This is a genomic window from Kumtagia sp. (genome assembly GCF_059502445.1).
The window spans coordinates 1-54381 of record NZ_JCACER010000083.1 but is presented as its reverse complement, the minus strand read 5'-3'; the positions used below and the strand labels follow the sequence as shown (position 1 = coordinate 54381).

At 66.3% G+C, this 54381-nt stretch carries 56 protein-coding genes and 1 tRNA gene (1 of these 57 only partly in view); 38 read left to right on the top strand and 19 right to left on the bottom strand.

What is annotated here, in order from left to right; translation table 11 throughout:
- The 6 genes from tatB to AC5JDC_RS22160 form a co-directional block, all read left to right on the top strand.
- Window positions 1-188 carry the final stretch of a Sec-independent protein translocase protein TatB gene (tatB, locus tag AC5JDC_RS22185; protein ID WP_495844646.1) on the top strand. Its footprint begins 547 nt before the window's first position, so 188 of the gene's 735 nt are visible here — the last part of the coding sequence; its start codon lies beyond the left edge, outside the window; its stop codon occupies window positions 186-188.
- Between the two features lie 47 nt (window positions 189-235).
- Complete coding sequence (gene tatC / locus AC5JDC_RS22180; RefSeq protein ID WP_106770424.1) at window positions 236-1027, top strand: twin-arginine translocase subunit TatC; 792 nt, start codon at window positions 236-238, stop codon at window positions 1025-1027.
- A 1044-nt stretch (window positions 1028-2071) separates the two neighbouring features.
- A complete protein-coding gene (gene serS / locus AC5JDC_RS22175; RefSeq protein ID WP_495844644.1) occupies window positions 2072-3541 on the top strand; it encodes a serine--tRNA ligase in 1470 nt (489 codons plus the stop codon).
- A 2-nt stretch (window positions 3542-3543) separates the two neighbouring features.
- Complete coding sequence (surE, locus tag AC5JDC_RS22170; protein WP_495844643.1) at window positions 3544-4305, top strand: 5'/3'-nucleotidase SurE; 762 nt, start codon at window positions 3544-3546, stop codon at window positions 4303-4305.
- On the top strand, window positions 4302-4943 hold the full coding sequence (locus tag AC5JDC_RS22165; protein ID WP_495844640.1) for a protein-L-isoaspartate(D-aspartate) O-methyltransferase: 642 nt from the start codon (window positions 4302-4304) through the stop codon (window positions 4941-4943). The genes surE and AC5JDC_RS22165 overlap by 4 nt, the downstream gene beginning before the upstream one ends.
- 111 nt (window positions 4944-5054) lie before the next feature.
- Window positions 5055-6581, top strand: coding sequence for a peptidoglycan DD-metalloendopeptidase family protein (locus tag AC5JDC_RS22160; protein ID WP_495844637.1), 1527 nt, complete (start codon window positions 5055-5057; stop codon window positions 6579-6581).
- A 31-nt stretch (window positions 6582-6612) separates the two neighbouring features.
- Here the strand turns inward: AC5JDC_RS22160 and AC5JDC_RS22155 are convergent, their stop codons facing one another.
- The 3 genes from AC5JDC_RS22155 to AC5JDC_RS22145 all read right to left on the bottom strand — a co-directional run bounded on the left by AC5JDC_RS22155 (window position 6613) and on the right by AC5JDC_RS22145 (window position 9856).
- Window positions 6613-7662 carry a class I SAM-dependent methyltransferase gene (locus tag AC5JDC_RS22155; protein ID WP_495844635.1) on the bottom strand — a complete coding sequence of 350 codons (1050 nt, stop codon included), beginning with the start codon at window positions 7660-7662 and terminating at the stop codon, window positions 6613-6615.
- Window positions 7663-7819: 157 nt separating this feature from the next.
- The gene (locus tag AC5JDC_RS22150) at window positions 7820-8878 is read right to left on the bottom strand and encodes an alpha/beta fold hydrolase (protein WP_495844633.1); all 1059 of its coding nucleotides are present in this window, start codon (window positions 8876-8878) and stop codon (window positions 7820-7822) included.
- A gap of 108 nt (window positions 8879-8986) precedes the next feature.
- Window positions 8987-9856, bottom strand: a complete 870-nt coding sequence (locus AC5JDC_RS22145; RefSeq protein WP_495844631.1) for an ATP-binding protein — start codon at window positions 9854-9856, stop codon at window positions 8987-8989.
- 275 nt (window positions 9857-10131) lie between these two features.
- Between AC5JDC_RS22145 and yajC the strand changes: the two genes are divergently transcribed.
- The 6 genes from yajC to AC5JDC_RS22115 are packed head-to-tail and all read left to right on the top strand — an operon-like array spanning window position 10132 to window position 15784.
- Window positions 10132-10467 carry a preprotein translocase subunit YajC gene (yajC, locus tag AC5JDC_RS22140; RefSeq protein ID WP_495844629.1) on the top strand — a complete coding sequence of 112 codons (336 nt, stop codon included), beginning with the start codon at window positions 10132-10134 and terminating at the stop codon, window positions 10465-10467.
- Window positions 10468-10518: 51 nt separating this feature from the next.
- Window positions 10519-13083 (top strand): protein translocase subunit SecDF, encoded by a 2565-nt coding sequence (gene secDF / locus AC5JDC_RS22135; RefSeq protein WP_495844626.1) that lies wholly within the window; start codon window positions 10519-10521, stop codon window positions 13081-13083.
- Window positions 13084-13094: 11 nt separating this feature from the next.
- Window positions 13095-13484 carry an Mth938-like domain-containing protein gene (locus tag AC5JDC_RS22130; protein ID WP_495844624.1) on the top strand — a complete coding sequence of 130 codons (390 nt, stop codon included), beginning with the start codon at window positions 13095-13097 and terminating at the stop codon, window positions 13482-13484.
- A 1-nt stretch (window position 13485) separates the two neighbouring features.
- Window positions 13486-14346, top strand: coding sequence for a phytoene/squalene synthase family protein (locus tag AC5JDC_RS22125; protein WP_495845054.1), 861 nt, complete (start codon window positions 13486-13488; stop codon window positions 14344-14346).
- A 58-nt stretch (window positions 14347-14404) separates the two neighbouring features.
- A complete protein-coding gene (locus AC5JDC_RS22120) occupies window positions 14405-14827 on the top strand; it encodes a hypothetical protein (RefSeq protein WP_495844622.1) in 423 nt (140 codons plus the stop codon).
- Between the two features lie 3 nt (window positions 14828-14830).
- Entirely contained in the window at window positions 14831-15784 is a 954-nt protein-coding gene (locus AC5JDC_RS22115) for a sterol desaturase family protein (RefSeq protein ID WP_495844620.1), read from the top strand.
- Here AC5JDC_RS22115 and AC5JDC_RS22110 read toward each other — a convergent pair whose 3' ends face one another.
- The 3 genes from AC5JDC_RS22110 to trmFO form a co-directional block, all read right to left on the bottom strand.
- Window positions 15785-16051 (bottom strand): type II toxin-antitoxin system RelE/ParE family toxin, encoded by a 267-nt coding sequence (locus AC5JDC_RS22110; protein ID WP_495845052.1) that lies wholly within the window; start codon window positions 16049-16051, stop codon window positions 15785-15787.
- A complete protein-coding gene (locus AC5JDC_RS22105; RefSeq protein ID WP_495844618.1) occupies window positions 16048-16347 on the bottom strand; it encodes a ribbon-helix-helix domain-containing protein in 300 nt (99 codons plus the stop codon). Before AC5JDC_RS22105 ends, AC5JDC_RS22110 begins: the two co-directional genes overlap by 4 nt.
- 117 nt (window positions 16348-16464) lie before the next feature.
- Window positions 16465-17889: a methylenetetrahydrofolate--tRNA-(uracil(54)-C(5))-methyltransferase (FADH(2)-oxidizing) TrmFO gene (gene trmFO / locus AC5JDC_RS22100; protein WP_495844616.1), complete on the bottom strand. Its 1425-nt coding sequence runs from the start codon at window positions 17887-17889 to the stop codon at window positions 16465-16467.
- 77 nt (window positions 17890-17966) lie between these two features.
- On the opposite strand from trmFO, the gene AC5JDC_RS22095 reads away from it, so the two are divergent.
- Window positions 17967-18551, top strand: coding sequence for a hypothetical protein (locus AC5JDC_RS22095; protein ID WP_495844615.1), 585 nt, complete (start codon window positions 17967-17969; stop codon window positions 18549-18551).
- A 16-nt stretch (window positions 18552-18567) separates the two neighbouring features.
- On the opposite strand, the gene AC5JDC_RS22090 is transcribed toward AC5JDC_RS22095, so the two are convergent.
- Both AC5JDC_RS22090 and AC5JDC_RS22085 read right to left on the bottom strand, forming a co-directional pair.
- Window positions 18568-19521, bottom strand: a complete 954-nt coding sequence (locus AC5JDC_RS22090) for an aldo/keto reductase (protein ID WP_495844613.1) — start codon at window positions 19519-19521, stop codon at window positions 18568-18570.
- Window positions 19522-20052: 531 nt separating this feature from the next.
- Window positions 20053-20193: a DUF1127 domain-containing protein gene (locus AC5JDC_RS22085; RefSeq protein WP_106770191.1), complete on the bottom strand. Its 141-nt coding sequence runs from the start codon at window positions 20191-20193 to the stop codon at window positions 20053-20055.
- Between the two features lie 235 nt (window positions 20194-20428).
- Here AC5JDC_RS22085 and AC5JDC_RS22080 point away from each other — a divergent pair, with 235 nt between their 5' ends.
- Together AC5JDC_RS22080 and AC5JDC_RS22075 are read left to right on the top strand one after the other, a co-directional pair.
- Window positions 20429-21532, top strand: a complete 1104-nt coding sequence (locus tag AC5JDC_RS22080; protein WP_495844611.1) for a DUF2157 domain-containing protein — start codon at window positions 20429-20431, stop codon at window positions 21530-21532.
- Window positions 21529-22110, top strand: coding sequence for a GDYXXLXY domain-containing protein (locus AC5JDC_RS22075; RefSeq protein WP_495844609.1), 582 nt, complete (start codon window positions 21529-21531; stop codon window positions 22108-22110). The genes AC5JDC_RS22080 and AC5JDC_RS22075 overlap by 4 nt, the downstream gene beginning before the upstream one ends.
- Window positions 22111-22227: 117 nt before the next feature.
- On the opposite strand, the gene AC5JDC_RS22070 is transcribed toward AC5JDC_RS22075, so the two are convergent.
- Window positions 22228-22312 (bottom strand) — tRNA-Leu (locus tag AC5JDC_RS22070).
- A gap of 352 nt (window positions 22313-22664) precedes the next feature.
- Here AC5JDC_RS22070 and tig point away from each other — a divergent pair.
- The 9 genes from tig (at window position 22665) to AC5JDC_RS22025 (ending at window position 34227) form a co-directional block, all read left to right on the top strand.
- Complete coding sequence (gene tig, locus AC5JDC_RS22065) at window positions 22665-24146, top strand: trigger factor (protein WP_495845050.1); 1482 nt, start codon at window positions 22665-22667, stop codon at window positions 24144-24146.
- 223 nt (window positions 24147-24369) lie between these two features.
- Window positions 24370-24888 (top strand): hypothetical protein, encoded by a 519-nt coding sequence (locus AC5JDC_RS22060; RefSeq protein ID WP_495844607.1) that lies wholly within the window; start codon window positions 24370-24372, stop codon window positions 24886-24888.
- Between the two features lie 164 nt (window positions 24889-25052).
- Window positions 25053-26135: a recombinase RecA gene (recA, locus tag AC5JDC_RS22055; protein WP_106770187.1), complete on the top strand. Its 1083-nt coding sequence runs from the start codon at window positions 25053-25055 to the stop codon at window positions 26133-26135.
- A gap of 241 nt (window positions 26136-26376) precedes the next feature.
- Complete coding sequence (gene alaS, locus AC5JDC_RS22050; RefSeq protein WP_495844605.1) at window positions 26377-29052, top strand: alanine--tRNA ligase; 2676 nt, start codon at window positions 26377-26379, stop codon at window positions 29050-29052.
- A gap of 89 nt (window positions 29053-29141) precedes the next feature.
- Window positions 29142-30104, top strand: coding sequence for a class I SAM-dependent methyltransferase (locus AC5JDC_RS22045; RefSeq protein WP_495844603.1), 963 nt, complete (start codon window positions 29142-29144; stop codon window positions 30102-30104).
- A gap of 421 nt (window positions 30105-30525) precedes the next feature.
- Complete coding sequence (locus AC5JDC_RS22040; RefSeq protein WP_495844601.1) at window positions 30526-31608, top strand: LLM class flavin-dependent oxidoreductase; 1083 nt, start codon at window positions 30526-30528, stop codon at window positions 31606-31608.
- Between the two features lie 45 nt (window positions 31609-31653).
- A complete protein-coding gene (locus tag AC5JDC_RS22035) occupies window positions 31654-32493 on the top strand; it encodes an ABC transporter permease subunit (RefSeq protein ID WP_495844599.1) in 840 nt (279 codons plus the stop codon).
- Window positions 32490-33203, top strand: a complete 714-nt coding sequence (locus tag AC5JDC_RS22030; RefSeq protein ID WP_495844596.1) for an ABC transporter ATP-binding protein — start codon at window positions 32490-32492, stop codon at window positions 33201-33203. The genes AC5JDC_RS22035 and AC5JDC_RS22030 overlap by 4 nt, the downstream gene beginning before the upstream one ends.
- A 28-nt stretch (window positions 33204-33231) precedes the next feature.
- On the top strand, window positions 33232-34227 hold the full coding sequence (locus tag AC5JDC_RS22025; protein WP_495844595.1) for an NrtA/SsuA/CpmA family ABC transporter substrate-binding protein: 996 nt from the start codon (window positions 33232-33234) through the stop codon (window positions 34225-34227).
- Window positions 34228-34393: 166 nt separating this feature from the next.
- On the opposite strand, the gene AC5JDC_RS22020 is transcribed toward AC5JDC_RS22025, so the two are convergent.
- On the bottom strand, window positions 34394-35032 hold the full coding sequence (locus AC5JDC_RS22020) for a glutathione S-transferase family protein (RefSeq protein WP_495844593.1): 639 nt from the start codon (window positions 35030-35032) through the stop codon (window positions 34394-34396).
- A gap of 100 nt (window positions 35033-35132) precedes the next feature.
- A complete protein-coding gene (locus AC5JDC_RS22015) occupies window positions 35133-36344 on the bottom strand; it encodes an NADP-dependent isocitrate dehydrogenase (protein ID WP_495844591.1) in 1212 nt (403 codons plus the stop codon).
- Between the two features lie 230 nt (window positions 36345-36574).
- Here AC5JDC_RS22015 and AC5JDC_RS22010 point away from each other — a divergent pair, with 230 nt between their 5' ends.
- Both AC5JDC_RS22010 and murI read left to right on the top strand, forming a co-directional pair.
- Complete coding sequence (locus AC5JDC_RS22010) at window positions 36575-37432, top strand: RNA methyltransferase (RefSeq protein ID WP_495844589.1); 858 nt, start codon at window positions 36575-36577, stop codon at window positions 37430-37432.
- Window positions 37425-38231 carry a glutamate racemase gene (gene murI, locus AC5JDC_RS22005; protein WP_106770177.1) on the top strand — a complete coding sequence of 269 codons (807 nt, stop codon included), beginning with the start codon at window positions 37425-37427 and terminating at the stop codon, window positions 38229-38231. Before AC5JDC_RS22010 ends, murI begins: the two co-directional genes overlap by 8 nt.
- On the opposite strand, the gene AC5JDC_RS22000 is transcribed toward murI, so the two are convergent.
- Both AC5JDC_RS22000 and AC5JDC_RS21995 read right to left on the bottom strand, forming a co-directional pair.
- On the bottom strand, window positions 38218-39042 hold the full coding sequence (locus AC5JDC_RS22000) for an FTR1 family iron permease (protein ID WP_495844587.1): 825 nt from the start codon (window positions 39040-39042) through the stop codon (window positions 38218-38220). The two genes, murI and AC5JDC_RS22000, sit on opposite strands and share 14 nt — an antisense overlap.
- A gap of 4 nt (window positions 39043-39046) precedes the next feature.
- Window positions 39047-39391, bottom strand: coding sequence for a cupredoxin domain-containing protein (locus AC5JDC_RS21995; protein WP_495844585.1), 345 nt, complete (start codon window positions 39389-39391; stop codon window positions 39047-39049).
- A 209-nt stretch (window positions 39392-39600) separates the two neighbouring features.
- Here AC5JDC_RS21995 and AC5JDC_RS21990 point away from each other — a divergent pair, with 209 nt between their 5' ends.
- A complete protein-coding gene (locus AC5JDC_RS21990) occupies window positions 39601-39792 on the top strand; it encodes a DUF3008 family protein (RefSeq protein WP_106770174.1) in 192 nt (63 codons plus the stop codon).
- A gap of 183 nt (window positions 39793-39975) precedes the next feature.
- On the opposite strand, the gene AC5JDC_RS21985 is transcribed toward AC5JDC_RS21990, so the two are convergent.
- Window positions 39976-40614: an NAD(P)-dependent oxidoreductase gene (locus AC5JDC_RS21985; protein WP_495844583.1), complete on the bottom strand. Its 639-nt coding sequence runs from the start codon at window positions 40612-40614 to the stop codon at window positions 39976-39978.
- Window positions 40615-40759: 145 nt separating this feature from the next.
- Here AC5JDC_RS21985 and AC5JDC_RS21980 point away from each other — a divergent pair, with 145 nt between their 5' ends.
- The 5 genes from AC5JDC_RS21980 (at window position 40760) to AC5JDC_RS21960 (ending at window position 44459) form a co-directional block, all read left to right on the top strand.
- Window positions 40760-41170, top strand: a complete 411-nt coding sequence (locus AC5JDC_RS21980) for a winged helix-turn-helix transcriptional regulator (RefSeq protein WP_495844581.1) — start codon at window positions 40760-40762, stop codon at window positions 41168-41170.
- A gap of 158 nt (window positions 41171-41328) precedes the next feature.
- Entirely contained in the window at window positions 41329-41718 is a 390-nt protein-coding gene (locus AC5JDC_RS21975; RefSeq protein ID WP_106770171.1) for a hypothetical protein, read from the top strand.
- 214 nt (window positions 41719-41932) lie between these two features.
- Window positions 41933-42550, top strand: a complete 618-nt coding sequence (rpsD, locus tag AC5JDC_RS21970; RefSeq protein ID WP_106770170.1) for a 30S ribosomal protein S4 — start codon at window positions 41933-41935, stop codon at window positions 42548-42550.
- Window positions 42551-42767: 217 nt separating this feature from the next.
- Window positions 42768-43616 carry a tRNA 2-thiocytidine(32) synthetase TtcA gene (ttcA, locus tag AC5JDC_RS21965; protein ID WP_495845048.1) on the top strand — a complete coding sequence of 283 codons (849 nt, stop codon included), beginning with the start codon at window positions 42768-42770 and terminating at the stop codon, window positions 43614-43616.
- Window positions 43617-43631: 15 nt separating this feature from the next.
- The gene (locus AC5JDC_RS21960) at window positions 43632-44459 is read left to right on the top strand and encodes an inositol monophosphatase family protein (RefSeq protein ID WP_495844578.1); all 828 of its coding nucleotides are present in this window, start codon (window positions 43632-43634) and stop codon (window positions 44457-44459) included.
- 35 nt (window positions 44460-44494) lie between these two features.
- Here the strand turns inward: AC5JDC_RS21960 and AC5JDC_RS21955 are convergent, their stop codons facing one another.
- Together AC5JDC_RS21955 and grxD are read right to left on the bottom strand one after the other, a co-directional pair.
- Complete coding sequence (locus tag AC5JDC_RS21955) at window positions 44495-45745, bottom strand: multidrug effflux MFS transporter (protein WP_495844576.1); 1251 nt, start codon at window positions 45743-45745, stop codon at window positions 44495-44497.
- A gap of 302 nt (window positions 45746-46047) precedes the next feature.
- The gene (gene grxD / locus AC5JDC_RS21950) at window positions 46048-46383 is read right to left on the bottom strand and encodes a Grx4 family monothiol glutaredoxin (RefSeq protein ID WP_106770166.1); all 336 of its coding nucleotides are present in this window, start codon (window positions 46381-46383) and stop codon (window positions 46048-46050) included.
- Window positions 46384-46552: 169 nt separating this feature from the next.
- Between grxD and AC5JDC_RS21945 the strand changes: the two genes are divergently transcribed.
- From AC5JDC_RS21945 to AC5JDC_RS21935, 3 genes are all read left to right on the top strand, one after another.
- Entirely contained in the window at window positions 46553-47350 is a 798-nt protein-coding gene (locus tag AC5JDC_RS21945; protein WP_495844572.1) for a phosphodiester glycosidase family protein, read from the top strand.
- Between the two features lie 222 nt (window positions 47351-47572).
- On the top strand, window positions 47573-47914 hold the full coding sequence (locus AC5JDC_RS21940) for an ArsR/SmtB family transcription factor (protein ID WP_495844571.1): 342 nt from the start codon (window positions 47573-47575) through the stop codon (window positions 47912-47914).
- Window positions 47911-48837 carry an SRPBCC family protein gene (locus tag AC5JDC_RS21935; protein WP_495844569.1) on the top strand — a complete coding sequence of 309 codons (927 nt, stop codon included), beginning with the start codon at window positions 47911-47913 and terminating at the stop codon, window positions 48835-48837. The genes AC5JDC_RS21940 and AC5JDC_RS21935 overlap by 4 nt, the downstream gene beginning before the upstream one ends.
- 227 nt (window positions 48838-49064) lie before the next feature.
- Here the strand turns inward: AC5JDC_RS21935 and AC5JDC_RS21930 are convergent, their stop codons facing one another.
- The 3 genes from AC5JDC_RS21930 to AC5JDC_RS21920 form a co-directional block, all read right to left on the bottom strand.
- Window positions 49065-49298 carry a BolA/IbaG family iron-sulfur metabolism protein gene (locus tag AC5JDC_RS21930; protein WP_106770163.1) on the bottom strand — a complete coding sequence of 78 codons (234 nt, stop codon included), beginning with the start codon at window positions 49296-49298 and terminating at the stop codon, window positions 49065-49067.
- Window positions 49299-49414: 116 nt separating this feature from the next.
- On the bottom strand, window positions 49415-51649 hold the full coding sequence (gene purL, locus AC5JDC_RS21925; protein WP_495844566.1) for a phosphoribosylformylglycinamidine synthase subunit PurL: 2235 nt from the start codon (window positions 51647-51649) through the stop codon (window positions 49415-49417).
- 109 nt (window positions 51650-51758) lie between these two features.
- Window positions 51759-53174: an aminotransferase-like domain-containing protein gene (locus AC5JDC_RS21920; RefSeq protein WP_495844564.1), complete on the bottom strand. Its 1416-nt coding sequence runs from the start codon at window positions 53172-53174 to the stop codon at window positions 51759-51761.
- A gap of 90 nt (window positions 53175-53264) precedes the next feature.
- Between AC5JDC_RS21920 and AC5JDC_RS21915 the strand changes: the two genes are divergently transcribed.
- From AC5JDC_RS21915 to AC5JDC_RS21905, 3 genes are all read left to right on the top strand, one after another.
- The gene (locus tag AC5JDC_RS21915; protein WP_495844562.1) at window positions 53265-53510 is read left to right on the top strand and encodes a DUF1127 domain-containing protein; all 246 of its coding nucleotides are present in this window, start codon (window positions 53265-53267) and stop codon (window positions 53508-53510) included.
- Between the two features lie 65 nt (window positions 53511-53575).
- Window positions 53576-53761: a hypothetical protein gene (locus AC5JDC_RS21910; RefSeq protein WP_495844560.1), complete on the top strand. Its 186-nt coding sequence runs from the start codon at window positions 53576-53578 to the stop codon at window positions 53759-53761.
- 408 nt (window positions 53762-54169) lie between these two features.
- Window positions 54170-54376 (top strand): hypothetical protein, encoded by a 207-nt coding sequence (locus tag AC5JDC_RS21905; RefSeq protein WP_495844558.1) that lies wholly within the window; start codon window positions 54170-54172, stop codon window positions 54374-54376.
- Window positions 54377-54381 lie beyond the last annotated feature (5 nt).

Sequence of the window (54381 nt, the reverse complement as noted above, 5' to 3'; positions counted from 1 at the left end):
CGAAGCCGAAGAAGACCGCGCCAGCCGGGAAGGCGAAGCCTGCGCCGGCCGGCAAGGCCGCTCCGGCCGAGGCGTCCGCCGCCAAGGCGTCGGCCAAGCCGAAACCGCCTGCCGCCGGCAAGGCGACTACCGGCAAGGGCAAGGCGACGGCCGCGAAGGCCAGGGAACGAGCAGGAAGCGATACGTGAGCGCCAAACGGGACGAAGACGACATCGAGGCCTCGTCGGCGCCGCTGATGGAGCACCTGATCGAGTTGCGGTCGCGCCTGATGTGGGCGATCGGCGGCTTCTTCGTCGCTTTCCTCGTCTGCTTCTTCTTCGCCAAGCAGCTGTTCAACCTGCTGGTGATCCCGTTCAAATGGGCGGTGCACTGGGCCGGTCTCGCCAACGAGCAGGTGGAGCTCATCTACACGGCGCCGCAGGAATTCTTCTTCACCCAGATCAAGCTCGCCATGTTCGGCGGGCTGGTCATCGCCTTCCCGCTGATCGCCGCGCAGATCTACAAGTTCGTGGCGCCAGGCCTCTACAAGACCGAGCGCGCCGCCTTCCTGCCGTTCCTCGTTGCTTCGCCCATCCTGTTCCTGATGGGCGGTGCACTCGTCTATTTCTTCTTCACGCCGATGGTGATGTGGTTCTTCCTGTCGATGCAGCAGGTCGGGCCCGGGCAGGAGGTGCAGATCTCGCTGCTGCCGAGGGTTTCGGAATATCTCAGCCTGATCATGACGCTGATCTTCTCCTTCGGCCTGGTGTTCCAGCTTCCGGTCGTCACCACGCTGATGGCGCGCGTCGGCCTGCTGACGTCGCAGGGGCTGAAGGACAAGCGCAAATGGGCGATCGTGATCGCCTTCGTCGTCGCCGCCGTGCTGACGCCGCCCGACCCGGTGAGCCAGATCGGCCTGGCCGTGCCCACCATCCTGCTCTACGAGGTCTCGATCTGGTGCGCCCGCATGGTCGAGCGGAAGCGCGAGGAGGAGAAGCTGGCGGCCGAGAAGGACGAGAGCGATTCCGCCTCGAGCGCGGCGACCTGAGGGACCGCTCCCGGAACTCCACGCTTCGCTTCTACGCCTTGGAGGGGATGAAGCTTAAACGTCACCGCCCGGTCGCGGCATCGGCAACGGACGGCATCTGCCATAGTAACTCCATGCGGTTGGGACCATCTGTTCTACGCAGCCGGAGCACTTCGCCGTCGCTACGGCATGGATCCTAGGGTCTGCGCCTCCGCTTCGCTCCGGCTTCGCCCTAGAATGACGAACTCATCGGGAGTCTCCGCCAATCGCCGACGTTGGCCACTAGCGGTAAACCCCTTTGCCTTCGTCATCCTAGGGCGGAGCCGGAGCGAAGCGGAGGCGCAGACCCTAGGATCCATGCCGTACCGGTTGTGAAGTGCTCCGGCGATGCGGAATCACCCCATCCCACGGCATTCGGCTCGGTCGATCCGGAGATCGAGCAGGGGATAGTTTTCTTTCCTTCCGTCGAAAAGCGGTGCAGCTTCAAAGCCGACGCGAACGAGAAAAGCGCAATTTCCCCGGCACTTAGCCGCTTGCGCCACTTCGAGCGAACAGGCCCGCCGCAATTATTTTATCCCCTCCCTTTCCATCTCCCCCATACTTGCACTCGAAAGCCGCTCCCTGCGGGAATCTGGTGCGCACCGGGTATCAGGAGGGAGCGTCGGCGCCGGGTCGGCCGCGCAAACGGTAGCGCGGCTGGCGTGAGCTGGAGACCCGGGCCCCAGCCGCGAAGGTCGCGCGAATGCGGGTTAGCGGACGGGCAAGAACGCCGGCGGGGCGCGGGTCACCGCGCCACGTATTTACTTAGAGAGGCTCGGCCCCGCGCCCCGCTTCCCGCACTTTCCTTTCAATGGCCAGACTGCAAAGCAGGGCGTGGCGAGGATGAAGCGCGCAGCATTTCCCTCCCCCTTGAGGGGAGGGTGGCCGCGCAGCGGCCGGGTGGGGTCGCCGCGGCAGCGCTCGACCCCCTGCCGCCTCGCCGGGCCAGCCGTGATTTGACACCGCCGCGGCCGTCCGGCATGAGCGGCAGCGGAATTTCCCCAGGAAGGACGTTCGATACCGACCATGTTTGACATTCGATGGATTCGCGAAAAGCCGCAGGCCCTGATCGACGCGCTGGTGAAGCGCCAGTGGTCGGAGCAGGACGCGCGTTCGACCGTCGAAGGCGTGCTGCTGCTGGACGAGACGCGCCGCGCCCATCTCGGCGAGTTGCAGGTCAAGCAGGAGCGCCGCAACGCCGCCTCGCGCGAGATCGGCAACGCCATGCGCAACAAGGACATGGCACTGGCCGAGCAGCTCAAGCTCGAGGTCAATGCCATCAAGGCCTTTCTCGGCGCCGCCGAGCAGACCGAGCGCGACAACGACAAGGCGCTGGAGGATGCGCTGGCCGTCATTCCCAACGTGCCGCTGGACGACGTGCCGGTCGGCGCCGACGAGAGGGGCAATGTCGAAGTCCGCAAGGTCGGCGAGGTAAGACCGCGCCCGAACTGGGCCAGGGAGCATTTCGAGATCGGCGAGGCGCTCGGCCTGATGGATTTCGAGCGCGCGGCAAAACTGTCGGGCGCGCGCTTCACCGTGCTGAAGGGTCAGCTTGCCCGGCTCGAGCGCGCCCTCGGCCAGTTCATGCTCGACCTGCACACGACCGAGCACGGCTATACTGAGGTGATCCCGCCGCTGCTGGTGCGAGACGAGGCAATGTTCGGAACGGGTCAGTTGCCTAAATTTGAAGACGACCTGTTTCAAACTTCTCGTTCGAAGAGGTTCGTGGATCAACCCGAGGAAATTAAGCAGGACTTTGAACGTTTGACGCGTCTACAGGACGATTGGGAGACATACCGGCAAACGGCAGCCCCTGTAGCGCATCTTTCGTACCCAGATTTTATTATGCGTGAAACACAGGCCTTTTTGGACAAGCACGGCAATTCTGCACGTCTTTGGATGATTCCGACCTCAGAAGTTCCGCTGACCAACCTCGTGCGCGAGGAAATCCTCCGACACGACGATCTGCCGCTGCGCTACACCGCGCTCACCCCCTGCTTCCGCTCCGAAGCCGGCTCGGCCGGCCGCGACACGCGCGGCATGCTGCGCCAGCACCAGTTCTACAAGGTCGAGATGGTGTCGATCACCGACCAGGAGAATTCGCTGGCCGAGCACGAGCGCATGACCGAATGCGCCGAAACGGTGCTGAAAAGACTCGGCCTGCCGTTCCGCACCGTGGTGCTGTGCACCGGCGACATGGGTTTTGGCGCGCGCAAGACCTACGACATCGAGGTGTGGCTGCCCGGCCAGAACGCCTATCGCGAGATCTCGTCCTGCTCGGTCTGCGGCGATTTCCAGGCGCGCCGCATGGACGCCCGCTACAGGGACAGGGGCGGCAAGGGCAACCTCTTCGTCCACACCCTCAACGGCTCGGGCGTCGCCGTCGGCCGCGCGCTGATCGCGGTTTTGGAGAATTACCAGAACCAGGACGGCTCCGTTAGCATTCCTGAAGCATTGCGCCCCTATATGGGCGGGCTGGAAAAGATCGGGGCCTGATTGTGCGTATCCTCCTGACCAATGACGACGGCATCCATGCCGAGGGCCTGCAATGCCTGGAGCGGATCGCCCGGACGCTCAGCGACGACGTCTGGGTGGTGGCGCCCGAAACCGACCAGTCCGGCTTCGCCCATTCGCTGTCGCTGTCGGAGCCGCTGCGCCTGCGCAAGCTCGACGACCGCCATTTCGCCGTGCGCGGCACCCCGACCGACTGCGTCATCATGGGCGTGAAGAAGATCCTGCCGGAGCCGCCGGACCTGGTTCTCTCCGGCGTCAATGCCGGCTCGAACGTCGCCGACGACGTGACCTATTCCGGTACGGTGGCCGGCGCCATGGAGGGCACGCTTCTCGGCATCCGCGCCGTCGCGCTCAGCCAGGCCTACCGCGTGCAGGAGGGGATCGGCCGGGAGGTCGCGTGGGAGACGACCGAGGCGCATGCGCCGACCCTGCTGGGGAAGCTGCTGCGTGTCGACCTGCCGGCCGGCGTCTTCCTCAACGTCAACTTCCCCAATTGCGCGCCCGACGAGGTCGAGGGTGTCGCCGTCGCCGCCCAGGGCAAGCTCGCCTACGGCATGTGGATCGACGAGCGCACCGACGGCCGCGGTTTCCCCTATTACTGGCTGCGCTTCGGCCGCGAGGCGGCGGAAACGCGCAGCGGCACCGACCTGCATGCGCTCGGCAACCGCATGGTCTCGGTGACGCCGCTGAAGATGGATCTGACCGCGCATGAGCTGCGCGACCAGCTGGCCAAGGCGCTTGCATGACAGGCGGCCGGGAGGGGTTCGCCGCCTTCATGCTGCGGCTGCGCGGGCGCGGCGTTCCGCGCGAGGTGATCGCCGCCTTCGAGGCGACGCCGCGCGCCGACTTCCTGTCGGGGCAGTTCCATGACCTCGCCTGGTCCGACCGCATGCTGCCGATCGACTGCGGCGAGGCGATCGAAGGCGTCGACCTGCAGGCGCAGGTCATCGCCGCGCTGCGCATCGAGCCGGGCAACCGCATCCTCGAGATCGGCACCGGCACCGGCTATACCGCCGCCGTCATGTCCCGCTTCGCCGGCCGGGTGACGACGCTCGACCGCTACAAGACGCTCGTCGACCAGGCGCGCCAGCGCTTCGAGCTGTTCGGCATCCAGAACGTGCATGCACGGCAGGCCGACGGCATCAACGGCCTGATGGGGGAGGGGCCGTTCGACCGGATCGTCGTCTGGGCCGCGTTCGACAGCCATCCGCGCATCTTCGTCGACCAGCTTTCCACCGGCGGCACCATGGTGGCGGCGATCGGGCCGGAGGAGGGACGGCAGGCGCTGGTCCGCCTGGGCAAGGTCGGCAGCCGCTTCGAGCGCGAGGACCTCGGCGAGGTCCGTTTGCAACCGATCGCCAAGGGCCTGGCGGCCGTCCTGTGATCGCGCCGGCGGCTTAAAAATGAGGCATGGCCGCCGTCCGCTTTAACCGCCCAGTAACATTAACGCGCTTTAATCATAGCCGGTTGTACCGGGTAAAAGCGGGTTAGTACGATGCTGGTGAGTGTATTGCGGTCGAACAAGCGCAAGCTGTGGCGCGGTGCGGCTCTTCTGCTGGTCACGGGGATGGCCGCGGGGTGCAGCTCGCAGTCGGCGCGCTTCGGCGGTGTCGACGACATCTTCACCGGCTCGACGGCGAATCAGCGCCAGATCATCAATGACGGAGGCCAGGCCTATCCGGGTGACGCCGCGCCGGTCGCGGCAGCGCCGGTGGATGCCGTCTCCACCGGTTCGGTGAGCCGGGGCTCCCTGGCGCCGGTCTCCGCCCAGCCGACTATGGCGGCCGCAACTCCCGCGCCTGTCGCCCCGGCACCTGCCGTTTCCGCGCCCAGGCCGCAGGCGGCCCCGACGCTCGCTTCCGCTGCTTCGACGCCTGCACGCCCGGCCGAGCCGCAGATGGCGTCCGGGGCGGCCGATCCGGCCGGCTGGTCGCGCGCCGGCGGCACCCAGGTGACAGTTCGGGAAGGCGAGACCGTCTACAACCTGTCGCGCCGCTTCGGCGTGCCGGCCAACGTGATCGCCAGGGTCAACGGCCTGCCGGAAGGCGGCGGCCTGCAGACCGGCCAGAAGATCGTCATCCCAACCTACGTCTATTCCAACAAGGCCCCCGTTTCGGCGCCCGACAATCACCCGGCCGTCGCCGATGCGAAGTCCTCCACCGGGACCCGCTACGACGTTCCCGCCGACAAGGTGCCGGTGCCGAGCAGGGCGCCGCAGCAGACCCTTGCCGTGCTGCCGCAGCCGCCCAAGGTGAAGGAGGCCGCGGTGCCGGCGGCGACCGATCCGAACGCCGCCAGCAGTTCCGGCCAGCCCAAGCCGAAGTCCGTCGCCGGTGCCTATACGGTGCAGGACGGCGACACGCTGACCCGCGTCGCCAAAAAGACCGGTGTGAGCGTCGCGGCGCTGAAGGCCGCCAACGGCATGCAGGACGGCGTGCTGCGCATCGGCCAGACGCTCAAGGTGCCGGCCGCCGGTCAGGCGCCGGCCGTCGCGCAGGCCGCGCCCGGCATCGACAAGACGGCCACGGGCGCCGTGCCGCCGGTTGCCAAGCCGACGCAGCAGGAGGCGGTCGCCGCCTACACCCCGCCCAGGAAGACCGACAAGGTGATCGAGCAGGCCGAGAGCGCCGCCGTTGCCGCGCCCAGCTCGACCGGCATCGACCGCATGCGCTGGCCGGTGCGCGGAAAGGTCATCTCCTCCTACGGCAAGGGCGCCGGACGCGACGGCATCGACATCGCCGTGCCCGAAGGGACGCCGGTGAAGGCGGCGGAGAACGGCGTGGTCATCTATGCCGGCGACGGGCTGAAGGAGTTCGGCAACACCGTGCTGGTGCGCCACGACAACGGGCTGGTGACCGTCTACGGCCACGCCAGCGAGCTCAAGGTGCAGCGCGGCCAGAAGGTCAAGCGCGGCGACGACATCGCGGTGTCCGGCATGAGCGGCAGCGCCAACGCGCCGAAACTGCATTTCGAGGTGCGCAAGAACTCGGCCCCGGTCGATCCCACCACCTATCTGGAGTAGGCGCGCCGGCATTTTTTCGCCGGCGCGTCTCTCAGGTCGCCTCGAGCACCATGTTGAGCGGCGTCGCCGCGGCGCGTCGGACCTTGCTGAAGCCGCCGGAGCGGATCACTTCGGTCAGCCGCTTCTCGCCCGCCTGGGCACCGAGCGCCAGCCCGGTTTCCTGCGCCAGCGAGGTGGGCACGCAGATCATCGTCGAGGCCGAGTAATAGAGCCGCCCGACCGGGTTGACATTGTCCTCCAGCGTGTCGCCGGCCATCGGCTCGACCACCATCCACGTGCCGCCGTGCCCGAGCGCCTGGCGGATATGCGCCGCCGCGGCTTCGGGATCGCCCATGTCGTGCAGGCAGTCGAAGCAGGTGACGAGATCGAAGCCGCCGCCCGGGAAGTCTTGGGCCCGCCCCACTTCGAAGCCGACATTGGTCATCCCGTGCGCCCGCACATGCGCGGTTGCGGCCGCGATCGAGGCCGGATGGAAGTCGTATCCGGTGAAGTGCGACTTCGGGAAGGCCTGTGCCATCAGGATCGTCGACAGGCCGTGGCCGCAGCCGACGTCTGCGACCTTCGCTCCCTTGTTCAGCTTGTCGACCACGCCGTCCAGCGCGGGCAGCCAATCCTGCACCAGTGCGTTGACGTAGCCCGGCCGGAACAGCCGCGCCACGGCGCAGAACATGCAGCCGGCCTGGTCGCTCCACGCGACGCCCTTGCCGGTCTTGAAGGCCGCCTGCACCTTGGGCTGGTTTTCGACCATCGCGGCGGCGGTGTCGAAGGCGCCGATCAGATTGACCGGACTGTCGGGTTCGGCAAACACGAAGGCCTGCTCGGGCGTCAACGAGAAGCGTCCGCCCTCGTAGGTGACATAGCCGGACGCCGTCTGCGCGCAGAGCCACTCGCGCACATATCGCGGCGCGCAGCCTGCGGCCGCGGCAAGATCGTCGGCTGTCGCCGGTCCGCTGTTTCTGAGCGCGGCGTAGAGGCCGAGCGTGTCGCCTATTCGCACCAGAGGCACGCTCACGGCGCCGCCGAGGTCGCCGAGCACGCGGCCGACCAGCTCGTTCAACCTGGTTTCGTCGATCTGGGTCATATCGCATTCCTCCTGGTCTCTGGAGGGCTTGCTGCCGCTCCGAGGCTTCCAGGATGCGCGCGTGCATGGCGGCCGGCATGGGGCGGCTGTCCCGCGTGGCCAGCAAAATCCGGCTCGGGCCGGGGACAGATGTCCCGCGCGGGCCCCGGAAAGGACCTCAGCCGGACAGCGACTTGACGATAGCCTGCGAACGGCTGTGAACGTCGAGCTTGTCGAAGATCGCCGACAACTGGTTGCGCACCGTCTTCTCGCTCTTGCCCAGGCGCTGGGCGATCGTGCGGTTGTCGAGCCCCTTCGCGACGAGGTCGAGGATCGCCTTTTCTGCGGGAGTCAGTCCGGCATCGCGGACAGCGTGGGGCTGCGTCGCCTGGTCCTGCCCTAAAAACCCCGCGAGTTCGGCCTGGAACACCGCCCACGCAGGCTCGTCAGGCAGCAGCACGTGGTTCCTGCTCTCCAGCGGCACGAAGCGCGCGCCGGGGATGGCGGCCGCCAGCTTGCAGCCTTCGTTGAAGGGCACGCGCATGTCGCCGCGGCTGTGCATGACCAGCGTCGGCACGCTGAGCCTTGCCGCAAGGTCGAGGACGTCGATGCCCTGCATCTGCCAGAGCAGTTGCGCCGCGACGTCGGCAGTCGCCGTCTCCCGTTCGAGATCGCCCCACCAGCGATGTTGCTCCGGCTTGCCGCCCGGAATGAAGAGATTGGTGAAGAACCGGCAGAACGCGGGGTTGTCGCGACCCCAGCCGATGCGGACGAAATTGACCAGCGTCTCCGCCTCCAGCCGCTCGGCATCGTTCTGGGCACGCACACGCCCGCCCTGGCCGTAGGCGTTGACGAGTACGAGACGGGAGACGCGCTCCGGGTGCCTGAGCGCGAACGCGATCCCGAGCGCGCCGCCCTGCGACAGGCCGAGCAGGACGAAACGTGGCTCCTTGATCGTCGCTGCCACGGCGTCGAGGTCGGCATGCCAGGCGTCGATCGTCAGGTCCGCGACATGGCGGTCCGACAAGCCGCATCCGCGCGGGTCGTAGCGGACGAAACGGTTACGGGCCGAAAGCGCCTCCACCCATGGCCGCCACACCGGGCTTTCGAGATCGTAGTCGACATGACTCAGCCAGTGCGCGGCTCGCAGGATCACCGGACCCTCGCCGCATGACGCCACGGCGATGCGTGTGCCGTCGGCGGAGGCACAGAAGCCTATCGTCTGCCGCAGTTTCATGGCCCCACGTTACCGCAGCAGCCCGCGCCGTGACAGCCGGAACCGCGGAGGGCGGGTAGCTCGGCCGGCTCGAAGGTCTGGAGATCACCGTCGACGGCGGCCCCGCGCTCAATCCTTCAGCGGCTTGCCAAGCCGACCGGCGAGATCCTGGATGAACTGCCAGGCGACGCGACCGGAGCGGCTGCCGCGCGTCGTCGCCCATTCCAGTGCCTCGGCGCGCAGCGTTTCCGGATCCATGTCGAGGCCGTGATAGCCGACATAGCCGTCGATCATCTCGAGATATTCGTCCTGCGAGCATTTGTGGAAGCCGAGCCACAGGCCGAAGCGGTCCGACAGCGATACCTTTTCCTCGACCGCTTCCGATGGATTGATCGCCGTCGAGCGTTCGTTGTCGATCATGTCGCGCGGCAGAAGATGCCGGCGGTTCGAGGTCGCGTAGAAGATGACGTTGGCAGGCCGGCCCTCGACTCCGCCTTCGAGCGCCGCCTTGAGCGATTTGTAGGACGTGTCGTCGTGGTCGAAGGAGAGGTCGTCGCAGAACAGGACGAAGCGGTGCGGCGACGTCTTCAGGATCGCCATCAGCCGGGGCAGGGTGTCGATGTCCTCGCGATGGATCTCCACTAGCTTGAGCGGCGTCTTGCCTTCGCCATTGACTGTGGCGTGCGCGGCCTTCACCAGCGACGATTTTCCCATGCCGCGCGCGCCCCACAGCAGCACGTTGTTGGCCGGCAGGCCGGCGGCGAAGCGCTGCGTGTTGTCGACGAGGATGTCGCGCACCCGGTCGACGCCGCGGATCAAGCCGATCTCGACGCGGTTGACGCGATGTACCGGTTCGAGCACGCCTTGCTCGGCCGACCAGACGAAGCAATCGGCACCGTCGAGATCGGTCGGCGGTGGCGCCGGCGGCGCGATCCGGCCGACGGCCTCGATCAGGCGGTCGAGCTTCTCCGACAGGGCTTGCAGCGAGGGGCTTGGCATGAGAGGCGTCCGGACGTTTCGTTGGCGCACACGGATACGCGAATCCGCCCGTCAGCCCAAGAGGCGGCCGCTGGTCCAGGACGGCAAAAAGCTGCGGGTAAGCCGCCGGGGCGGCCGCGGATCGTCGCGAGGCTCTCGAAAACCGCTGAATCAGCGGCGAAAAGCGGCGATCCGCCGCGCCGGGCCGGTTGCAATGGCGCCTCGACCGACTATATTCCGGCCAACTTTTGGCGGGGCCATGGCGGCTCCTTTTTCCACCTCAGGAGCACTCTCGCATGATCGTGACGCCGGCATATGCACAGGGCGTGGGCGCGGGCCCGGATATGTTCATCAGTATCCTGCCGTTCGTCCTCATCTTCGTGATCATGTACTTCCTGATCATCCGGCCGCAGCGCACCCAGTTGAAGAAGCGCAACGAGATGCTGGTCGCGATCCGCAGGGGCGACACCGTCGTCACCGGCGGCGGCTTCGTCGGCAAGGTCACCAAGGTGATCGACGACAACGAGCTCGAGATCGACCTCGGCGGCATGAAGGTGACCGCCCTGCGCTCGACCATCGCCGACGTGCGCGTCAAGGGCGAGCCGATCGCCAACCAGAACGTCAAGAAATAAACGCCATCGGGGCCTAGAGTCCCGATCGGCCGCGGCACGGACTGAAGGCAGATGCTTTATTTTTCACGCTGGAAGACGATCGGCATCTGGGGCGTCGTGCTCCTGGGTGTGCTCTTTGCGCTTCCCAACCTGATGTCCGAATCGTTCCGCGACAGCCTGCCGGGCTGGGTGCCGAGCCGGCCGATGACGCTCGGGCTCGACCTGCAGGGCGGCTCGCACATCCTGCTGGCGGTGGACCGCAACGATCTCGTCAACGAGCGCCTGCAGGCCGTGCGCGACGACATCCGCACCCTGCTGCGCGACGCCCGGATCGGCTACACCGGCCTGTCCGGCACCGGCCGCTCCGTGCAGGTGCGCATCCGCGAGGCGAACGAGGTCGACAAGGCCAGGACGGCGCTGCAGACGCTGATCCAGCCGGTGACCAGCGGCGTGTTCGGTACCGGCTCCATCACCGAGGTGACGCTGGAAGAGCCGGAGCCGGGATTGCTGCGCTATACGCTTACCGACGAGGGCATCGACTACCGTATGTCGTCGGCCGTCACCCAGTCGATCGAGGTGATCGGGCGGCGCGTCAACGAGCTCGGCACCACCGAGCCGGTCATCCAGCGTCAGGGCGTCGACCGCGTGCTCGTCCAGGTGCCAGGCCTCCAGGATCCGCAGCGGCTCAAGGATATTCTCGGGCAGACGGCCAAGCTCACCTTCCAGATGGTCGATCAGTCGGTGCCGGTCCAGGAAGCGATGCAGGGGCGGCCGCCGGCGGGCACCTCGGTGCTCTATTCGACCGACGATCCGCCCGTTCCCTATCTGATCGAGGATCGGGTGATCGTATCGGGCGAGAACCTCGTCGACGCCCAGGCGACCTTCGACCAGCGCACCAATGAGCCGGTCGTCTCCTTCCGCTTCGACAGCAAGGGCGCCGCCCGCTTCGGCCAGGCGACCCAGCAGGGTGTCGGGCGGCTGTTCGCCATCATCCTCGACAACCAGGTGATCTCGGCGCCGCAGATCCGCGAGCCGATCGTCGGCGGTACGGGACAGATTTCCGGCAATTTCACGGCCGAATCCGCGAACGATCTGGCGGTGCTGCTGCGCGCCGGCGCGCTGCCGGCCGACTTGACCATCGTCGAGGAGCGCACCGTCGGCCCGAGCCTCGGCGCCGACTCCATAGCCGCTGGCGAGTTCGCCGCTCTCGTCGCCGGCGTGCTCGTGGTCGTTTTCATGCTGGCCGCCTACAGTACGCTCGGCATCATCGCCAACATCGCGCTGGCGGCCAACGTCATCCTGATCATCGCGATCCTGTCGGTGCTGGGCGCCACGCTGACCATGCCGGGCATCGCCGGCATCGTGCTCACCGTCGGCATGGCGGTCGATTCCAACGTCATCATCTACGAGCGCGTGCGCGAGGAGCGACGATGGGGCCGCTCGCTGGTGCAGTCGCTCGACCAGGGCTTCGCGCGCGCATTGGCGACCATCGTCGACGCGAATTTCACCACCTTCATCGCCGCCGTCATCCTGTTCTACATGGGAACGGGGCCCATCCGCGGCTTCGCCGTGACGCTGGCGATCGGCATCGTGACCACGGTGTTCACGGCCTTTACGCTGACGCGCTGGCTGATCGCTATCTGGCTGCGCAAGGCCAAGCCGAAGGATCTGCCCGGCGGTCTGATCCGGCTGCTGCCGGAAGAGCCGAAATTGCCGTTCATGGCATGGCGCAAATATGCCTTCACGCTTTCGGCAGCGCTGTCGATCGCCTGTGTCGCGCTGTTCTTCGCCGTCAACATGAACTACGGCATCGACTTCATGGGCGGCACCAGCATCGAGGTGCAGGCCAAGGGCGACAAGGCCGATTCTGCCGAGGTGCGTGCCGTCCTCGGCGAGTTGAACATCGGCGACGTCCAGGTCCAGGAGTTCGGCTCCGACCGCGACCTGCTGATCCGGGTGGAAGGCCAGGGAGCAGGCGACAATGCCGAGCAGAGCGTCGTCGAGAAAGTGCGGCTGTCGCTCGAGGACAGCTACGATTTCCGCCGCGTGGAATCCGTGGGGCCGACGGTATCGTCCGAGCTCGCCTGGGCCGGCGCCATGGGCGTGCTCGCCTCGCTGGCCGCGATGCTGATCTACATCTGGTTCCGCTTCGAATGGCAGTTCGGCCTCGGCGCTGTGATCTCCACAGTGCACGACGTGATCATGATGGTCGGGCTCTATGTCATCACCGGGCTGGAGTTCAATCTGGGCAGTATCGCGGCGATACTCACCATTGTCGGCTATTCGATCAACGATACGGTCGTGGTCTACGACCGCGTTCGCGAGAATCTGCGAAAATACAAGAAGATGCCGATCGAGCAGTTGCTCGACCTGTCGATGAACCAGACCCTGTCGCGCACCATTCTCACCGGCGTGACGACGCTGCTGGCCCTGACGGCGCTCTATCTGTTCGGCGGGGAGGTCATCCGCTCCTTCACCTTCGCGATGATCTTCGGCGTTCTCATCGGCACCTATTCCTCGATCTTCGTGGCCGGCCCTCTGCTGATCCTGTTCAAGCTCAGGCCGGAGAGCTTTGAGGCGAAGGAGGACGGCAAGTCGACGCTGCCGCCGGCGGGCGCGCAGCCATCGCAGACCTGACCGGCCGTCTCGTGGCGGCCGGCATCGTCATCCGCAAGGCGCATTTCCCGGGGCGCGCGCCGATCGAGGCCTATGGCAATGGCGGCTTCCGCTTTGCCGACATGTCGCATCGCGGATCGCTGCTCTGCCTGCCCTCGGGCATATACGGCTGGGAGCCTACCGACCCGGCGGCACTGGCACCAGCCGATTTCGGCCGGTTGCTGGACGAGGCGGACTCGGTCGAGATCCTGCTGGTCGGTATGGGCAGGGATTTGCGGCCGCTCTCGCCCGAGCTGAGAGCCGCCTTCAAGCAGGCCCGCATCTCCGCCGATCCGATGTCGACGGGCGCGGCGGTCAGAACCTACAACGTCCTGCTGGCCGAGGAACGCAGGGTGGCGGCCGCCCTGATTGCCGTCGACTGAGGTGACCTCCACGGCTGACCCGGTGACTGATGCCGTCCGCACGGCGGATCACGACCGCTATCTCTCGACGCTCTATGCGCCGCAGGACAGGCGTTCTGCGCTGCTGGCGCTCTATGCCTTCAATGCCGAGATCGCCGGCGTGCGCCACCGCATCCGCGAGCCGCTGCCGGGCGAGGTCAGGCTGCAATGGTGGCGGGATGCGATCGCCAACCGCACCGTCGGCGGGCCGACGGGTCACCCGGTGGCCGACGCGCTGACAGACACCATCGATCGTTACGGCTTGCCGGAAGCGGCCTTCCAAAACTATCTCGAGGCGCGCATCTTCGATCTCTACGACGATCCGATGCCGGCGCGCACCGACCTGGAAGGCTATTGCGGCGAGACGGCCGGCGCCGTCATCCAGCTTGCGGCGATGGTGCTCGACGCCAGGGCCGCCCCGGATTTCGCTGCGCTTGCCGGCCACGCCGGCTGCGCCCATGCGATCACCGGGCTTTTGCGTCTTCTGCCGCTGCACCGGGCACGAGGCCAGTGCTTTGTCCCGCGCGACATCCTTGCCGCCGCCGGAACGACGCCGGAGGAGTTCGTTAGAGGCATGAACGCCGCGGCCGCGGAACGCGCCTTCGCCGCTATGGCCGCGCTGGCCGGCGAGCACCTGTCGGCCTTCCTGAAGGACGCCCAGGCGATTCCGCAGACGCTGCGCCCGGCCTTTCTGCCCCTGGCGCTGGTGCCGGCCTACCTCGACCGGATCGCATCGCAACCGGCAAAGGCCCTCACGAAACCGGCCGACATCGCCGGCTGGAAGCGCCACTGGCTGCTCCTCACGACGGCCTCGCGCGGCTGGCGCAGGCCGTCTTTGACGTAAACGTCAATTGTGATACCACATAGCCCGCGGGTGAAATGCTTGCCGGGAGGAAATCGCCTTGAGCCTGCCGATCCTCGTCGCCATCGTGGCGATCGGCATAAGTCTGACCGTGGCCGCCGTGCACTTCACCGGCGGAAGCCGGCCCGCGCTCGTCGCGGATGCCGACCATGCCCGGCAAATCTTTCTTGGCGATTTCCCCGACGAGCGGCCGTCGGCCGCTACTCTGACCACCGACGGGCGGTCGGCCTTTCTGGCCCTGACCGGCGGCAGAATGGGCATTGTGCAGAGTTTCGGCGACGGCTTTTTCACGCGCATCGCGTCACCTGGGGACGTGGCCTCGGTCCAACTGCGCGAGCCGGCGACCGTCTCGATCCGCTTTCGCGACTTTACCTGGACCGGCGGCCGTTTCGCCTTCGCCGAGGTGCGCGCCGCCGAGGCGATCGTGTCGGCGCTCGCCCCTTTAGGCGCCAGGACGGCTTGAGCGATGGAAAGCCACGAATTCCCCAATGTGACGGACTACGCGATCCCGTTTTTCGTCGCAGCCATGCTGATCGAGATATGGCTGGTTCGCACCGGCCGCGCCAAAGGCTCCTTCGAGACGCGCGACACGCTGACCAGCCTGGTGATGGGGACGGGCAACGTCGTTGCCGGACTGCTGCTCGGCGTCGTTTCCTATTCCGCCCTGCTCTGGGTCTGGCAGTTCCGCCTCTTCGACCTCGGCCTGTCGCTCTGGGTGTTCGCAGTCGCCTTCCTGATCGATGATCTGCGCTACTACTGGTATCACCGCATCGCCCATCGGGTGCGCTGGGTGTGGGCGGAGCATGTCAACCATCATTCCAGTCAGCATTACAACCTGTCGACGGCGCTGCGGCAAAGCTGGACGGGGCTGTTCACCGGCATGTTCGTGCTGCAGGCGCCGCTGGTCCTGCTCGGCTTCCATCCGGCGGTGATCGCTTTCGTCTATGGCTTCAATCTGGTCTGGCAGTTCTGGATCCACACCGAGACCATCGGCAAGCTGCCGCGCTGGTTCGAGTTCGTCATGAACACGCCGTCGCACCACCGCGTGCACCACGCGACCAACCCGCGTTATCTCGACGCCAACTATGCCGGCACGCTGATCGTCTGGGACAGGCTGTTCGGCACCTTCGTCGAGGAACTTGAGGAGGACCGCCCGCGCTACGGCATCGTGAAGAATCTCGGCACGTTCAACCCGCTGCGGGTCGCCTTCCACGAATATGTCGGCATTTTCAGGGACGTGTTTTTGCCGGGCCTGACGCTGCGCCAGCGCCTCGGCTATCTGTTCATGCCGCCCGGCTGGAGCCATGACGGCTCGCGCCAGACCTCGGAGAGCCTGAAACGGGCCTATGTGGAACGCAATCCGGCGGAGGCCGGAAGGCCGGGACTGCCGGGTAGGGCAGGCATCGAGCCGGCGGAATGATCAGTCGTCACCGGGATCCGGGTGCTCGCCGCGCAGGATGGCCTCGAAATCGCGGCCGCCATAGAACACATTGACGATGCTGACTCTGTCGCCGTCGATGACATAGGTGATCACTGCGGATCGCTCGAAAGGCCCTGTCCGCAGGCCCGGCGAAATATCGTCCCGCGCCCTGCCGCCACGCGGAACATCACCTATTCGATGACGCCGATCCCTGATCCGTTTTGCGAAGCGCCGAGCTGCCGCGGCGCTGCCCGACCCTCTCGTTATGTACTCGGCGATGCGGCGCAGATCATCCAGCGCGCTTCAACTCCACGCGCAGCCTTTGTATCATCCGCCGTCTCCCCCAGCCGGTCGATATGGTCCTCCAGCATCGCAAACGCTTCCTCGATCGGGATAGCGGGGCGAGGATCCTCAAGAGATGCCTTGGTTCGCTCCCTGATGGAAGCCATGCGCTCGGCATGCTCCTCGTCGTCGCGCTGCAAGGCGCGCAATGCCGCGCGGATCACCTCGCTAGCAGAGCCATAGGAGCCGTCCTCGACCTTTTCGCGGATCATCCGCGCCATGGCGGCGTAACGGTGACCGAGAGTTTTTCCGCATTTTCCATGGGGTGCGTTCCGACATGACTTTCACGAGTAGGATGATATCCTACTCGTGAAAGTCCGTCCAACAAGCCCGATCGGCTATTCGGCCGCCTGCGCCGCCGGAGCCAGTCCCAGCCAGGCCCGGCAATCGCGCAATGCGCGCGCCGACGTCGCCTTCTTCTTGGCGATCGACTTGTCCTTGCCGCGGAAACGACCCTCGAAGCTGTCCGGTTTGAGCTTCGTGCCGGGCTCCAGCGGCGGGAACAGGCCGAAATTGACGTTCATGGGCTGGAACGAGCGTTTGCCGGGCTCGTCGTCGGAGACGATGTGGCCGCCGGTGATGTGATTGAGCAGCGCGCCGAAGGCGGTGGTTGCCGGCGGCGGTGAAACAGGCCTGCCGAGACGCTGGGCGGCGGCGAAGCGGCCGGCCAGAAGGCCGATCGCGGCGCTCTCGACATAACCCTCGCAGCCGGTGATCTGGCCGGCGAAGCGCAGGCCTGGCCGGCCTTTCAATTGCAGCGTCGGGTCGAGCAGGGTCGGCGAGTTGATGTAGGTGTTGCGGTGCAGACCGCCCAGCCGCGCGAACTCGGCATTCTCCAGGCCGGGGATCGTGCGGAAGATGCGCACCTGCTCGCCATGCTTCAGCTTGGTCTGGAAACCGACCATGTTGTAGAGCGAACCCAGCGCGTTGTCCTGGCGCAACTGCACGACCGCATAGGCCTTCACCGTCGGGTTGTGCGCGTTGGTCAGCCCCATCGGCTTCATCGGCCCGTGCCGCAGCGTCTCCGGGCCGCGCTCGGCCATCACCTCGATCGGCAGGCAGCCGTCGAAATAGGGCGTGCCCTCCCACTGCTTGAACTCGGTTTTCTGGCCGTCGAGCAGCGCCTGGACAAAAGCCTCGTACTGGCCGCGGTCCATCGGGCAGTTGATGTAGTCCTTGCCGGTGCCGCCCGGCCCGACCTTGTCGTAGCGCGACTGGAACCAGCAGGTGTCCATGTCGATCGTGTCGAAATGCACGATCGGCGCGATGGCGTCGAAGAAGGCCAGCGCGTCGGCGCCGGTCTTTTGCGCGATCGCCTCGGCCAGCGACGGCGCGGTCAGCGGGCCGGTGGCGACGATCGCCTGGTCCCAGTCCTCCGGCGGCAGGCCGGTCACTTCCTCGCGCACGATGCTGATCAGCGGATGCGCCTCCAGCTTGGCCGTCACCGCGGCGGAGAACCCGTCGCGGTCGACCGCCAGCGCGCCGCCGGCCGGCACCTGGTTGGCGTCGCCGCTCGCCATGATCAGCGAGTTCGCCAGCCGCATCTCGGCATGCAGCAGGCCGACGGCATTGGTCTCGGCGTCGTCGGAGCGGAAGGAGTTGGAGCAGACCAGTTCGGCCAGCCCGTCGGTCTTGTGGGCGTCGGTGCCGCGCACCGGCCGCATCTCGTGCAGGATGACTGTCACGCCGGCCTGCGCCGCCTGCCAGGCGGCTTCCGAGCCGGCCAGCCCGCCGCCGATGATGTGGATGGGTTTCGTCGTCATGCCGGGGACATATGCCCGCGGGGCCGGGAAAGCAACGTTCCACGCACGGCTTGTAAGCGGGGGAAGCCGCCTCCATTATGTGGTCGATGGCGCTGGGCAAACGCATTTCCGTCGCAGGGGTGGTCGTGCTGTCGGCCATCGGCACGGTAGCCGTGAGTCATGCCGTCCCGCTGACCGTCTGCCATGGCTATTCATGCAGCTTCAGGACGCGGCTGGAATTGGGCCCGGGCGACCTCAAGGACATCGCATCCATCATGCGCGGCGGTGCGTCGTCGGTCGCGGCCGAGCGCCGCGCGATCTCGAAGGCCGTGCAATATTACGAGCGCAGGGCCACGGCGGCTGTGGGAATCCGGGATCGTGCGAAGGGCGATTTCTCTGGTGGCCGTGAACGCGGTCAGATGGATTGCATCGACGAATCCACCAACACGACCAGCCTGCTTGAACTGCTGGAGAGCCGGGGCATGCTGAGACACCATACCGTCCAGCGCAAAGTATCCCGCGGCTTCCTTGCCGACCGCCGCTATCCGCACTTCACCGCCGTGATTGCCGACAAGGCGGGTGAAAGATGGGTGGTGGACAGCTGGTACGAGCCGGCCGGCGGTGCGCCGGACATCATACCGCTGGCCCGCTGGCGAACTCGCGGCGTGTGGGGCGAACGTTAGATCAGGAGATGTCGCCCTAGGATGGTGCGCTTGCCCTGTCGAACTGCACGATGTCGTCGGGGTCGAGATCGAGGCTCACCGCCCTGATCAGGCTGTCCATCTGGTCCAGGGACGTCGCGCTGGCGATCGGCGCGGTCACGCCGGGACGCGCGATGACCCAGGCCAGCGCCACTTCGGCGGGCTGCGCGCCATGCTTCGCCGATACCGCGTCCAGCGCAGCGAGGATGGCGTAGCCGCGCGGGTTGAGATAGCCCGACACGCCGCCGCCGCGCGGGCTTTTGCCGAGGTCGGCCTCGCTCCGGTACTTTCCGGCGAGGAAGCCGCGCGCCAGGCTGAAATAGGTGATGACGCCGAGCCCCTCAGCGCTGGCAAGTTCGCTCAGCGCCCCGTCGAAGCTGCCGCGATCGTAGAGATTATATTCCGGCTGCAGCACTTCGTAGCGGGGCAGGCCTTGCGACTTCGCCACGTCGAGCGCCTCGCGCAACTGGCTGGCATCATGGTTGGAGGCGCCGATGGAGCGCACCTTGCCGGCCTTCAGCAGCTTGTCGTAGGCGCCGAGCGTCTCGGCATAGGGCGTCTCGGGATCGTGCCAGTGCGAGAGATAGACGTCGATGTGGTCGGTCCGCAGCCGCCGCAGCGAGGCCTCGACCTCCTCCAAAATCCATTTCGCCGACAGGTCCTTCCTGCCCTGGCCCATGTCGGACCCGACTTTCGTGATGACCACGACCTTGTCGCGGTTGCCGCGGCTCTTCATCCATTCGCCGATGATCGTCTCGGATTCGCCGCCGGAATTGCCGGGCACCCACCTGGAATAGGCATCGGCCGTGTCGATGGCATCGAGGCCGGCCTCGGCGAAGCGGTCGAGCAGGTCGAAGGAGGTCTTCTTGTCGGCGGTCCATCCGAAGACGTTGCCGCCGAGGACCAGGGGCGCAATCGAAATCCCGGTGCGGCCGAGTGCTCGCTTGTTCATGCCGATCTCCTAGGGATGAATAGGCGTTGATCCACGGGACATAGGTCACGCGCATGGATGATGCCAGGTGGTGCGGGAGAACTGTCGGTTGGGCCACGAAACACAACACCCGCCGGGGGAGGAGGTCCGGCGGGTGTCGCATAGGCCGGGCAGCGTTCGGGAGGAGGAGAAGGCTGCCCGTAGTCGCCGAACCCTGGGAGGAGGTAGGGCCGGCGATGTTCTTTTCGCATTTTAGCGGGTGCGAGGCCCGAGGTTTACAGCACCCGCCGGGGGAGGAGGTCCGGCGGGTGCCGCATAGGCCGGGCAGCGTTCGGGAGGAGGAGAAGGCTGCCCGTAGTCGCCGAACCCTGGGAGGAGGTAGGGCCGGCGATGTTCTTTTCGCATTTTAGCGGGTGCGAGGCCCGAGGTTTACAGCACCCGCCGGGGGAGGAGGTCCGGCGGGTGCCGTTTTGGTGGCCAGTCATCGGGAGGAGGATGAAGACTGGCCGTATCCGTCGGGACCGGGGAGGAGGTCGGTCCCGGCGAAATTGGTCAGATCGCCTTGCGCGCCACGTGGGGAATGTCGCTGCGGGTGAAGCCGAGATCGGAAAGGTCGCGGTTGGACAGGCGGCTCAGCTCGGAAACGGTCTCCCGGTAGCGGCGCCAGTTGCGATAGTTGCGGATCAGGTTCATGGTCGTTCTCGGTGCTTCTGTCGTTCGTCTCTTTTCTTCACGGTCCGAAAATAAGGGCGGGCCACCCGGATTAAAAGTGCCGATACCGCATGGCAGCAATGCGGTTTGTGCAATGCAACATTAATCGGTTTTAGCGGGTGCGGCGGCTCTGCGGCCGATTCGAGAATATGACGCGACGTCAAAAGCTTGCCGACTAAAACTAAAGTCGTAGGCGGTGCGACTGGGAGGGACGGGAATGGCGGGCTACGGGAAGCGTCTCCGGCGCGATGTGGAGCGCTGGATCGGCCTCGGACTGATCGACGCCTCGACCGGTGAGGCCCTGCTGGCGGATGCTGCGGCCAATGACCGGCGGTCGCTGAGCTTCGGCTCGGTGCTGCTGATGATGGCGGCACTGCTGTTCTGCGCTGCTCTGCTGCTGCTCGTCGCCGCCAACTGGGAGGCGCTGCCGCGGCTGGGGCGCGTCGGCCTGCTGTTCGCGCTCATTCTCGCCGGCTATCTCGGCGGCGCGCTGCTGAAGAACCGCGGCCATGGCGCATTCGCCGAGGGCGCATGGCTGATCGCGGCCACCGCTTTCGGCGGGGCGATCGCGCTGATCGGCCAGATGTATCACCTGTCCGGCGACGAGGAGGCGGCGATCCTCACCTGGTGCGCCGGCACGGCGCTGGCGGCGGTTGCCCTGCGCTCCGGCCCGCTGACGGTCGCGGCGGTCGGCATCGCCGCATGCTGGATGGTCACCGAAGGCTTCGACCTGTGGGGCCGTGGCGACCTGCCGCTTGCCTATCCGGCGCTGGCACTCGGGCTCTGGCTGGTCTCGCTGTGGAGCGGCAGCGTGGTGGCGCGCCATCTCCTTCTTCTGTCGCTGGTCGCCTACGCGGTGCTGCTCACCGGCGTGGCCGACGTGGCGGTGGTCGGGCTTTGCCTTGCCGCGGTGTCGGCGGTCGTCTTCGCCGTCTCCGTCCTGGCTGCCGAACCGATCGAGCGGCTGACCCGGCTCGACGGGCGGCTGCCGCTGCATGGGCTGATCGGCTTTCTGGTCGGCGCGGCCATGGTGCAGCTCGAACACTCCGACGACACTGCGCTGCTCGTCGTCTGCGCGCTCGTCGTGTTCGCGGCCATCGCCGCGGCGATCCTGCTCGCCGGACGCGACAGCCGCGGCCTGCGCTGGCTCGCCTATCTCGGTTTCTTTTGCGAACTCGCTTTCCTCTATGTCGCGACCGTGGGCACCATGCTCGATACGGCCAGCCTGTTCCTCGCCTCGGGTCTCGCGCTCGGCCTCGTCGCCTTTCTCATCATCCGCATCGAGCGTCGCCTGGGTGGCGGCGGGGAGGTGGCAGCATGATGCGCCCGAAACACCTTGTCCTCGCCGCGCTCGCTTTGGCGATCGTCCAGATCGGCTTCCTGTCCTGGATCATCCTTGCGCGCGCCGCGGTGCTGCGCGACGGCCGCGAGATACTGCTCAAGGTGGAGCCGGTCGACCCGCGCGACCTCCTGCGCGGCGATTATGTGCGGCTCGGCTACGAGATCTCCCGCATCCCCGTCGGCATGGTGGCGGACATGCCTGCCGACGGCACAGTCGCGGCCGGCGACATCCATGTACGTCTGCGCCGGCAAGCCGATGGATACTGGCAGGCAGCGTCGGCAAGGCTGGGCGGCGCGGCCGAACAGCCGGCCGGTGCGGAGGAGGTGGAACTGCGCGGCCGCGTCGCCCCGGCCTGGAACCTCGGGCCGGACGCGACGCTGTCTGTCGACTACGGCATGGAACGCTTCTACCTGCCGGAGGGCGAGGGGCGGCCGATCGAGCGCGACATGAACGTGCGAAGCTTCGGCATCGTGGCTGCCGTCGGCAACGACGGCACGCCGCAGATCAAGGCTTTGATGGACGGCGAGACGAAACTTTTCGAGGAGCCGCTATATTGAAGAATGCCGCGCCTCTCCGCGGAGAGGTCCAACCCAGGGGGTTGCAAGGGAGACGCCCGTCTGCTGGTCAGGCCGCCCTCATCGGAGCGGTGAGCGAACGCGCGCGAGATACGGATTTGGTGCGGATGAAGGGACTCGAACCCCCACGCCTTTCGGCACTGGAACCTAAATCCAGGGCGTCTACCAATTCCGCCACATCCGCGTCCGTCCGGCATTCCCACGCCGCTTCGTTTCTGTCAACGCGGCAGGCCGGCGTCGATTTCCCGTCAATGCCGACGTTTCGCCGGCCGCGGCCATGCGAAGAGAGTTGAAAAACCGCCCCTCCTATGACAAAAGGCGTCACAAAATTGACGGGATGTGACGGTCCGCTTCGGACGGGTTCGGTAAGAAGCAGGAAGAACAACGGCTTACCGACAGTCCTGGCGCGCAGAGAGAACATCTCCCCCCTGGTTCGACAGGGTCACGGTTTCTCCACACGCGACAGATTGCCGCCCGGCATGCAGAAATTCATGGACGCGAGCGGTCGCAGCCAGCGAGATGACAAAGGTTTGATGATGCAGGTTACCGAAACTCTGAATTCCGGCCTGAAGCGCGAGATCACCGTGACGGTGCCCGCCGGCGACATGGAATCGAAGCTGCTGGCGCGGCTCGAGACCGCCCGCGGCAAAGCCCGGATCAACGGCTTCCGCCCGGGCAAGGTGCCGCTTCAGCACCTGCGCAAGATGTACGGCAAATCCTTCATGGCCGAGGTGGTCAACGAGATTCTCTCGGACACGCCGCGCAACATCGTCGCCGAACGTGGCGAGAAGGCTGCCATGCAGCCCGAGATCACCATGACCGAGGACGAGAAGGAGGCGGAGAAGATTCTCGCGGGCGGCAGCGACTTCGAGTTCAAGCTCGCCTACGAAGTCATCCCGGCCTTCGAGATCAAGGATTTCTCCGGCATCTCCGTCACCCGCCCGGTCTACGACGTTCCGGAGGAGGAGATCGACGAGCAGGTCAAGCGCGTCGCCGAATCCGCCCGCAGCTACGAGCCGAAGGACGGCAAGGCCAAGGAAGGCGACCGCGTCACCATCGACTATGTCGGCAAGATCGGCGACGAAGCCTTCGCCGGCGGCAGTGGCACCGACCAGCCGCTGGTGCTCGGCTCCAAGGAGTTCATCCCGGGCTTCGAGGACCAGCTCGTCGGCGCCAAGGCCGGCGACGAGAAGAAGGTCACCGTGACCTTCCCGGAAAACTATTCCGCCGCCAATCTGGCCGGCAAGGAAGCGACCTTCGACGTCACCGTCAAGGAGATTGCCGCCCCCGGCGAGCTCGAGATCAACGACGAGACGGCCAAGAATCTCGGCCTGGAATCGCTCGAGCGCCTGCGCGAGATCGTGCGCGGCCAGATCGAGAGCCAGTTCGGCTCCATGACCCGCCAGAAGGTCAAGCGCCAGCTCCTCGACCAGCTCGACAAGGACTACTCCTTCGAGGCGCCGTCCAAGCTCGTCGAGGCCGAGTTCAACAACATCTGGGCCCAGGTCAACCGCGATCTCGAAGCCGCCGGCCGCACCTTCGCCGACGAGGAGACGACTGAGGAGGAGGCCCGCGCCGACTACATGAAGCTTGCGCAGCGCCGGGTGCGTCTCGGCCTGGTGCTCGCCGAGATCGGCGAGAAGGCCGGCGTCCAGGTCTCCGACGAGGAGCTGCAGCGGGCGCTGTTCGAGTTCATCCGCCGCTTCCCGGCCGATCAGCAGCAGGGCATCTACGAATATTATCGCGGCAATCCTTCGGCGCTGACCACGCTGCGCGCGCCGATCTTCGAGGAGAAGGTCGTCGATCACCTGCTCGGCCTGGTTTCCGTCACCGACAACAAGGTGAGCAAGGAAGAGCTGATGGCCGAGGACGACGAGGCCGACGCCAAGCCGGCCAAGGCCAAAAAGGCCAAGAAGGCGGAAAAGGCCGAGGCCGGCGCCGACGAGGCCGCCGAGGAGCCGAAGAAGAAGGCGCCGGCGAAGAAGAAGGCCGCCGCCAAGGACGCCGACGCGGAATAACGCCACGCCGTCCGAAATCATCCGCGAGGGCCGCTCTTCGGGGCGGCCTTTGTTTTTCGGAGCCTGTGGCGATCCGGCGCACGTCCGGGTACGGATAATCCGGTTTCCGGTCGGCGACCGCCGGCCCGTGGCGCGCAGCCGGCTTTCCGATAAGGCCTTGCTCTCGCGTCCGATCCCGTCAAAGTTGCGATCCAAAGGCGCGTATCGGCGGAAGAGGGCGGGGATGGCGTGGAGGCATGCGGCTGGATGGATATTTGCGGCGCTGGCAGTCGTCGCCCTGTCGGTGCCGCCGGCGGATGCGCAGCAGTTCGGCCGCTGGAAGATTTCGCGCGGGCAGGGAGCGGCCAGCGCCACGCTTTACAGCCTCAACACGCTGACGGCCGGAAACCGCACCATCGAATACCATCCCGCGCTGGTCGTTTCCTGCGAGACGCGCCGCTATCCGGTATGGCGCCAGGAGGTTCAGGTGCGCCGCGCCATCTCGGGGGAGGGTCGGACGGCCGTGACCATCCGACTCGACAATGGCGGCGCCTTTTCCGAGGAGTGGGCGCTGGTGAGCATGAGCCGGTCGCTGCGGCTCGACGGCGACCATGCGGTGGGCCGGTTGGCGCGCGCCAGGCGGCTCAACATGTCGTGGCGTTTCGGCGTCTTCTCCGGCAGGGGCGAGGCGGTGTTCGACGTCGCCGGAATCAGCGACACGCTCGTCGAACTGGCCGAGGCCTGCGGCACGCCGGTGCCCTAACGGCAGGGCGATGGGCCGCCATCCTGGAACGGGCGCGGAACGTTTTCTGCAAAGCTAAATTAAATCAAGATGTTGTCCATCTTGCAAAAATAGAACAAAAGAAGTACAAAGAGTCTGGGATATCGGCCCGCATGGCCTTCATAGACGATCAAGGGGTATGTATCATGGCGCAAAACACATTGCGGCTTGTTGAGGACAGATCGGTGGACAAATCAAAGGCTCTGGACGCGGCGCTGTCGCAGATCGAGCGCGCGTTCGGCAAGGGCTCGATCATGCGGCTCGGTGCCAACGAGCAGGTCGTTGAGATCGCGACGATCTCGACCGGCTCGCTCAGCCTCGACATTGCGCTCGGCGTCGGCGGGCTGCCGCGCGGCCGCATCATCGAGATCTACGGGCCGGAAAGCTCGGGCAAGACGACGCTGGCGCTGCACACGGTGGCGGAGGCCCAGAAGAAGGGCGGCATCTGCGCCTTCGTCGATGCCGAGCACGCGCTCGATCCGGTCTATGCCAGAAAGCTCGGCGTCGATCTGGAGAATCTGCTGATCTCGCAGCCGGATACCGGCGAGCAGGCGCTCGAGATCTGCGACACGCTGGTGCGCTCCGGCGCCATCGACGTGCTGGTCGTCGATTCGGTCGCGGCGCTCACGCCGCGCGCCGAGATCGAGGGTGAGATGGGCGACTCGCTGCCGGGCGCGCAGGCGCGGCTGATGAGCCAGGCGCTGCGCAAGCTCACCGCCACCATCTCGCGCTCCAACACCATGGTGATCTTCATCAACCAGATACGCATGAAGATCGGCGTGATGTTCGGCTCGCCCGAGACCACGACCGGCGGCAATGCCCTGAAATTCTACGCCTCGGTGCGCCTCGACATCCGCCGCATCGGCTCGGTCAAGGACCGCGACGAGGTTGTCGGCAACCAGACCAGGGTGAAGGTCGTCAAGAACAAGCTCGCGCCGCCCTTCAAGCAGGTCGAGTTCGACATCATGTATGGCGAGGGCGTTTCCAAGACCGGCGAACTGGTCGATCTCGGCGTCAAGGCCGGCGTCGTCGAGAAGTCGGGCGCCTGGTTCTCCTACAACTCCCAGCGTCTCGGCCAGGGTCGGGAGAATGCGAAGCTGTTCCTGCGCGACAATCCCGAGACGGCGCGTGAGATCGAGATGGCGCTGCGCCAGAACGCCGGGCTGATCGCCGAGCGTCTTCTCCAGAACGGCTCGGACGGCGGCTTCGACGACGCCGCGGAGATGTAAGCCGGCTACTTCCCCTGCATTTGTCTGATCCAGGCCGCCGGCAGCAGTGCCGGCGGCTTTTGCGTTTGAGGGAATAGACGGTTGAAGCAAGGGAACAAGCCGGCGGAACGGCGCAGGATTGGCGCGCGGGTGGCGGTGTCGCCGGATGCCGCGCCGTTCCGCTCCCCGTGGACAGGGTTCGGCGCTGCCGCTAAAAGGCCGTACCCATTTTTCCCGGGCGGGATCAAGCAAAGGCAGTGATATGAGTGGCGTTAACGAGATCCGGTCGACCTTCCTCGACTATTTTGGGAAGAACGGTCACGAGATCGTCGCCTCCAGCCCGCTCGTGCCGCGCAACGATCCGACGCTGATGTTCACCAATGCCGGCATGGTGCAGTTCAAGAACGTCTTTACCGGACTGGAGAAACGCGCCTATGCCCGCGCCACCACCTCGCAGAAATGCGTGCGCGCCGGCGGCAAGCACAATGATCTCGACAATGTCGGCTACACCGCCCGTCATCTCACCTTCTTCGAGATGCTCGGCAATTTTTCCTTCGGCGATTATTTCAAGGAGCGCGCCATCGAGCTCGCCTGGACCCTGATCACCAGGGATTTCGGCCTGCCCAGGGACAAGCTGCTGGTCACCGTCTATCACACCGACGATCAGGCTGCCGATCTGTGGAAGAAGATCGCCGGCTTTTCGGACGACCGCATCATCCGCATCCCGACTTCCGACAATTTCTGGGCGATGGGCGATACCGGCCCCTGCGGGCCGTGCTCGGAGATTTTCATCGATCGCGGCGAGCATATCTGGGGCGGCCCTCCCGGCAGCCCGGAAGAGGATGGTGACCGCTTCCTCGAATTCTGGAACCTGGTCTTCATGCAGTATGAGCAGGTGACGAAGGAAGAACGCATCGATCTGCCGAGGCCGTCCATCGACACCGGCATGGGCCTGGAGCGCATGGCCTCGATCCTGCAAGGCGTCGACAGCGTTTTTGAGACCGACCTGTTCCGCACCCTGATCGACGCCACTGCGTCGGCGCTCGGACGCGGGCCGGACAAGGACAGCGTTGCCTCGTTCCGCGTGATCGCCGACCATCTGCGCTCGTCCTGCTTTCTGATCGCCGATGGGGTTTTGCCGTCGAACGAGGGCAGGGGTTATGTGCTGCGCCGCATCATGCGCCGCGCCATGCGCCATGGGCAATTGCTGGGTGCCGGCGAGCCGTTGATGTGGAAGCTGGTTCCGGCGCTGGTGCGCGAGATGGGCCAGGCCTATCCCGAACTGGTGCGCGGTCAGGCGCTGATCACCGAGACTCTGAAGCTGGAGGAGACGCGCTTCCGCAAGACGCTGGCGCGCGGCATCGGCCTGCTCGAAGACGCGACGGCCACTCTCGGCCCGGGCGACATGCTCGATGGCGAGACGGCCTTCAAGCTCTACGATACCTATGGTTTTCCGCTGGATTTGACGCAGGATGCGCTGCGTCAGCGCAATATTTCCGTCAATCTCGACGGTTTTCAGGATGCGATGGCGCGGCAGAAGGCCGAAGCCCGCAAGAGCTGGGCGGGGTCCGGCGAGGCGGCGACGGAAGTCGTCTGGTTCGGCGTGCGTGAACGAACCGGAGCCACCGAGTTTCTGGGCTACGACACCGAACAGGCCGAGGGCGTCGTGGCTGCGCTGGTCAAGGACGGCGTGCCGGTGGAGAGCGCAGCGGTCGGCGAGACGGTCGGGCTGGTCGCCAATCAGACGCCGTTCTACGGCGAATCCGGCGGACAGGTCGGCGATACCGGCACGATTGAAGGCGAGGGCTTCCGCTTCTACGTGACCGACACGCAGAAGAAGGGCGACGGCCTGTTCGTGCATTTCGGCAAGGTGGCGGAAGGCACGGTCAAGGTCGGGGCCGCCGTCGTGCTCGAGGTCGACCACGCCCGCCGCACGGCGCTGCGCTCCAACCATTCCGCCACACATCTCATCCACGAGGCGCTGCGCGAGGTCCTCGGAACCCATGTGGCCCAGAAGGGATCCCTGGTTGCGCCCGACCGGCTGCGCTTCGACATCTCGCACAACAAGCCGATTTCGCTCGAAGAACTCGAACAGGTCGAGCATATGGCCAACGAGATCGTCGTGCAGAACAGTCCGGTCACGACGCGGCTGATGTCGGTCGACGACGCGATCGCCGAGGGCGCGATGGCGCTGTTCGGCGAGAAATACGGCGACGAAGTCCGTGTCGTGTCGATGGGCACGGGTCTGCACGGCGCCAAGGCCAACCGGCCCTATTCGGTCGAACTGTGCGGCGGCACGCATGTCCGCTCGACCGGGGACATCGGTCTTGTCCGCATTCTCTCCGACAGTGCCGTCGCGGCCGGCGTGCGCCGCATCGAGGCGCTGACCGGCGAGGCGGCGCGAATGCACCTGGACGAGCAGGACCGCCGGCTGAAGGCGATCGCAGCGACCCTCAAGGTCTCGCCCGCCGACGCGCTGTCGCGCGTCGAGGCGCTGGTCGAGGAGCGCAGGAAGCTGGAGCGCGATCTGATCGATGCCAGGAAGAAGCTGGCGATGAGCGGCGGAGACGCCGCCGGCGGACAGGCGCGGACAGAGGCGATCGGCGGCGTGCAGGTGATGACGCGGCTTGTCGACGGCATACCGGCCCGCGAGGTCAAAGGACTGGTCGACGAAGCGAAACGGTCGCTCGGCTCGGGAATCGTGGTCTTCGCCGGCCGCTCCGAGGAAGGCAAAGGTTATGTGGTGGTCGGCGTGACCGATGACCTGGCGAAGGACTTCGACGCAGCCGAGATGGTTCGCGCGGCTGCACTGGCTGCCGGCGGCCAGGGCGGCGGTGGCAGGCGGGACATGGCGCAGGGCGGCTTCCCGGATGGCGGGCAATCGGCGGCGGTTTTCCCGGCTGTGGCCGCCGTCGTGCGGCAGAAGGCGGCGGCGTAGCGTCGGGGGTGCGTCCAGGCTCGGGCGGTTGGACTAGGCGCGGCCGAGAGAGACTCGCGAAAGCCACGGCAAGCTGATCGTGAGAAAAAATGCCGGGGAGGGCTTGTCTGATGAAGCCGACGGAGGTGCCGAAAGGTCCCTGGTTTCACGCGATCGATTTTCGTCCGCACCTGGATTTTGTCAGCCGCGGCCGCTTTGCCGCCTCGGTGCCGCCGAACCATACGCTGTTCGGCCTCTATGAACTGCTGAAACATGTCGATGTCGCCGGCGCCGATTGCCTCGACATAGGCACGATGGACGGCATCGCTGCTTTCATCGTGCGGGCGCGCGGGGCAAGTTCGATGCTTGCCACCGACGTCGCGGCGCGCGAGACGTTCGCCTTCGCCAACAGAACCTTGGGACTGGACGTCGACTACCGGACCGACATCGATCTGAGCAACATCGTCGACAGGCTTGCGGATCGCCGCTTCGATGTCGTGCTGATGTGCGGGGTCCTTTATCATGTTTTCGATCCGCTTCAGGCCGTCGGCACCTTGCGACGACTGACCCGGCTGAATGGCCTGGCCTTGGTCGAGACGCATTACCTGGCCGATGAGCGGCGCCCGATCATGCTGTTCAATCCGGGCGACGATGAGCCGATAACGACCGAGAATTTCTTCTGGAGGGCAAGCGCGTCCTGCCTGGAGGCGATGTTCCGGCTCTGCTGTTTCCAGGTCCTGGCGAAGGTCGACACCGGCCGGCGGATCACCTATCTGCTGCGGGCCGCCAGGCCTTCCGCCATGACCGAGGCAAACGCCCAGACGCGAAAAATCCACAAGCGCTTCATGACGCTTGCGCACTACCGCGAAAACATCGACTTCACATGGCTCGAGGCGGACGAGGACATGGCCGCGGAACGAATCCTCCCCGGTCTGAAAAACCTTCAGACGATCAACATACGGACCTATGTCCCGTCCGTGCCCTTCCAGCCAAAATGGCAGGCGCCGCCGCCGCGGGAAGAACCGAAGCCGGTCAAGAAAAGGCCTCTTTGGGCATCCTGGCGAAGAGGCTGACCGAATTCGAAGAAATGCCCGCCGGCGCCAGGCCGACGGCCGGCTGGGGTCCCGGATTCGGCCGGCCCGGAGCTTTCGGGCGGGGCCGCGCCGCCGACGGGCGCCGTTCTCGGCCTACTCTCCGCATTTCTTTGCGGAACGCTGAAATTCTTCATCCGGCCTCCCTGATCGGGAGGCATTTCAATCTCCGACTGTCCCGATCCTCCCGCGCTTTTTTTCGCCGAAAGCGGTAAACTTGGTATTCGAAACCATCAGCGCCTCGTCAATTCCATATAATCTATAGACTAAGAACTTTCTTTGGTCGGGAGGCGAGTTTGTCACGGATTCCGAACGGTGGCGGGTGGCCTGCGCAGGCGGCGGCCGTTGAACCTGCCGCTCGCTCGCGCGAGGGTTCGCATCGGCGCCCCGCCCGGTATGCGGCATGACCGGCAGGCGTATCCGCTTCGGCGTATGGGCACCGGTTCACGGCCCGCGCGCGGCGCTGCGGGACCCGCGGGAGCCGTTCGACGCCTCGTGGGAGCACAACAAGGCCGTAGTGCTCGAAGCCGAGAAACTGGGCTTCGATTCGACCCTCATCGCCCAGCATACGGTCAATCCGCATCTTCCCGACCACGATCAGCTCGAGGCCTGGGCGGCAGCGGCGGCCCTGGCGGCGCTCACCAGCCGCATCGAGATCATCGCGGCGATCAAACCCTACATCCTCCACCCGGTGTTCCTGGCCAAGATGGCCCTGCAGATCGAGAACATCAGCGGCGGCCGTTTCGGCATCAACCTCGTCAATGCCTGGAACAAGTCCGAATTCGAGAAGGCCGGCATCGCCTTCGGCGAGCATGACGGGCGCTATGGTTATGGGCGGGAATGGCTCTCCGTCGTGTCTCGGCTCGTGTCGGGCGAAAGCGTCTCGCACCGAGGGGAGCATTTTGCCATCAGCGACTACAGGCTGACGCCGAAGGATCTTCATCGGCAGCGGCCGGCAATCTATATCGGCGGGGAGTCCGAGCCGGCGCGGGCGCTCGTCGCCGAGCAGGGCGACGTCTGGTTCATCAACGGCCAGCCGCTTGCCGACGTCACCGGGCTGGTCGCCGATCTGCGCCGCCGCCCGCGTGCCGGCGCACCGCTGCGCTTCGGCCTGTCGGCCTTCGTCATCGCCCGTCAAACCGAAGACGAGGCGCGGCAGGAAGAAGGGCGCCTGCTGGCGCTGGCCGCCGCGGCGGGCGACGTGCAGGCGCTGCAGGGAAGCAACGCCGATCCCAAGGCCGCCATGTTCCAGACCATGGCGAAATCGGCGCGGCTCGGCACCAATGGCGGAACCGCGGCCGGGCTGGTCGGCTCCTACGAGCAGGTGAGCGAGCGCATCGTCGCTTTCCATCGTGCCGGGATCGAGCTGTTCATGCTGCAGTTCCAGCCGCTGCGCGCCGAGATGCGGCGCTTCGCCGACGAGATTTTTCCGCGCGTGCGCGCCCTGGAAGCGGGTTCGGCCGCTCGTGCTCTGTCCGATGCATAGCGGCGGGGAGCGGCTGTGCCGCTGCCGGACGAGAAAGGATATGCGATGAGTTCGACCCTGCAGATCGTCGCCGAGGGCACAAGCTATGCGCCTGTTCCGTCGGCCCGGATCAGGCTCGGCAAGAATGCGCTGCTGCTGATCTCGTGGCTGGTGCCCGCGGCTCTGCTGGTGCTGTGGGAGGTGCTGGCGCACTCCGGCTCGATCGAGCCGCATGTCATGCCGGCACCGAGCAAGGTGCTCGCGACCGCCTACAATCTCACCGTGTCGGGCACGCTGCTGCACGACCTGTCGGTCAGCCTGCTGCGGGCGGCGATCGGCTTCGCCATCGGCGGCGGCATCGGCTTCGCGCTCGGCATACTGGTGGGCCTGTCGCGGCTCGCCGAAGCCGTCGTCGACCGCACCGTGCAGATGGTCCGCGCCATTCCGTTCCTGGCGCTGCTGCCGCTGGTCATCGTCTGGTTCGGCGTGGGCGAAGCGCAGAAGATATTCTTGGTCGCGCTCGGCGTCGCCTTTCCGATCTACATCAACACCACGCTCGGCATCCGCCAGGTCGATCCGAAGCTGATCGAACTCGGCCGGGTCCAGGGCCTGGGCACCTGGGAACTCATCCGCCGCATCATCCTGCCCGGCGCCATGCCGTCCATCCTGACCGGCGTGCGCTTCTCGCTGGCGACGGCCTGGCTGGCATTGGTCGTGGCCGAGACGATCGGGGCGCAGGCCGGGCTCGGCTTTCTCGCCATGGACGCCCGCGAATTCCTGCGCACCGACATCATCGTGCTGGCGATCGTCATCTACGCGCTGATCGGGGTCGGCGCCGACAGCCTTGCCAGGCTGCTCGAGCGGCGCCTGCTCAAGTGGCATCCCAACTACGGAGCCAGGCCATGAGCCGGCAGCCTTCCGCATTCCACAAGAGTGCCGTCGTCGTCTCCAACCTGCGTCGCGCCTATGGCGACAGGATCGTCATCGACCGCCTGAACCTGCGCATCGGCGAGGGTGAGTTCGTGGCGCTGCTGGGCGAAAGCGGCTGCGGCAAGACCACGCTGCTGCGCGCTCTGGCCGGCCTCGACCCGATCCAGGGCGGCAGCGTCGAGGTTCCCGGGCGCCCGGCCGTTGTGTTCCAGGAGCACAGGCTGCTGCCGTGGGACACGCTGTGGCGCAACGTTACGCTCGGCCTGCGCGCCGCCGATGCGCGGGAACGGGCCGCCGCAGCCCTCGGCGAGGTCGGCCTCGGCGACCGGCTGGACGACTGGCCGCGCAACCTGTCGGGCGGCCAGGCGCAGCGCGTGGCGCTGGCGCGGGCGCTGGTGCAGGAGCCGAAGCTGCTGCTGCTCGACGAGCCCTTCGCGGCGCTCGACGCCCTGACCCGCATCCGCATGCACGGGCTCGTCAAGGACCTGGTCGCCCGCCACCACCCCGGTGCGCTGCTGGTCACGCACGATGTCGACGAGGCGATCAGGCTCGCCGACCGCATTCTGGTCATGCGCAAGGGCGTGATCGCGGACGAGCACCGGCCCTCCGCCGAAAAGGACGCGTCGGCGCTGCGCGCCGATCTGCTGCGCGCGCTCGGCGTCGGGTCCGAGCGCGAAGCCGCCTAGCTGCCACGTCAATCAAGGAAACATTTTGATGTCCGCTTCCCTTCTCAAGCCGTCCCGCCGCTCTTTCCTCGCCACGTCGCTTGCCGGGCTCGGCGCACTCGGCCTGGCCGGGGGTGCCCCAGCCCGCGTCTCCGGTCGCAAGACCGACACGCTGCGGCTGACCTGGGGCTATTTCGGCCTGACCTACATCGCCAGGGAGCGTGGCGAGCTCGAGAAGCGCCTCGCCGGCGAGGGCATCAAGGTCGAGTGGGTAGGCCCGTTCCCCAACCACGCGCCGACCATGCAGGCGGTCACCGGCGGCACCGCCGACTACGCCTTCGGCGGCAGCACGACGCCGGCGCTGGCCGCCATCCTGGCCGGATCGCCTCTCGTCTTCACCCAGTTCTTCATCTACGAGCCGCGCACCACTGCAATCATCGCCAGGAAGAGCTCCGGCATCGCCACCGTCGAGGATCTCGTCGGCAAGTCGGTGGCGGTCAATCGCTCGGGCCTCGGCGAGTTCCTGGTGGTCGCCGCGCTGGAGAAGCACAATATCGACCGCTCGCAGGTCAGCTTCGTCTACCTCAACCCGCCTGACGCCGCGCCGGCGCTGGCGGCGGGCAAGGTCGACGCCTGGTCGATGTGGAGCCCCGGCGTCGACATCGCGCGCGTCGAATACGATGCGCAGGACGTGTTTCTCGAAGAGCGCGACCTGCCGTTCCAGATCGACTTCAACACCTATCCGACCCGCCGCGACTTCGTCGCCGACAATCCCGACCTCGTGCGCGCCTTCAACGCCGCCATCGTCGCCGAGGCCGAATGGGCGAGCGCCAACAATGTCGAGGCCGAGGAGATCGCCTACAAGGGCCTGAACTATCCGCAGGCGGTCCGCGACCATTTCATTACGCTGAAGCGGAAATACACCGCCTATTCGGTGACCGACGAGGCGTTCCTGGAAAAATTCCAGAGCGCCGCCGACTGGCTGAGCGAGCGCAAGGTTTTGCCGGAGAAGATCGAGGTCGCGAAGCACGTCGCCGCGGTGTGAAATTGGTTCCTGCCGGCGCTTCTCCAGTCCGGGTTCCTCGCCACCACGAAGTGGGGGAGCGGTGGCGCCCGCAGGGCGAGACGGAGAGGGGGCGGCGGCACGCCAACGCTCGGCGACAGCGCTACGGCCAGAGTTCAGCACTCGCCGTATCGGAGCGCCTCACCGGTCAGCTCGTCGGCTCGGTCCCGCGATAGCTAGGGCGCTGCCGCATGCGCTCCCACCACGCGGTGAGCGCCGGATGGCCGGCAAGCAGCGCCTGCGCCGCCGCCGCTTTGGTGAAATAGCCGAACACCGGCGCGAGATGCAGGTCGGCGAGAGAAAGCGTGTCGCCCAGAAACCAGTCGCCGTCGCGCTTCAGCCGCGCCAGCTCGGCCAGGCAGGTGAGGGCGACCGGCAGCGCGCTGGCGACCAGCGCTTCGTCGGTCCGCGCGCCCTGCGCCGGCTTGGACACCGTCTCGACATAGATGTTCCAGACCAGCGTGCGGTAGGCGTAGGCATCGACGATGCCGACGACCTGGTTCATCGTGGCCCGGAGCTTGGCATCAGCCGGCTGCAGCGCCGGGCCGGCAAAAGCCTCGTCGACATAGCGGCTGATCGCGCTGGTTTCGTAAAGCGCGAAGCCGCCATGCTCGAACGCCGGGATGCGCCCGAAGGGCTGGTGCCGCCCGTACCATTCCGGCGGCCCGCCCGTGGCGAACACGTCCACCGGCACAAGCTCGTAGTCGACCTGCTTTTCGGCGAGCGCCAGCCGCACGATGCGCACGTAGACGCTGTAGTCGGCGCCGTAGAGGGTTGGCTCGCTCATGGCCCGCGGAACCCGATGCTTGCCGTGTTGTACCGTCCGGGCGCCGTCTGACCTTCGCCGCGCCGGCGGCGCGACGAAGGCAACAGCGCCGATGGGCTCGTCACCCCATCGCCTTCTGCAGATTCTCGTCGATCTTGTCGAGGAAGCCCGTGGTGGAGAGCCACGGCTGGTCGGGGCCGATCAGCAGCGACAGGTCCTTGGTCATGTAGCCGCTCTCGACGGTCTGCACGCAGACCTTTTCCAGCGTGTCGGCGAAGCGCTTCAGCTCGGCATTGTCGTCGAGCTGTGCGCGGTGCGCCAGGCCGCGGGTCCAGGCGAAGATCGAGGCGATCGAGTTGGTCGAGGTCTCCTCGCCCTTCTGGTGCTGGCGGTAGTGGCGGGTCACGGTGCCGTGCGCGGCCTCGGCTTCCACGGTCCTGCCGTCCGGCGTCATCAGCACCGAGGTCATCAAGCCAAGCGAGCCGAAACCCTGCGCCACCGTGTCGGACTGCACGTCGCCGTCATAGTTCTTGCAGGCCCAGACATAGCCGCCCGACCATTTCAGGCTGGAGGCGACCATGTCGTCGATCAGCCGGTGCTCGTACCAGATCTTCTTTTCCTTGAAGGCGGCCTCGAACTCCTGCTCGTAGACCTCCTGGAAGATGTCCTTGAAGCGGCCGTCATAGGCCTTCAGGATCGTGTTCTTGGTCGACAGGTAGACCGGATAGCCGCGCAGCAGGCCGTAGTTGAGGGAGGCGCGCGCGAATTCGCGGATCGATTCGTCGAGGTTGTACATGGCCATCGCCACGCCGGAGGACGGCGCGTCGAACACGTCGTGCTCGATCACTTTTCCATCCTCGCCGACGAATTTTATCGACAGCTTGCCCTTGCCCGGGAAGAGGAAGTCGGTGGCCTTGTACTGGTCGCCGAAGGCGTGGCGGCCGACGATGATCGGCTTGGTCCAGCCCGGCACCAGCCGCGGCACGTTCTTCATGATGATAGGCTCGCGGAAGATGACGCCGCCGAGGATGTTGCGGATGGTGCCGTTGGGGCTCTTCCACATCTTCTTCAGCTTGAACTCCTCGACGCGCGTCTCGTCGGGCGTGATGGTGGCGCATTTGACGCCGACGCCGTGCTTCTTGATGGCGTTGGCTGCGTCGACGGTCACCTGGTCGTTGGTGGCGTCGCGATGCTCGACGCCGAGGTCGTAATAATCAAGCTTGAGGTCGAGATAGGGGTGGATCAGCTTGTCCTTGATGAACTGCCAGATGATGCGGGTCATCTCGTCGCCGTCGAGCTCGACGACGGGGTTTGCCACCTTGATCTTCGCCATGAAAAGCCTCGTGTTGGGAAAGGGACGACGGTCCCGCGGGGTCGCGATCGGAAGTATGGCGCCTATAGCAAAGCGGGCAGGGGTGCGCAAACGGTCTACCGCGCCGCGAGCGCCGCTTCGTGGGCACTGTCCGCCGGCTTCTTCCGCTTCCCGGACATCGGCCGGCACAGGCGGCTTGAGTTTTCGGGCGGATATGCGAGGAGGGCGGTGAAAGGAGTGGTGACGACACCATGGCAGAACCATCCAGGCAGTCGCCGGCCAGCGGCCCCGTGATCGTCCTCGTCGCCCCGCAGATGGGCGAGAACATCGGCATGGTGGCGCGTGCCATGGCGAATTTCGGCCTGTCGGAGCTCAGGCTGGTGGCACCCCGCGACGGCTGGCCGAACGACAAGGCCACCGCCGCCGCCAGCCGCGCCAACCATGTGGTCGAGGCGGCCGTCGTGTTCGATGATCTTCGCGCCGCCACTGCCGACCTCTCCTTCGTCTTCGCCACCACGGCGCGCGAACGCGACGGTTTCAAGCGGGTGGCCGGTCCGGTCGAAGCGGCGCGCATGCTGCGGGAAAAGGAGGCGTCGGGCGCGCGCACCGGCATTCTGTTCGGGCGGGAAAGATTCGGCCTCGACAATGACGAGATCAGCCTGGCCGACGAGATCGTGACCTTCCCGGTCGATCCCGCTTATGCCTCGCTCAACGTCGCGCAGGCGGCGCTGCTGATGGCCTATGAATGGCGCAAGGCCGGGTTGGAGCACGAGACCGACACGCCTTTTTCAGGGCCGGAAATGGTGCCGGCGCCGAAGGCCGAGCTTTTTAGCCTGTTCGGCCACCTGGAGGAGGCGCTGGAGAGCCGCGGCTATTTCCGCCCGCCCTCGAAAAAGCCCAAGATGGTCGACAAGCTGCGCGCCGTGCTCACCCGGCCGGCCTTTTCCAGCGGCGAGATCAAGGTTTTGCGCGGCATCGTCGCCTCGCTCGACTATTTTTCGCCGAGGGAGCCGCGCGGCGCCGGCTATCCCGAGCGCAAGGCGGCGGCCGACCGGCTGGCCCACCAGCCCGGCGCGCCGGATCAGGCGAAGGGGGAGAAGGATGGCTGAACGCCCGGTGCTGATGTTCGATTCGGGCATAGGCGGGCTGACCGTGCTGCGCGAGGCGCGCGTGCTGATGCCCGACCGACGCTTCGTCTATGTCGCCGACGACGCCGCCTTTCCCTACGGCGACTGGGAGGAGGAGGCGCTGGACCGGCGCATCGTCGACTTGTTCGGCACGCTGCTCGACCGCTACCGGCCCGAGATCGCCGTCATTCCCTGCAACACCGCCTCGACCCTGTCGCTGGCCAGCCTGCGCGCCGCCTATCCCGGCACGCCCTTCGTCGGCACGGTTCCGGCGATCAAGCCGGCGGCCGAGCGCACCCGTTCCGGTCTGGTCTCGGTGCTGGCAACGCCCGGCACGGTCAAGCGGCAATACACGCGCGACCTGATCGCCCAATGGGCGCAGAAATGCCATGTCAGGCTGGTCGGCAGCACAAAACTCGCCCGGCTCGCCGAGATCTACATGCGCGACGGCTTCGTCGACGAGGAGGAGGTGAGCGCCGAGATCGCGCCCTGCTTCGTCGAGCGCGACGGCAAACGCACCGACATCGTCGTGCTCGCCTGCACCCATTATCCCTTCCTGGTCAACCGCATGCGCAAGATGGCACCATGGCCGGTCGACTGGCTGGACCCCGCCGAGGCGATCGCGCGACGCACGCTGTCGCTGCTCGACGGCAGGGGAGAAGCTCCGGCCGGTGACCGCGCCGCCGACCTGCGCGACATCGCCGTCTTCACCTCGGGCAAGGCGGATTTCGCCATCCGCCGGCTCATACAGGGGTTTGGGCTCAGCCTCACGCAGCCCTAGGCCGCTCTCCGGCTCGCCTGACTGCCACCGAGGCGCCGACGATTGCCGCGACCGTCGCCAGGTAGAACACGATCTGGATGCCCTCCGGCCGGGCGACATAGCCGACGAGGATGTGCAGCAGGAAGCCGAGGGCATCTGTCTGCGGCAGGATCTTCGACGTGTTCCAGATGTCGTAGCCGAGCGCCGGCAGCCAGCCCGCCTGCACCAGGAACGCCGCCGCCTGCGCGGCGAGCCCGGCGGCGAGCAGGACGATGATGATGCCGGTGACGCGGAAGATGTGTTTCAGCGGCACGCTGAGCAGCCCGGCATAGAACAGCGCGCCGACGATCGCGGCTGCGGCGACGCCCAGCAACCCGCCCTGCAGCATGGAGGCGACCGTCATCTCGCCGTCGACGGCGAGGCCGTAGAGGAACAGCACCGTTTCCGAACCCTCGCGCAGTACAGCGACGGCGCAGATGGCGGCCAGTGCCGAAAGCGGCTTCGCGCCTTCCTTCACCGCCCGGCCGACGGTTCGGCTCGTATCGACCAGTTCCCGCGCGTGGCCGCTCATCCAGATCTGGTGCCAGGCCAGCATGGCGACGGCGAGCAGCAGCACCACGGCATTGAGGATTTCCGTGCCGTTGCCCTCGAACAGGTTTGCCAGGCCGTCGGCGAAGAGCGCGACCAGGCCTGCGCCGGCGAGCCCGGAGGCCACGCCCGCCGCCACCCAGCCGCCGCGCGCGGCAATGCCCTTGCTGGCCGCCAGCACGATGGCGACGATCAGCGCCGCCTCCAGCGTCTCGCGAAAGACGATCACGAAGGTGGAAAGCACCGTCCTACTCCGCGAACAGCCTGCCGAGCGCCGAATCCATGTGCCGCTCGCCGAAGAAGCCGTATTCGCCGGCGGCCAGCGGGCCGACATGGAAGGTCATCCGCTTGCCGCCGCCGATCACCTTCTCGACATGGAAATCGTTGCTCTCGAACTCTTCCGCCGTCGCGTCGGAATTGATCACGACCAGCGCGAATTTTTCGCCGGCCGGCACCGTCAGCGTCGCCGGCGTGAAGCGGTGCTCCTTGATCGTCAGCGTGAACGACTGCTCGGCCAGGGCCGGTGCAACGTGAGCACCGAGCGCTGCAAACGCCACCGCGGCGAGCGGGACAAGGCTGCGGCAAGCGGGCATGTGGGTCATCCTCGTAGGACCGTCCGCGGTCGCGGACTTCTTTCAAGGATAGAAAGGTGATGTCTCTTGTCAAGAAAAACCGCAGTTTAGAAGCGCTGTAAATACAATGATTACAACATGTTGGGTGCTGTATTGCGTTGTTCGAGGCATGCGGAACCCCTTGCGTGACCCCGCGTTGTCGCAGCAGCAACGACGCAAGGAGCATTGCCATGCCCGCCAAATCGAAAGCCCAGCAGAAGGCCGCCGGCGCCGCCTTGTCGGCCAAGCGCGGCGATACCAGGAAGAGCGAGCTCAAGGGCGCATCGAAGGGAATGTACGAATCGATGAGCGAAAAGCAGCTCGAGGATTTTGCCGAAACCAAGCGCAAGGGCCTGCCCGAGAAGAAGAAGTCCAAGGACTGAGGACGACGGAGAAGCGCCTCGTCCATCGAACGAGGGCGCTTCGCGATAGCGGTAGCCGTTCGGACCGCCGGCTGGCTCGCTATCTTCGTCCGGATGTTTCACGATCCCTTCTACCGATGAAGAAGGCCGGGCATTCCGACCTCATCCCGCCATTGGGTCGCGGTACCAAGGGGAGGCGATGCCCTAATAAGCCACGGTGAAGCGCTGGCGCCGATGTGCCGGCTTTTCCGCCTCGTCGAGAATGGCGACCGCGAGATCCTCTACCGAAGTCGCGCTCTGGCCCTTGTCGTCGAACACCGGATTGTCGCCGCCGACCCGGTATTTGCCGGTGCGCTCGCCCGGCGCGAGCTGGAAGGGCGGCGACACGAAGGTCCAGTCGAGGCCGCTGTCCTTTTTCAGGTCGTTCAGGGAATCGCGAGCCGCCAGCGCGCCCTGCTTCCATTCGGCGGGGAATTCCGGCGAATCGACGAACTGGCTGCCGTCGGGTGCATGGAGGCTGCCGGCGCCGCCGACTGCGATCAGCCGCAGGCCGGCCGTCTTCGCCGCCGCCGCGATCGCCGCCGAGCCCTTGCGGTGCTTGTCGTAGATGTCGGGGTCGCCCCAGCCGCCGTTGAAGGCGGAGACGACGACGTCGTGACCGGCGAGCGCATCGGCAAGCGCGGCGGCGTCGAAGACGTCGGCCTTGGCCGCGGTCACGCCGGCCGCCTTCTCCACCTTGTCGGGGTTGCGCACCAGCGCGGTGACGGAATGGCCGCGGCGGACCGCCTCCTTGAGCAGCGCGCCGCCGACGAAACCGGAGGCGCCGATGAGGGCAATCTTCATGACAGATCCTTTCATCGCCCGGCCGGCCTCTCGGATGGCCGAGCATCTTGTGTAATCAGGTTATCACCGGTAACCAGATAAGGGATTGCGGTCTGCCGCGTAAGAACGCATGAATCCGTGCCGAGGTTACCGCGAGGGAACTGCGATGAATGCCAGAACCGGAACGACGGCGGCGGCGCCGCTTCTGCAGGCCAGCCCCGGCTTCGCCCAGGACGAGCGCGGCGGCTGCCCGATCCGCGAGGTGCTCGACCGTGTCGGCGACACCTGGAGCATTCTCGTCATCTTCAACCTCCAGCCCGGGCCGATGCGCTTCAATGCGCTCAAGCGCGCCATCGAAGGCATTTCGCAGCGCATGCTGACGGTGACGCTGCGCTCGCTCGAGCGCGACGGCCTGGTGAGCCGCACCGTGCGGCCGACCACCCCGCCGGAGGTCGAATATGCGCTGACCGAGCTCGGTCATTCGATCGCCGTGCCGATCGATGCGCTGGGCGTATGGGCGGCGCGCAACCGCGACGCGATGCGGGTGGCGCGCTCGGCGTTCGATACCGGAGCGTGAGCGGTCACGGGAACGGCGTGGGGCCTTCCGATGCGAGATGACTGCAACCGCCGGGAACATTCGCGGTACGGTTGAGTTTTGGAAGCGATTGCGTCCAGGACGAAGCGCCTGCCGGCGTTGCTTGGCCAGCGCCCGGCAGGGAGCATCGGGAGCATGCCATGGAACTGACGATCTATCTTTCGAAAGTCTTCGGCATCGCGCTGATCGCCATGGGCGCGTCGATCATGCTCAGGCGGCGCTATTTCGTTCCGGTCTTCGGCGCATTCGTGCGCGAGCGGCTGCTTCGGGCCGTCATGTCCTTCATCGAGCTGCTCGGCGGGCTGTTCCTGATCGTCGGCCATACCGCCTGGTCGCCCTTGCCGGCGGCGATCATTTCGCTGCTCGGCTGGGTCGCGGTGATCGAGGCGCTGTGCTATCTGCTGCTGCCGGACGAGGCGGTCGAGGGCATGCTGGATACCTTCAACAAGCCGTCCTGGTATGTCGGCGGCGGGCTGGTTTCGATCCTGATCGGTGTCTATCTCGCCGGTTTCGGCTTCGGATTGTGGTGAAACCGCGATTTTGTTGACAGACCGGGTCGGATGCCGTAGTAGCCCACCGAACCGCGCAGCAATGCGCGGTCTTTTGTTTGACGTGTCCCGTGGGTCTTTCCGCAAAGCGTGCGTGGGAGACCCTGTCAGGTCCCGAAAAAGGGGGCCAGAGGAGGGCGCGTTTCCTTCGCTCGGAGCGTGAGGCTGCGGGCGTATCGTTTTGAAAGGGAATGCGATGAGCAAGCGCGAATCCGCGAAGTACAAGATCGACCGCCGTCTCGGCGAAAACATCTGGGGTCGTCCGAAGTCCCCGGTCAACAAGCGTGAATACGGTCCCGGCCAGCACGGCCAGCGCCGCAAGGGCAAGCTGTCCGACTTCGGCCTGCAGCTGCGCGCCAAGCAGAAGCTCAAGGGCCATTATGGCGACGTCTCGGAAAAGCAGTTCCGCAAGACCTACGAGGAGGCCAACCGCCGCCGTGGCGACACCTCCGAGAACCTGATCGGCCTGCTGGAGTCGCGCCTCGACGCGGTCGTCTACCGCTCCAAGTTCGTGCCGACGATCTTCGCGGCGCGCCAGTTCGTCAACCACGGCCACGTCAACGTCAACGGCAAGCGCGTCAACATCGGCTCCTACCGCTGCAAGCCGGGCGACGTCATCGAGGTGCGTGAGAAGTCGAAGCAGCTCGTCCTGGTGCTGGAATCGGTGCAGCTCGCCGAGCGCGACGTGCCGGACTACATCGAGGCCGACCACAACAAGATGACCGCCACCTTCGCGCGCGTTCCCGGCCTGGCCGACGTCCCGTTCGCCGTGCAGATGGAACCGAACCTGGTGGTCGAGTTCTACTCGCGCTGATAGTCGTCCGCGAACGAGATTCTTCAGAAGGCCGCCTCCGGGCGGCCTTCGTCGTTTCCGGCGTCGGCCTGCGCCGTCCGGAGCGGGCCTCGTGCCCGGCCGAGCCGTTGCCGTCGATCGGTCCCGCGCATCTTTTGCGCCGGCCTGCTCTTCCCGCAGTTGTTTGCGGTGGGCAGGCCGGATAGAGAGGGCCGCATTGAAGAGGCTCGTCAGCGCCATGAACGTCGCCGTCATTCCGCAACAGGTCGAAGAAAGCAGTGGGGGCTGCCATCCGCTGTTCCGCGACGTGCCGTCCTCCGTCGAGTTCAACAAGCTGCGCAAGCGGCTGCTGCGGCAGGTGCGCGAGGCGATCGACAGTTTCGCCATGGTGCGGCCGGGCGAGCGCTGGCTGGTGGCGCTGTCGGGCGGCAAGGATTCCTACGGGCTGCTCGCGGTCCTGCTCGACCTCAAATGGCGCGGCCTGCTGCCCGTGGACCTGCTCGCCTGCAACCTCGACCAGGGGCAGCCGGATTTTCCAAAACACATCCTGGCGGATTTTTTGAACCGCTACGACATCCCGCACCGCATCGAATACCGCGACACCTATTCCATCGTCACCGACAAGATCGCCGAGGGCGCCACCTACTGCTCGCTGTGCTCGCGGCTGCGGCGCGGCCATCTCTACCGCATCGCGCGCGAGGAGGGCTGCTCGTCGCTGGTGCTCGGCCATCACCGCGAGGACGTGCTCGAGACCTTCTTCATGAACCTCTTCCATGGCGGGCGGCTGGCGGCGATGCCGCCGAAGCTCATCAACGACGAGGGCGACGTGATGGTGCTGCGGCCGCTCGCCTTCTGCGCGGAAGCCGATCTCGCCCACTTCGCCGACGCCATGGCTTTCCCGATCATCCCTTGCGATCTCTGCGGCAGCCAGGACGGCCTGCAGCGCAACGCCATGAAGGCGATGCTCGACGACATCGAACGAAAGATGCCGGGCCGCAAGGACACGATGATCCGGGCGCTCGCCAATGTGCGGCCCTCGCACCTGCTCGACCGCGGCCTCTTCGACTTCTCCGCCCTTTCCCGATAACAGCGAGATTTTCCCATGCGTTTTGACGACACTTCGGTCGATTGGCTGACCGCGCTCCTGGCCGAGGCCGCCGCTGCCGAAATCATGCCGCGCTGGCGCCGTCTTTCGGCGGACGACATTCGCCAGAAGACCTCGGCCATCGACCTCGTCACCGAGGCGGACATCAGCGCTGAGCGCTACATCACCGCGCGGCTCAGGCAGCGGTTTCCCGGCGCGCTGGTGGTGGGCGAGGAAGCCTATGCCGCCGATCCCGCCGTGCTCGCCGGCCTGGACGAGGCGGACCTCGCCTTCGTCATCGACCCGATCGACGGCACGCTGAATTTCGCGTCGGGGCTGACGCTGTTCGGCGTCATGCTGGCGGTGGTGAGCAAGGGCGAGACGATCGCCGGCATCATCTACGACCCGGTCGGCAAGGATTTCATCCTGGCGGCGCGCGGCGCCGGCGCGCATGTCCGCCACGGCGACGGCCGGCTGGAGCCGGTCCGCGCGGCGGCCGCGGCGCCGGTATCGGCGATGAGCGGGGGGATCTCCTGGACCTATGTGCAGGAGCCGGAGCGCTCGATGCTGACGCGCAATCACGCCAAGTTCCGCTCGCATTTCAACTTCCGCTGCGCCGCCCACGAATACCGCCTGCTGGCGACCGGCGGCGCGCATTTCGTGCTCTACATGAAGCTGACACCGTGGGATCACCTGCCGGGCATGCTGATCCATGCCGAGGCCGGCGGCTATTCGGCGCGGCTCGACGGCGAGCCCTACGTGCCGTCGCGCATGGACGGCGGCATTCTGGTGGTGCCCGACAAGGCGAGCTGGGATGAGATCCGCGCCACGCTCTGGGCGCGCTGACCGTCGGCGGGCGAGCCTCGGCGCACCCGCCGGCCCTACACCGCCGGCTTCGGATCGTGCTGGGCGCGGAACAGTTTTCCGCGCTCGGCGATCAGCACCATGACGAGCCCGAGCGCCGCGACGCCGCAGAAGCCGGCGGCGAGCGGGGTGGTGGTGCCGTCGAAGGACTGGCCGATGAAGGCGCCGATGAGGCCGCCGCCCAGCGTCTGCACGAAACCCTGCACCGACGAGGCCGAGCCGGCGATGTGGCCGAGCGGCTCCATCGCCAGCGCGTTGAAGTTCGAACCGATCCAGCCGAACTGGAACATGGCGGCGGCGAACAGGATGACGAACGGGACGAGCGGCACCGGGCCGAGCAGCGACCAGACGAACCAGGTCAGGCTGACCAGGAAGAAGCCGATCAGCGCCGCGTGCGACAGCCGGCGCATGCCGAGCCGCATCACCAGGCGCGAGTTCAGGAAGGACGACACCGCCATCAGCCCGGCGACCAGCGCGAAGACCACGGGGAACCACACGCCGAGGCCGTAGATGCCGACATAGACCTGCTGGGCGGAGTTGATGAAGCCGAACAGCGCGCCGAACACGGTGGTGGAGGCGAGCGTGTACCAGAGCGACACGCGCGTCGTCAGCACGATGCCGAAGGCCTGGCTGATCGCCCCCAGCGTGAAGGGCCGCCGGTCCTCGGGGTGCTGCGTCTCCGGCAGGCGCAGCGCCGCCCACAGCGTGATCGCCAGCGCGATCAGGCCCATGCAGACGAAGATGAAGTGCCAGTTGGCGAACAGCATCATCACCTGGCCGATGCCCGGCGCGATCACCGGGATGATCATGAAGACCATGAAGATCAGCGACATGGTCTCGGCCATCTGCCGTCCGCCGAAGCGGTCGCGCACCATCGACACGGCGATCACGCGGGTCGAGGCGGCGCCGACGCCCTGGATGAAGCGCAGCGCCAGCAGCGTCTCGAAATTCGGCGCGAACGCGGCGGCGAAGGCGGCGATCAGGTAGACCGTGAGGCCGAACAGCAGCGGCAGCCGTCGCCCGAACCGGTCCGAAGCCGGGCCATAGGGCAGCAGCGCGGCCGCCATGCCGGCGAAATAGGCCGTGATCACATATTGCCGGTGGTTCTCGGTCTCGACGCCGAGGCTGGCGCCGATCTCCTGCAGGCCGGGCAGCATGATGTCGATGGCGAGCGCGTTGAGCGCCATCAGCGCCGCGCAGAGCGCGATGAACTCCCAGCGGGCGAGGGGGAAGGCGAGTGCCTTGCTGGCGGGCGATTGCTGGTCCATCGGACGGCTCCGGCTAAAGCATGTATCCCGAAAGCGCGTAGCGGTTTCGGGATAAAGACATGCGCAAAATCAAGAGCAGCGCGTCGCATGAATCCTCTTTCACGCGACCCGCCGTAGAGCATGATCCCGAAAAGTGCGGACTTTTCGGACGAAGGTCATGCGGTAGACAGAACACACGGAGCGGAATGCCCGTTCACTCCGACCGCACTCCGCTCCAATGCGCCAAACGAAATGCGCCGGCAGGCCGGCGCATCCTTTGTCTGGCTTTTGTTTTGAGCCCGGCCAGTCCGCCGGGCCGCGCGTCAGGCCGCGCTGCTGACGCTGACGCCTTTTTCCTCGAAATATCCTTGCAGCTCGCCCGCCTGGAACATCTCGCGGATGATGTCGCAGCCGCCGACGAACTCGCCCTTCACATAGAGCTGCGGGATGGTCGGCCAGTTCGAATATTCCTTGATGCCCTGGCGCAACTCGTTGGAGGTGAGCACGTTGACGCCCTTGTAGTCGACGCCCAGATAATCGAGGATCTGCACCACCTGGCCGGAGAAGCCGCACTGCGGGAAACCCGGCGTGCCCTTCATGAACAGCACCACGTCTTTGCTCTTCACTTCGCTGTCGATGTATTCGCCGATGCCGCTCATCCGAAAAATCCCTTGCCTTGCCTGTGGGAGTCAGGCCCGAAACATGCCATTCAAATAAACCCTAAGGCCACCCGAAACAAGGCATCCGATCCTTTTCCGGCTGGTCCAGCCAGCACGATGCCGCCGCCGGACCTGGCCCGGCAGTTCGTTCGTACCGCGATGAGGCAGGGTGAGCCGCGCAGCGATTGTCTCGATTGTCCTGATCGTTCTTGCGATTGCCGCCGCCGCCGGCTTGTGGTTGTCCGGCGGGGACAAGCGTCCGGCGCCTTTCGACGCCGCCGAGTTGCCGGCGATGTGTCGGGAAACGACGTTCGAGCAGGCCGCCTACGTCGTCTGCACGGTCGACCCCGGCCAGGCCGATATCGGCGTCTTCCATGCGGGGCCGGACGGCGGGGCTTACGGGTCGCTGGATGCTTTCGATCAGGCGATGGCGGCGCGCGGCAGGCCCGTGGCGCTGGCCATGAACGCCGGCATGTATCACGAGGGCCTCGGTCCGGTCGGCCTGCTGGTCGAAGACGGCCGCGAGGTCACGCCGGTCGAGACCGCGGACGGGGAGGGCAATTTCTTCCTCAAGCCGAACGGCATCTTCGTCATCCGCGACGACGGTGCGGCGGCCGTGATGGAGACGGAAAAATTCCGGGCCGGGCGCCCGGCGGTGCGCTTCGCCACACAGTCCGGGCCGATGCTGGTGATCGACGGACAAATCCATCCGCGCTTCCTGCCGGACGGCACGTCGCGCTACACCCGCAACGGCGTCGGCGTCACCGAATCCGGCAGCGTCGTGCTGGCGATCTCGCTTTCGCAAGTCAGCCTCGGCAGCTTTGCCCGGCTGTTCCGTGACACGCTCGCCTGCCCGAACGCGCTGTTCCTCGACGGCGACATTTCGGCGTTCTCCAACGGGAGGAGAACGCTGCTCGGCGGAAAGCATCCGGTCGGGCCGATCATCGCCGTGTTCGCGAAACAATAGCAGCGGCTACGATTATCCGCATCGCGCTCGGCAGGTCGTCGGCGCAGCGGCGTGTTCCCTTCTCCGAGTGCCTTCCGGTCCATGCCATTGTTTAGGGAACGCTCCTTACCGCAGGGGAGAAGCCGGGAGCGGGCCTGCCGGGCCGAACCTCTCGAACGATAAAACTTAGCAAGTTGGCGAAGTTTTCCTTGCGTCGCCGCGGAATGGGCGATAGTTAGCATTATGGCTAAGCATGATCCTGACCTCTCGCTGCTCTTCCACGCTTTGGCCGATCCGACCCGCCGATCGATCCTGACGCGGCTCGCCGAAAGGCCGGCGCGGGTGACGGAGCTGGCTGGACCCACGGGACTGCGTCTGCCCACGGTGATGCGGCACCTTTCCGTGTTGGAGGAGGCCGGGCTGATCGCAACCTCCAAGGACGGGCGCATACGCACCTGCGCCATCGTCCCCGAGGCCTTGGAGCCGGCGCGGACATGGCTCGATGAACAGCGGGCCATCTGGGAAGCTCGGCTCGACCGGCTGGACGCCTTTGTGATGAACGTGATGAAGGAGCGCGCGAAATGACATCGCACTTGCAGCGGGGCAGCACGACCCCTGAAGGATCCGATGGTGGAAGGAACCGTTTTGCGACCCTGACCTTCGAGCGGGACGTGGCCGCGCCGTTGTCGGTGCTGTGGCAGGCCTGGACGGCACCCGCCGCCCGGGCGGTCTGGGCCGCGCCCACCCCCTCCGTCACCGTGGAGTTCTTGGAGGCTGACACCAGGGTTGGCGGACGCGAAGTCTCGCTCTGCAAGGTCGAGGGTCAGCCGGACATCCGATGTGAATGCGGCTGGCTTGAGCTGCAACCGGCGATGCGTAGCGTCAACTACGAGGTGGTCTCCTCCGGTGGTGTGCCGCAGTCGGCGGCGCTGGTGACGGCTGATTTCTCAGGCTCGGACGAGCGCAGCCGGCTGGTCGTGACAGTGCAGCTTTCCTCGCTGGCCAAGGATATGCAGGCTGGCTACCGACAGGGTTTTGGCGCGGGGCTGGATAATCTCCAGGGCGCGGCCGAGCGGACAATGGTTCTGCAACGGGTCATCCGGGCGCCGCGATCCGTCGTCTGGGGCGCGTGGATGAACCCCGAAGCGCTGCCGCAATGGTGGGGGCCGGACGGGTTTTCCTGCCGGACGAAGAGGATCGACCTGCGGTCGGGCGGCGAATGGGTTTTCGACATGATCGGGCCCGACGGCACCGTCTATCCCAATCACCATCGCTATGGCGAGGTCAGGCCCGAAGTGGGGTTCGGCTATGCGCTGCTATGGGGCGAGAACGGGCCGAAACATGCCGACGCCTGGGCCTCGTTCGAGGATCAGGACGGGGCGACCAAGGTCACGCTGGGCATGGTCTTCACCACGGCTGCCGAGTTCCAGGAGGCCAAGGGTTTTGGTGCCGTGGAACTGGGACTGCAAACCCTGGGCAAGCTGGAGCGCTTCGTCACATCCCGCTGAATTGCCGCGACTTCCCGTCGGCGCGAATCGGGCCATCGGGCGAGGTCGTCATCCATGCCGCGCCCGATGGCCGTCCGAGCAAGGCTGGATCGCGGACTTCATGAACAAGGCCGAGAAGGTGGTCTTCTCGGCCGCGGTGCGCTGCGGCATGCTTGTGCATGCCTGTTGCCATCACGAAACGCAGCGGCGCTGCCGAAGCCGGTTGAAACGAATCGCGCCGAAGCAGGTCAATCCGGCGCGCTGGTCTGCAGCGCCAGCGCGTGCAGCACGCCGCCCATATTGCCCTTCAGCGCCTCGTAGACCATCTGGTGCTGCTGGACGCGGCTTTTCCCGCGAAAGCTTTCCGCCACGACTTCCGCCGCATAGTGGTCCCCGTCGCCGGCAAGGTCGCGGATCGTCACCCGGGCATCCGGAATGCCTTCCTTGATCAGGCGTTCGATGTCGTGCGCGTCCATCGCCATCGGCGAAGCTCCCCGTTTGGTCTGCTTGACCCAGATATGGCCTCCGGGGCCGGGGAGGTCAATCGGCCGACCGTCGATCGCCGAAGAAGCAATACCCGTCCGCCGGAGCGGTCCCTTCAGTTTTCCTGCGGCAGGTCGCCGGCCATGAAATTCGGGAACCAGCCTTCGTGCGCCGCCTTCAGCTCGGCGAGCGCTATCGCCCGGGCATCGCCGAGCTTCAGCTCCTGCCCGCCGGTGACGCCGATCCACGGCGCGAACACGCCGGTATCCTCGAGGAACTCGTTCAGGAACCAGTCGATCCTGTCGCGCCGCATGGTGACGACGTAGCGGCCCTGGTCCTCGCCGAAGAAGACGGGAACCGGCGAGACGCCCTTGAGCTGGCTGACATTGGCGCCGATGCCGCCGGCCATTGCCATCTCGGCCAGCGCCACGGCCAGCCCGCCGTCGGAGACGTCGTGCACGGCGGTGGCGACGCCGTCTGCGATCAGTTTTCGTACCAGATCGCCCACTTTCTTCTCATGCGCGAGGTCGACCGGCGGCGGGGGGCCGTCGCTGCGGCCGAAAATGTCGCGCAAATAGATCGACTGGCCGAGATGCGTGCCCCAAATGGCCGGCGCGCCGACCAGCACGATCGCTTCGTCGGCGGCGGCGAAGCCGATGCGCGCCATCTTCGACCAGTCGCCGATCAGGCCGACGCCGCCGATGGTGGGCGTGGGCAGGATGCCCTGGCCGTTGGTCTCGTTGTAGAGCGAGACATTGCCCGACACGATCGGGAAGCCGAGCGCCCGGCAGGCTTCGCCGATGCCTTCGATGGCCTTCACCAGCTGACCCATGATCTCCGGCCGCTCCGGATTGCCGAAGTTGAGATTGTCGGTGGCAGCCAGCGGCTCGGCGCCGGTCGCCGTGAGATTGCGCCAGCACTCCGCCACCGCCTGCTTGCCGCCCTCGAACGGGTCCGCCTCGCAGTAGCGCGGCGTGACGTCCGAGGAGAAGGCGAGCGCCTTGGTCGGGTGGCCGTCGATGCGCACCACGCCGGCGTCGCCGCCGGGGATCTGCAGCGTGTTGGCCAGAATCAGCGTGTCGTACTGCTCCCATACCCAGCGCCGGCTGGAGAGGTCCGGGCCGCCCAGCATCTTGATGAGCGCGTCGGCCACGTCGGCCTGCGGGATATCGTCTGTCGCGAGCGGCGCGGGCACTTTCGGCTCCGTCCACGGCCGGTCGTATTCCGGCGCCTGGTCGCCGAGTTCCTTGATCGGCAGATTGGCGACCTCCTCGCCCTGGTGCAGGATGCGGAAGCGCAGATCGTCGGTGGTCTTGCCGACGATGGCGAAGTCCAGCCCCCACTTCTCGAAGATCGCCGCCGCCTCCGCCTCCTTTTCCGGCTTCAGCACCATGAGCATGCGCTCCTGGCTCTCCGACAGCATCATCTCATACGCGCTCATGCGCTCCTCGCGCACCGGCACATGATCGAGGTCGAGCTCGATGCCGAGGTCGCCCTTGGCGCCCATCTCCACTGCCGAGCAGGTGAGGCCGGCGGCGCCCATGTCCTGGATGGCGATGACGGCGCCCGACGCCATCAGCTCGAGGCAGGCCTCCAGCAGGCATTTTTCCGTAAAAGGATCGCCGACCTGCACGGTCGGGCGTTTTTCCTCGATCGTATCGTCGAACTCCGCCGACGCCATGGTGGCGCCGCCGACACCGTCGCGCCCGGTCTTGGCGCCGAGATAGACGACGGGCAGGCCGACGCCCTTGGCCTCCGACAGGAAGATGCCGTCGGTGCGCGCCAGGCCGGCGGCGAAGGCGTTGACCAGGCAGTTGCCGTTGTAGGAGCGATCGAAATTGACCTCGCCGCCGACCGTCGGCACGCCGAAGGCGTTGCCGTAGCCGCCGACGCCGGAGACCACGCCGGCCACCAGGTGGCGCGTCTTCGGATGGTCGGGCTCGCCGAAGCGCAGCGCGTTCATCGCCGCGATCGGCCGCGCGCCCATGGTGAAGACGTCGCGCAAGATGCCGCCGACGCCGGTTGCCGCGCCCTGGTAGGGTTCGATGTAGGACGGGTGGTTGTGGCTCTCCATCTTGAAGACGACCGCCTGGCCGTCGCCGATGTCGACCACGCCGGCATTCTCGCCCGGCCCCTGGATCACCCGCTCGCCCTTGGTCGGCAGCGTGCGCAGCCATTTCTTCGAGCTCTTGTACGAGCAGTGCTCGTTCCACATCGCCGAGAAGATGCCGAGCTCGGTGAAGCTCGGCTCGCGGCCGATCAGGTCGAGGATGCGCCGGTACTCGTCGGGCTTCAGCCCGTGCGCCTTCACCATCTCGTCGGTGATGGCGACGTCGTTGCGGATGGTCATCGTGCTGCCATGGACTCCGTGGGGCTTGCCGCGCTCCATAGCGCAAGCCGGCGCCGCGATACACCGCCCGCTGGGGATAAATTCGCGTGAAGCGCCGGTTTTTGCGCGATCAGCCGTAACTGTCGTAGCCGGCGCCGCCATGGTCCATCAGCCGCCTGAGCGTGGCGAAGCCGGCGGCGACGTCTTCGCGGGTGGGCGGCATGGAGAAGCTGATGCGGACGCGGTGGAAGACACGCTCGCTGCGGCCGGCCTTGTATTCGTCCTCGTCGTCGACGAGCACGCCTTCGTTGGCCGCCACCTGCTTGAAGGTGCCGGACATCCATGGCTCGGGCAGCTTCATCCACAGGTAAGGCGCGTTCTTGTGCGAGCGGAAGTCGTGGCCGGCGAAGATCTTGCGCGCCAGCTCCTCGCGCGCGGCCAGCTCGCGCCGCACCTTGCCGCGGGTCTTTGCCGCCTCGCCGCCATTGACCAGCTCGGCCGACAGAGAGGCGAGCAGGAAGGGCAGGCCGCCCGTCACCATCTTGTGCGCGGTCTGCACGCGCGGCGCGAAATGCGCGGGGCAGGCGACCCAGCCGCCGCGCACGCCTGCCGACACCGCCTTGGACAGGCCGCCTATGTGGAAGGTGCGCTCCGGCGCGATCTCCGCAAGCGTCGAATAGCCGGTCTCCAGCAGCGTGCTGTAGACCGCGTCCTCGATGATCCAGACATTGTATTTTCTGGCGATCTCGACGATGGCGCGCTGCCGCTCCGGCGCCATGATCGACAGCGTTGGGTTCTGCAGCGCCGACATCAGGAAGACCAGTTTCGGATGCTGCTGGGCGCACAGCCGCTCGAAATCGTCGGGATCCGGGCCGTGCTCGTCATTGCCGAAGGCGACCGTGCGCCGGCCGATCAGGCTGGCGCTGCGCGAGATCGACGAATAGGTGATCTGCTCGAAGGCGACCCTGTCGCCCGGCGCGGTGGTGGCGGCGATCACCGCCAGGATGGCGGCATGGCAGCCGGAAGTCGGCACGATCGTCTGCGGCTCCGGCCGCCAGTCGCCGGAGGCGAGCCACGCGCTGCCGGCGGTGCGCCACTCCTCGGGCCAGCGCCGGGTGTAATCGACCACCTCGTCCGGATGGTCGCGAATAATGCGCTCGGTGATCTCGCGGATGGCGGCGCTCTGGCCGAGATCGGGCGCCGACGTCGTGTCCATGCGCAGCTTGCCCGCCGGCGCCGGGACGGCGCGGCTCCAGGTGGCGGCGGGAGCTGCGGCCTGGGGCTGCGGCTCGGGCGTATCGCCACTGCCCAGCACATAGGTTCCGCGTCCGACCTCGCCGCTGACCAGGCCGCGCTCGCGCGCCACCGCATAGGCGCGTGTCACCGTGCCGATGGTGACGCCGATGTCAAAGGCGAGGTTGCGCTGGGGCGGCAATTTTTCGCCCGTCGGCAGCCTGCCGTCGCTGATGTCGCGCTCGATCTGGTCGGCGAGGCGAAGATAGAGCGGGCCGGAGCCCTCGGACAGATCGGGAAGCCAATTTGTCATGATGACAATTTCATAGCTTGCAATTGCAATGGGGTCAATTCACAAGATTGTACCCATAGACGATGACATTATGTGTGAGAGGACAGGAAAATGGGTGCAATAGAGACATTGGCTCAGAGCCGTTCGATCCATCCGGGCCAGCCTCGCGGTTTCTTCCCGCGGATCGGCGCCGCCGCGGCCCGCCTTCTCGACGCCGTCTCGGACAGGACTTCGCATATGCTGGAGCGGCGGCGCAGCCGGCTGATGCTCCTGGAACTGAACGACGACCAGCTCAAGGACATCGGCCTGTCGCGCGCCGACGCCTATCGCGAGGGAATCCGTCCCTTTTTCGACTGATCTCCCGCCTCCGTCTTGGACGCTAGGGAATGGGCGGGAAAGCAGTGACCTCGAGGCGATCGAACATGCCGACGCATCCAAGGCTCATCCGGTACCTCGACGCCGCATTGCGCTGGTGGAACGGCCTGCCGCGAAAGCGGCTCACCCGGCGCGGGCTGATGGAGCTGAGCGACGACCAGCTGGCTGAGCTCGGCATGCCGGCACGGCGATGCCGGATATTGCAACCGAGCTCGCCGCCGCCGATCGCTTGAGGATACTCTTGCAACGACGAGACACCCTCATCCGCCTTCCCCCTCGACAAGCTCGGGGTCAGGCACCTTCTCCCACGGGCGAAAAGCGAGGAGTTTCGCGGCAACTCCTTCGCATTTCTTCAACGCAGGCGATTTGCAGAGGCGGTAATGCAGTGCTCCCTCTTCTCCCCTTTGGGAGAAGGTGCCTGCCCCGAGCTTGTCGAGAGGGAAGGCGGATGAGGGGTGTTGGACGGAACGCGACGCTGGCGCTGCTCCCGGAATCCCCCGAGGGACGGCGTTAGCTCATATGTGATCCCCTGAGCCGCGTGCTCCTTGTCAGCATCCGTCAGGATGATTTTCCCTCATTTTATCCCCGCCCCTCCCGGCCCGGGCGATAATCCCGCCGCCTGTGCTGGAAAGGAGGCGGCGGTGGACTGGGATGCGGCAATCGAGAAGAATCGCGAGGCGCTGAAGCGCATCCTCGCCATGCTCGTCGCCATGGCCGGCCTGGAACTCGAGGAACTCAGGGGACAGTTTACTTTCTTTCGGCAGAAGGGCACAGCCGCTTCAAGGTTTTCGCGGGCCGAAAAAAGTAATACCCCGCCTACCCGACGACCCGAAAAGCCTCGGGTCTGACGATG

What these genes read in the sequence shown, in the direction of transcription:
- tatC (WP_106770424.1), top strand. Translation starts at nt 236, where the DNA reads ATGGAGCACCTGATCGAGTTGCGGTCGCGCCTGATGTGGGCGATCGGC.
- serS (WP_495844644.1), top strand. Translation starts at nt 2,072, where the DNA reads ATGTTTGACATTCGATGGATTCGCGAAAAGCCGCAGGCCCTGATCGAC.
- AC5JDC_RS22165 (WP_495844640.1), top strand. Translation starts at nt 4,302, where the DNA reads ATGACAGGCGGCCGGGAGGGGTTCGCCGCCTTCATGCTGCGGCTGCGC.
- AC5JDC_RS22160 (WP_495844637.1), top strand. Translation starts at nt 5,055, where the DNA reads ATGCTGGTGAGTGTATTGCGGTCGAACAAGCGCAAGCTGTGGCGCGGT.
- AC5JDC_RS22155 (WP_495844635.1), bottom strand. Translation starts at nt 7,662, where the DNA reads ATGACCCAGATCGACGAAACCAGGTTGAACGAGCTGGTCGGCCGCGTG.
- AC5JDC_RS22150 (WP_495844633.1), bottom strand. Translation starts at nt 8,878, where the DNA reads ATGAAACTGCGGCAGACGATAGGCTTCTGTGCCTCCGCCGACGGCACA.
- AC5JDC_RS22145 (WP_495844631.1), bottom strand. Translation starts at nt 9,856, where the DNA reads ATGCCAAGCCCCTCGCTGCAAGCCCTGTCGGAGAAGCTCGACCGCCTG.
- yajC (WP_495844629.1), top strand. Translation starts at nt 10,132, where the DNA reads ATGATCGTGACGCCGGCATATGCACAGGGCGTGGGCGCGGGCCCGGAT.
- secDF (WP_495844626.1), top strand. Translation starts at nt 10,519, where the DNA reads ATGCTTTATTTTTCACGCTGGAAGACGATCGGCATCTGGGGCGTCGTG.
- AC5JDC_RS22115 (WP_495844620.1), top strand. Translation starts at nt 14,831, where the DNA reads ATGGAAAGCCACGAATTCCCCAATGTGACGGACTACGCGATCCCGTTT.
- AC5JDC_RS22105 (WP_495844618.1), bottom strand. Translation starts at nt 16,347, where the DNA reads ATGGCGCGGATGATCCGCGAAAAGGTCGAGGACGGCTCCTATGGCTCT.
- trmFO (WP_495844616.1), bottom strand. Translation starts at nt 17,889, where the DNA reads ATGACGACGAAACCCATCCACATCATCGGCGGCGGGCTGGCCGGCTCG.
- AC5JDC_RS22095 (WP_495844615.1), top strand. Translation starts at nt 17,967, where the DNA reads ATGTGGTCGATGGCGCTGGGCAAACGCATTTCCGTCGCAGGGGTGGTC.
- AC5JDC_RS22090 (WP_495844613.1), bottom strand. Translation starts at nt 19,521, where the DNA reads ATGAACAAGCGAGCACTCGGCCGCACCGGGATTTCGATTGCGCCCCTG.
- AC5JDC_RS22085 (WP_106770191.1), bottom strand. Translation starts at nt 20,193, where the DNA reads ATGAACCTGATCCGCAACTATCGCAACTGGCGCCGCTACCGGGAGACC.
- AC5JDC_RS22080 (WP_495844611.1), top strand. Translation starts at nt 20,429, where the DNA reads ATGGCGGGCTACGGGAAGCGTCTCCGGCGCGATGTGGAGCGCTGGATC.
- AC5JDC_RS22075 (WP_495844609.1), top strand. Translation starts at nt 21,529, where the DNA reads ATGATGCGCCCGAAACACCTTGTCCTCGCCGCGCTCGCTTTGGCGATC.
- tig (WP_495845050.1), top strand. Translation starts at nt 22,665, where the DNA reads ATGCAGGTTACCGAAACTCTGAATTCCGGCCTGAAGCGCGAGATCACC.
- AC5JDC_RS22060 (WP_495844607.1), top strand. Translation starts at nt 24,370, where the DNA reads ATGGCGTGGAGGCATGCGGCTGGATGGATATTTGCGGCGCTGGCAGTC.
- recA (WP_106770187.1), top strand. Translation starts at nt 25,053, where the DNA reads ATGGCGCAAAACACATTGCGGCTTGTTGAGGACAGATCGGTGGACAAA.
- alaS (WP_495844605.1), top strand. Translation starts at nt 26,377, where the DNA reads ATGAGTGGCGTTAACGAGATCCGGTCGACCTTCCTCGACTATTTTGGG.
- AC5JDC_RS22045 (WP_495844603.1), top strand. Translation starts at nt 29,142, where the DNA reads ATGCCGGGGAGGGCTTGTCTGATGAAGCCGACGGAGGTGCCGAAAGGT.
- AC5JDC_RS22040 (WP_495844601.1), top strand. Translation starts at nt 30,526, where the DNA reads ATGACCGGCAGGCGTATCCGCTTCGGCGTATGGGCACCGGTTCACGGC.
- AC5JDC_RS22035 (WP_495844599.1), top strand. Translation starts at nt 31,654, where the DNA reads ATGAGTTCGACCCTGCAGATCGTCGCCGAGGGCACAAGCTATGCGCCT.
- AC5JDC_RS22030 (WP_495844596.1), top strand. Translation starts at nt 32,490, where the DNA reads ATGAGCCGGCAGCCTTCCGCATTCCACAAGAGTGCCGTCGTCGTCTCC.
- AC5JDC_RS22025 (WP_495844595.1), top strand. Translation starts at nt 33,232, where the DNA reads ATGTCCGCTTCCCTTCTCAAGCCGTCCCGCCGCTCTTTCCTCGCCACG.
- AC5JDC_RS22020 (WP_495844593.1), bottom strand. Translation starts at nt 35,032, where the DNA reads ATGAGCGAGCCAACCCTCTACGGCGCCGACTACAGCGTCTACGTGCGC.
- AC5JDC_RS22015 (WP_495844591.1), bottom strand. Translation starts at nt 36,344, where the DNA reads ATGGCGAAGATCAAGGTGGCAAACCCCGTCGTCGAGCTCGACGGCGAC.
- AC5JDC_RS22010 (WP_495844589.1), top strand. Translation starts at nt 36,575, where the DNA reads ATGGCAGAACCATCCAGGCAGTCGCCGGCCAGCGGCCCCGTGATCGTC.
- murI (WP_106770177.1), top strand. Translation starts at nt 37,425, where the DNA reads ATGGCTGAACGCCCGGTGCTGATGTTCGATTCGGGCATAGGCGGGCTG.
- AC5JDC_RS21995 (WP_495844585.1), bottom strand. Translation starts at nt 39,391, where the DNA reads ATGCCCGCTTGCCGCAGCCTTGTCCCGCTCGCCGCGGTGGCGTTTGCA.
- AC5JDC_RS21990 (WP_106770174.1), top strand. Translation starts at nt 39,601, where the DNA reads ATGCCCGCCAAATCGAAAGCCCAGCAGAAGGCCGCCGGCGCCGCCTTG.
- AC5JDC_RS21985 (WP_495844583.1), bottom strand. Translation starts at nt 40,614, where the DNA reads ATGAAGATTGCCCTCATCGGCGCCTCCGGTTTCGTCGGCGGCGCGCTG.
- AC5JDC_RS21980 (WP_495844581.1), top strand. Translation starts at nt 40,760, where the DNA reads ATGAATGCCAGAACCGGAACGACGGCGGCGGCGCCGCTTCTGCAGGCC.
- AC5JDC_RS21975 (WP_106770171.1), top strand. Translation starts at nt 41,329, where the DNA reads ATGGAACTGACGATCTATCTTTCGAAAGTCTTCGGCATCGCGCTGATC.
- rpsD (WP_106770170.1), top strand. Translation starts at nt 41,933, where the DNA reads ATGAGCAAGCGCGAATCCGCGAAGTACAAGATCGACCGCCGTCTCGGC.
- ttcA (WP_495845048.1), top strand. Translation starts at nt 42,768, where the DNA reads ATGAACGTCGCCGTCATTCCGCAACAGGTCGAAGAAAGCAGTGGGGGC.
- AC5JDC_RS21960 (WP_495844578.1), top strand. Translation starts at nt 43,632, where the DNA reads ATGCGTTTTGACGACACTTCGGTCGATTGGCTGACCGCGCTCCTGGCC.
- AC5JDC_RS21955 (WP_495844576.1), bottom strand. Translation starts at nt 45,745, where the DNA reads ATGGACCAGCAATCGCCCGCCAGCAAGGCACTCGCCTTCCCCCTCGCC.
- grxD (WP_106770166.1), bottom strand. Translation starts at nt 46,383, where the DNA reads ATGAGCGGCATCGGCGAATACATCGACAGCGAAGTGAAGAGCAAAGAC.
- AC5JDC_RS21940 (WP_495844571.1), top strand. Translation starts at nt 47,573, where the DNA reads ATGGCTAAGCATGATCCTGACCTCTCGCTGCTCTTCCACGCTTTGGCC.
- AC5JDC_RS21935 (WP_495844569.1), top strand. Translation starts at nt 47,911, where the DNA reads ATGACATCGCACTTGCAGCGGGGCAGCACGACCCCTGAAGGATCCGAT.
- AC5JDC_RS21930 (WP_106770163.1), bottom strand. Translation starts at nt 49,298, where the DNA reads ATGGCGATGGACGCGCACGACATCGAACGCCTGATCAAGGAAGGCATT.
- purL (WP_495844566.1), bottom strand. Translation starts at nt 51,649, where the DNA reads ATGACCATCCGCAACGACGTCGCCATCACCGACGAGATGGTGAAGGCG.
- AC5JDC_RS21920 (WP_495844564.1), bottom strand. Translation starts at nt 53,174, where the DNA reads ATGACAAATTGGCTTCCCGATCTGTCCGAGGGCTCCGGCCCGCTCTAT.
- AC5JDC_RS21915 (WP_495844562.1), top strand. Translation starts at nt 53,265, where the DNA reads ATGGGTGCAATAGAGACATTGGCTCAGAGCCGTTCGATCCATCCGGGC.
- AC5JDC_RS21910 (WP_495844560.1), top strand. Translation starts at nt 53,576, where the DNA reads ATGCCGACGCATCCAAGGCTCATCCGGTACCTCGACGCCGCATTGCGC.